This is a genomic window from Klebsiella sp. K-Nf6, assembly GCF_002806655.1.
GTDB lineage: Bacteria > Pseudomonadota > Gammaproteobacteria > Enterobacterales > Enterobacteriaceae > Klebsiella > Klebsiella variicola.
Genome location: NZ_PIBN01000013.1, coordinates 1 through 55,580, shown reverse-complemented (window position 1 = coordinate 55,580; position 55,580 = coordinate 1). Strand labels below are relative to the sequence as shown.

Genomic DNA, 55,580 nt, shown 5'->3' with positions numbered 1-55,580 from the left:
CTATTTAATCCACTGGCCTGTGCCGGCGATCGGCCATTACGTCGAGGCCTGGCAGGCGCTGATCGAACTGCAACAGCAGGGGCTGGCAAAAAGTATCGGCGTGTGTAATTTCCAGGTCCCGCATCTGCAGAAGCTGATTGATGAAACTGGCGTCGCCCCGGCGATCAACCAGATTGAGCTCCATCCGCTGCTGCAGCAGCGTCAGCTGCACGCCTGGAACGCCACCCACAAGATCCAGACCGAATCCTGGAGCCCGCTGGCCCAGGGCGGTAAAGGGGTTTTCGATCAGAAAGTCATCCACCAGCTCGCCGATAAATACGGCAAAACGCCGGCGCAGATCGTCATCCGCTGGCATCTTGATAGCGGTCTGGTGGTGATCCCGAAATCAGTGACGCCGTCGCGTATCGCCGAGAACTTTAACGTCTGGGATTTCCGTCTCGACAAAGACGAACTCAGCGAAATCGCCAAGCTGGACCAGGGCAAGCGTTTAGGGCCCGATCCGGATCAGTTTGGCGGCTAACATGTAAAAAAGCCGGATAGCGCTGACGCCTGTCCGGCTCTCCAACCGGCCCGGTCAGCAAAACGCTACCGGGCACAACGTCAGGCTTAACGCCCGGCGACTTTACCGCGTTTGACGGGCTTTTTCGCCGTCGCTTCACCGTTAGAACGCTGATGCACAATTGGCGTGTGCTTGGTCAGTGCCGGGCGGGTATGGCGGTTCTGGCGACGCGCTTCGCGCATCTCATCCAGCGTCGGGGCTGGCACCAGGCAGTCGCGGCGTGAGCCAATCAGGTGCTTCTTGCCCATCGACTCCAGCGCCTGACGGATCAGCGGCCAGTTTGCCGGATCGTGGTAGCGCAGCAGCGCTTTATGCAGACGGCGCTGTTTCTCGCCCTTCGGCACCACCACCTCTTCGCTCTTATAGCCAATCTTACCCAGCGGGTTCTTGCCGGTGTAATACATGGTGGTCGAGTTCGCCAGCGGCGACGGATAGAAGTTCTGCACCTGGTCAAGACGGAAGCGATGTTTCTTCAGCCACAGCGCCAGGTTCACCATATCTTCATCGCGCGTTCCCGGGTGGGCGGAGATAAAGTACGGGATCAGATACTGTTCTTTACCCGCCTGCTTCGAATAGGTATCAAACAGCTCTTTAAAGCGGTCGTAGCTGCCCATCCCCGGCTTCATCATCTTCGACAGCGGCCCCTCTTCGGTATGCTCCGGAGCGATCTTCAGATAGCCACCGACATGGTGGGTTGCCAGCTCTTTGATATAGCGCGGATCTTCTACCGCGATGTCATAGCGTACGCCAGAGGCGATAAGGATCTTCTTGATGCCCTTCAGCTCACGGGCGCGACGGTAAAGATTGATCGTCGGCTCGTGGTTGGTATCCATGTGCGGGCAGATATCCGGGTAGACGCAGGAGAGACGGCGGCAGGTCTGCTCAGCGCGTGGCGATTTACAGCGCAGCATATACATGTTGGCCGTTGGGCCGCCGAGATCGGAGATCACCCCGGTAAAGCCGGGCACCGTGTCGCGAATGGCTTCGATTTCATTAATGATCGAGTCTTCTGAACGGCTCTGGATAATGCGCCCTTCGTGCTCGGTGATTGAGCAGAACGAACAGCCGCCGAAGCAGCCGCGCATGATGTTGATCGAGAAACGGATCATCTCGTACGCCGGGATACGCGCGTCGCCGTAAGCAGGATGCGGCACACGCTTGTAAGGCAGCGCGAAGACGCTGTCCATCTCTTCAGTCGAGAGCGGGATTGCCGGCGGGTTGATCCAGATATAGCGTTCGCCATGCTTTTGCATCAGCGCCCGGGCGCAGCCGGGGTTAGTTTCGTGGTGCAGAATACGCGAAGCGTGAGCGTACAGGACTTTATCGCCTTTCACCTTCTCGAAGGAAGGCAGCAGCACGTAGGTCTTTTCCCACGGTTTGGGCCGCGGCGGCTGCACGGTGATGCTTTTGGCTTCCTGCTTTTTCGGCGCAACCGGCTTGTTATCGGCGCACGGCAGATCCTCACCATACGGATGCGGGATCGGGTCGATTTTCCCCGGAGTATCCAGGCGGGTGGAATCGACGCCGCTCCAGCCCGGCAGCGCCTCTTTCACCATGATGGCGGTATTGCGCACATCGCGGATCTGGTCGATGGATTCACCCATCGCCAGGCGATGCGCGACTTCCACCAGCGGGCGCTCGCCGTTACCGAACATCAGCATATCGGCCTTGGAGTCCACCAGCACCGAGCGGCGCACGGTATCGGACCAGTAATCATAATGCGCGGTACGGCGCAGGCTGGCCTCGATGCCGCCGAGGATCACCGGCACGTCTTTCCACGCCTCTTTACAGCGCTGGGTGTAGACCAGGGTGGCGCGATCCGGACGCTTGCCCGCCACGTTGCCAGCGGTGTAAGCATCATCATGGCGCAGCTTACGGTCGGCGGTGTAGCGGTTGATCATCGAGTCCATATTGCCCGCCGTCACGCCGAAGAACAGGTTCGGCTTACCCAGGCGCATAAAGTCTTCTTTGCTGTTCCAGTCCGGCTGGGAAATGATCCCTACCCGGAAACCCTGCGCTTCCAGCATACGGCCGCAGATGGCCATCCCGAAGCTCGGGTGGTCGACGTAGGCGTCGCCGGTCACCAGAATAATGTCGCAGCTATCCCAGCCAAGTTGGTCCATCTCTTCACGCGACATCGGTAAAAATGGCGCAGGGCCAAAACAGGCAGCCCAGTATTGCGGCCAGGAAAAAAGGTCACGATCCGGTTGGATCAGGGATATTGCGCTCATATTGCTTCCGGGGGAAATGATAAAAAAATAACCAAAAGGGCGTGGATTATAAGCCGGAATGATAGTGGAAATGAAGGAGGATTTTCTCAAACCCTGACCGTGTTCCGGCCAGGGTTGCGAAGATTACGGCGCCGGATTCACCAGCATCTGGCCAATCGAGCCGCGGTCGGCAAGCTCCAGCGTCTGGCTCAGATACTGGAACGGGAAGTGCGACCACGACGGCTGGGCGTAGTAGACCAGCAGTTCAACCTGCCCGTCGACCCACACGGTGTCCTTCCAGCCACGGTCTTCCGGGAAGGGCGTCGAGCCATTGACGTTACGGATCTGGAACATCACCCCTTCAATATGGAACGACTGCGGGCGGTCGGCACGCACCGTCCAGCGCTCCCAGGTCCCCTGTTGCGCCGTGATATCGATACGCTGCGGATCCCACAGCTGGCCGTTGATACCCGGATCGTCGCCGAGGGTGATATCCCGGCTGCGGATCGGCGTGCCGGAGAGCAGTTCGGTCGGCAGCAGGCGCACCGGCAGGCTGTCGGTGACCAGCGGCAGCAGCCCGGTCGGCCGCAAGGTCAGCACCAGCGTGGAGACCAGGATACTTGACGGTTCAAAAAAGCCGCGGATGCGGTCGACAATGCTGGCCGCTTCACCGCAGGTAATGGACACTTCATCGCCGTTGGTCATATCGATCAGAATTTCACGCCGTTCCCCTGGCCCCAGCGACAGCTGTTTGAGCGAGACTGGCGCCGGCAGGAACCCCTGGTCGCCGGAAATCACATGCAGCAGTCGGCCATCGCTCATCTGCAGCTGATAGCGCCGGGAGTTGGAGGCGTTCAGCAGGCGCAGGCGCACCCAGCCGCGCGACACTTCGACATACGGGCTCTGCACGCCGTTAACCAGCAGCGTATCGCCAACGAAGCCGCCGCTCCCCGGTTCGCTATATTCCGGCGTGCCGAAGTTATCCAGCCGCTTGTCCTGAATAATCACCGGGAAGTCATCAACGCCGTAGTGGTTAGGGATTGGCAGGTTCTTGCTGACCTCATCTTCCACCAGCCACATGCCGGCCAGGCCGTTGTACACCTGCTTCGCCATCCGGTTCGGCGTGTTGGCCTGATACCACAAGGTAGCAGCGCTCTGGCGGATAGGCAGCACCGGCGCCCAGTCGGCGTTCGGCGACATCATGCGCGCCGCACCGCCGATCAGCGGGCCAGGCACCTGCAGGCCGCGGATGGTCATCGCGACATTCTCTGTCAGACGGTTGCTGTAGATAAGCTTGACGTCGTCCCCGCTCCAGACGCGGATCGTCGGCCCCATGTAGCGGCCATTGATCCCCCAGACGGGGGCGCGAGTGCCTGGCGTAAACGACCAGTGCGAACGCTGCAGCGTCAGAAACAGCGGCTGACCGCGACGCGATTCCAGCAGCGGCGGAACCGGCAGCGCGAGCTGCTGGCCGGCGGCATGGGCTTTCAGCGGCGCGGCGCCAGCGCACAGCGCTACGCCGGAAGCCTTAATAAACTGACGCCGACTGAGTGACATATTAACTCCATGACATACTGACAAATGAAAAAGGGAATTCGTTTCCCGCCAGCAATACGCGCGCGTTGGCGGCGTTTCCTGTCTTATGACTTTTTAGCCGCTTCGCGCTCGGCCACTTCGTTGTCCAGCTCAGCAATTTTGGCGGCCATCAGCTCGCGGCAATGCGTCGCCAGCGCGCGCACGTTGTCTTTACCGAACTGACTGGTATCCACCGGCGGCAGCATCTCAACAATCACCAGACCGTTGTTCCAGCGATTGAGCTTAATTTTGTTCGATGTGTTGGACACACACACCGGAATAATCGGCACTCCGGCGGCAATCGCTGCGTGGAAGGCACCGGTTTTAAAAGGCAGCAGGCCGCGGCCGCGGCTACGGGTTCCTTCCGGGAACATCCAGAACGAAATTTTACGCTTTTTAAACGCATTCACCACTTCAGCAATGGTGCCATGCGCTTTGGTTCGGTTATTACGGTCAATCAGCAGGTTGCCCGTCAGCCAGTAGAGCAGGCCAAAGAACGGGATCCACAGCAGGCTTTTTTTACCCACGGTGACCGTCGGCGGCTGCACGATGTTCGACGCCGTCACCATATCATAGTTGTTCTGGTGGTTAGCGATGTAGATCGCGTTGCCATAGCTTTCCGCATCGGCAGGTTTACGCAGTTCTACCTTCAGGCCAAATACCGGAGATAGGCGGCCAAACAGATGGCCGAAAGTGGCGACATGTTTTGGATTACGCGGGCTGAACAAGCAGTACAAACAGCCAAGTATGCACACTACGATGCAATAAATGACCACAAAAATTACTCGAAAAATTAATAGCATAGCTACCTCTAAAACCCAAATCGCTTAGAATTATTCGCTGCTGACAGAAGGCAGGCTCATCAGTTCTGCGCAGGCCGGGACCGTTCTTCCTGGGTCCCTGGTGATGGACATTGTTAATCGCAACGTCTGAATAAACAACGATTTTGCGGCATTTTTTCGCCTCCTCCCGTCAACGACGGGAGGAGTGGCGTTTACTCTTCGCTATCGCCTGCCGCGGCGCGGCGCGGCGAGTCGATTTCAACACGGTCAATCTTCTGCAGTCCGCGCATCAGCGAACCGCGACGGCCACGCTCGCCAGTGACTTTTTGCAGCTCTTCCGGACGCAGTTTGATCTTCCGTTTGCCAACATGGATGGTGAGCGTGCTCTGCGGAGCCAGGATAAACAGATGCGCCAGGCCATCCTGCCCGGCTGCGGCTTCCGCCGCCGGAATACTGATAATTTTGTTGCCCTTGCCTTTCGACAGCTGCGGTAGATCGCTCACCGGGAACATCAGCATCCGCCCGGCGGCGGTGATGGCCAGCAGCATATCGGACTCGTCCTCAATCACCAGCGGCGGCATCACGTGCGCATTGTCAGGCAGGGTGATCAGCGCTTTACCGGCACGGTTGCGCGCCACCAGATCGTTGAAGGTGCAGACAAAACCGTAGCCAGCGTCGGAAGCCATCAGCAGCTTGCGATCGTCGCTTTCCATCAGCATATGTTCCACGGTCGCGCCCGGCGGCAGAGTCAACTTACCGGTAAGCGGCTCACCCTGGCCACGCGCGGAAGGCAGGGTAATCGGATCGATGGCATAGCTGCGTCCGGTGGTATCGATAAACACCACCGGCTGGTTGCTCTTGCCTTTCGCCGAGGCCTTCCAGCTGTCGCCCGCTTTATAGCTCAAGCCCTGGGCGTCAATGTCGTGCCCTTTGGCGCTCCGCACCCAGCCCATCTGCGACAGGACGATAGTCACTGGCTCAGACGGCTGCATATCATGCTCGCTCATCGCTTTCGCTTCTTCACGTTCGTGAAGCGGCGAGCGGCGATCGTCGCCGAAAGCATCGGCATCAGCCTGCAGCTCTTTTTTCAGCAGGTTGTTCATCTTACGTTCAGAAGCCAGAATCGCCTGCAGCTGGTCGCGCTCTTTTTCCAGCTCGTCCTGCTCGCCGCGGATCTTCATCTCTTCCAGTTTGGCGAGGTGGCGCAGTTTTAATTCCAGAATCGCTTCCGCCTGGGTTTCGCTGATGCCAAAGCGCGACATCAGGGCTGGCTTCGGTTCATCTTCGGTGCGGATGATCTCGATCACTTCATCGATATTGAGAAACGCCACCAGCAAACCTTCGAGGATATGCAGGCGCTTAAGCACTTTCTCTAACCGATGGTTCAGACGGCGACGCACGGTATCGCGACGGAACACCAGCCATTCGCTGAGGATCTCCAGCAGGTTTTTCACCGCCGGGCGTCCGTCGAGGCCGATCATATTGAGGTTGATGCGGTAGCTTTTTTCCAGATCGGTAGTGGCAAACAGGTGGTTCATCACCTGTTCCATATCCACCCGGTTGGAGCGCGGGACGATCACCAGACGAGTCGGATTTTCGTGGTCCGATTCGTCGCGCAGGTCGTCGACCATCGGCAGCTTTTTATTGCGCATCTGCGCCGCAATCTGCTCCAGCACTTTGGCGCCGGAGACCTGGTGCGGCAGCGCGCTAATCACCACCGCGCCGTCCTCTTTGCTCCACACTGCGCGCATGCGCACTGAGCCGCGTCCGTTCTGGTAGATTTTGCGAATTTCCGCCCGCGAGGTGATGATCTCCGCCTCGGTCGGGAAATCCGGCCCCTGCACGATATCCAGCAGTTCGTCGAGGGTCGTTTTCGGCTGCTCAATCAGCGTAATGGCCGCTTTGGCGACTTCACGCAGGTTGTGCGGCGGAATATCAGTGGCCATGCCCACCGCGATGCCGGTGGTGCCATTAAGCAGGATGTTCGGCAGACGCGCAGGCAGCATTTTCGGCTCCTGCATCGTACCGTCAAAGTTCGGTACCCAATCAACGGTGCCCTGCCCCAGTTCGCTGAGCAGCAATTCGGCGTATTTCGACAGGCGGGACTCGGTGTAACGCATCGCCGCGAAGGATTTCGGATCGTCCGGCGCCCCCCAGTTCCCCTGCCCGTCTACCAGCGGGTAGCGGTAAGAGAACGGCTGCGCCATCAGCACCATCGCTTCATAGCAGGCGCTGTCGCCGTGCGGGTGATATTTACCCAACACGTCGCCGACGGTGCGGGCGGACTTTTTGAATTTCGCGCTGGCGTTCAGCCCCAGCTCAGACATCGCATAGACGATGCGACGCTGGACCGGTTTTAAGCCATCGCCAATAAACGGTAATGCCCTGTCCATAATCACGTACATGGAGTAGTTCAGGTAAGCATTTTCCGTAAATTCATGCAGCGCAAGGCGCTCTGCCATATCGCTCATTAATCGTGGATCCTCAATCTGGGTACCGACCGTTCGGACGGCAAAACTACCCGCGATAATACCCGATCTCACGCCCTGAGTCACAGGGCGTGAGATCGGCTGAGGATTCCGTCACGCTTAATCAGGCCAGCGGCAGATAAATATCGGTTTGCAGTTCATGCTCAGCCACCTCATGGACAAAATTGAGGTAACGGAAGTACACCGGATAATCCCGTAACGTCTCGCCTGACGCGGGTAACCAGTCGCGATAGAGAAACCAAACGCTGTTCGCCAGCGTGTCCAGCGAGCCGTGATGGCACACGACGGCGCAGCGTCCGCCGGGGATTTCGCCGTTAATCACGCCAAAGGCGTTTTCACCGACCGGCCGTTCGACCGTGCCGCAGATATCAAACCGAAATGCCTCCTGCGGGGTGGTCTGCGGATCGTCCCAGGCGATCCCCCAGGTATCGCTGGTGGCGACGGGCGATAATCCGCTCGTCTTACGCCAGGCGATAAAACGCGCGGCGGTCGCGTTGACAAGGTCCGGGCTACCGCGATGTTGCAGTACGGCTACCCGGGTGGTGGGGAACGAAATAATATTGACGTCCATCGACGTTTGCTCCTGTAGCGTATGTTTCGGTACGCGTCGATGCCACTCGGCCCAGTCCGGTTGCTGACGGAATTGGGTCGGGCTTTGGTCAAACGCGGTACGGAAGGCACGACTGAACGACTCCGCATTCTGAAATCCGGCATCAAGGGCAATATCGATGACTTTATCGCGTGGGTTGAACGCCAGGCGCCAACAGGCGCGTCGCAGACGCAACCACTGAATATACCGGTACAATGGAATACCGGTATAAGCGCTAAATTGCCGGTGAAAATGGTAAGGCGAACTGTGCGCTATCGCGCTCAGCGCCTCCAGCGACAGCGGCTCATCAAGATGGCGCGCAATGTACCTACAGACACGCTGGAAGCGCCCGACATACGCCGGGCTGGCCTTAATATCGTTCATCGTCTCCTCCTCGCGACATACTCTGACAGAGCGAGGATAGCGATTCCTGACCGATCTTGCGCTTATCTGACGAAGACTTATGGCGCGATTTTACGGATCTGTTTAACGTCGATTTCTACCGAGTTCCAGTCCTTATCGACTTCCCCCTGAATTTCTACCGTGTCCTGCGGGCCGACGGTCACGCCGTTCCAGCGCTTGTGGTCGATATCGACATTGATCACCCCGGAAGCATCCTGAAACTTATACAGATCGTCAGAAATGCGCTCGGTTATCTTGCCGCGCAGGGTCACCCAGGTATCATCCCGCAGCGATTTGGCATTGGCGACAGTGGTCACCGCGCCGCTCGGGCCGGTGAATCCGCCTGCCTGCGCGGTCGAACTGACCTGCGTGGTCGAAGAAGGACCGGTAAATCCGCCCTGTTCGGCAGCCAGCACTGGCATGGAAACCAGGGCAACGATCGCGGTCATTGCAGCAATTTTCTTCATGATGTGTTCTCCCTTCGTGTTGATATGGCTCCTATTACGCCTGACAAAACTTAACGACTTCTTAAGCGGAAAAAAGAAATTTTAATGCTGTACATCGCCGGCTTCAACGCGGTTTACTGCGCTAAGAAACAGGATCGTCGGAGGGAAACATGCGCATATTATTGGTGGAAGATGACAAGCTGATCGGTGACGGCATCAAAGCCGGCCTAAGCAAAATGGGCTTCAGCATCGACTGGTTTACCGCCGGACTGGAGGGCAAGAATGCCTTATACAGCGCCCCCTACGACGCCGCAATCCTGGATCTCACCCTCCCCGGCATCGATGGCCTCGATATTCTGCGCGAATGGCGGGACAAGGGCCGCCATGAGCCGGTGCTGATCCTCACCGCCCGCGATGCGCTCAGCCAGCGAGTGGAGGGGCTACGGCTCGGCGCCGATGACTACCTGTGCAAACCTTTCGCCCTGATTGAAGTGGCGGCACGTCTTGAAGCGTTGATCCGTCGCGCGCACGGCCAGAGCAGCAGCGAGCTGCGCCACGGCAAGGTGAGCCTCGACCCGAACCGCTTAACCGCCAGCCTCGACGGCGAGAGCCTGGTACTAAAGCCGAAAGAGTTCGCCCTGCTGGAACTGCTGCTGCGTAACGCCGGTCGCGTGTTGCCGCGCAAGCTTATCGAAGAAAAGCTCTACACCTGGGACGACGAGGTCTCCAGCAACGCCGTGGAAGTTCACGTCCATCATCTACGCCGCAAACTCGGCAGCGGGTTTATCCGCACCGTCCACGGCATCGGCTATACCCTGGGTGACGCATGAAACGACTTGCCCGCCTGAGCCTGCGCGTCCGTCTGACGCTGCTGTTTGCTGTGCTGACCGCGGCCGCCTGGGGCGTCGCCAGCGTGATCGCCTGGCAGCAAACCAGCAAAAAGCTGGATAAGCTGTTCGATACCCAGCAGCTGCTGTTCGCCCGCCGCCTGAGCGCCATGCATTTCGATGAACTCCGCGCCCCGCCCGCATCGCTCGGTGAAAAGAAAAAGGTGCGGCATGGGCACATCGACGACGACGTGCTGGCGTTCGCCATCTTCACCCGCGACGGCACCATGGTGCTCAACGACGGTGAGAACGGGGAGGATATCCAGTGGAACTCGCAGCGCGAGGGGTTCAGTGATGGCTACCTGCGCGGCGATGATGACGAATGGCGCTTCCTGTGGCTAACCACCGCCGACGGTCGCCATCGCATCGCCGTCGGCCAGGAGTGGGATTATCGGCGTGAAATGGCGATGGATATCGTGACCTCGCAGCTCACTCCGTGGATGATCGCCCTGCCGCTGATGTTCGTGCTGCTTATCGTGCTGTTAAGCCGCGAACTGGCGCCGTTGAAAAAGCTGGCGCGCACGCTGCGCCTGCGCGCGCCGGATTCAGCGGAATCGCTCAGCGTGGAGAAGATCCCCTCTGAAGTCCGCCCGTTGGTCGAGGCCCTGAATCAGCTGTTCCAGCGCACCCACGACGCCATGCTGCGCGAACGTCGGTTTACCTCTGATGCCGCCCATGAGCTGCGCAGCCCGCTGGCGGCGCTGAAGGTGCAGACCGAAGTCGCCCAGCTCTCTATGGACGATGCAGAAGGACGTGAGAAAGCGCTGGCCCAGCTCCACCAGGGGATCGATCGCGCCACCCGGCTGGTCGATCAGCTGCTGACGCTGTCGCGGCTGGACTCACTCGCCCAACTGGACGACGTGCAACCGGTCGCCATCGACGACCTGCTACAGTCGGCGGTGATGGAGATGTATCACCACGCGCAGCAGTCCGGGATTGAGCTGCGCCTGCATCTTAATGCCGCCGACATCGCCCGCACCGGCCAGCCGCTGCTGCTCAGCCTGCTGGTACGCAACCTGCTGGATAACGCTGTGCGCTACAGCCCGCGCGGCAGCCAGGTTGATATCACGCTCAACGCCCGCGAGTTTCGGGTGCGTGATAACGGCCCAGGCATTAGCCCGCAGGCACTGGCGCGTATCGGCGAGCGTTTTTATCGCCCGCCGGGGCAGGACGCGCCGGGCAGCGGCCTGGGCCTGTCGATCGTCCGGCGCATCGCCTCGCTGCATGGCATGCAGGTTGATTTTGCTAACGCCCGCGATGGCGGCTTCGAAGCCCGTGTGTACTGGTAGCGAGATTATTGCTCTTTTGGCAAAAGACTTTGCACATTTTGCTCATTTTACTGCCCCGCTTCGCGGGGTAAGATCGTCGGCAAATTTTCAAGATTGAGGACAAATGATGAGCAACATCCTGATTATCAATGGCGCAAAAAAGTTCGCGCACTCGAATGGCCAGCTGAACGACACCCTGACCGAGGTCGCGGAGAGTTATCTGCGCGACGCCGGGCACGATGTTAAAAGCGTACGCGCCGAAAGCGAGTACGACGTAAAAGCAGAAGTGCAGAATTTCCTGTGGGCCGATGTGGTGATCTGGCAGATGCCTGGCTGGTGGATGGGCGCGCCGTGGACAGTGAAGAAATATATGGATGATGTCTTTACCGAAGGCCACGGCTCGCTGTACGCCAGCGATGGTCGTACCCGCTCCGACGCCAGCAAAAAATATGGCTCCGGCGGCCTGGTGCAGGGGAAAAAATATATGCTATCCCTGACCTGGAACGCGCCGATGGAAGCCTTCACCGACGAAGACCAGTTCTTCCACGGCGTTGGCGTTGACGGCGTTTACCTGCCGTTCCATAAAGCCAACCAGTTCCTGGGAATGGAAGCGCTGCCGACCTTTATCGCCAACGACGTGATTAAAATGCCTGATGTCCCACGGTATATCGCAGAATATCGCAAGCATCTGGCGGAAATTTTTGGTTAACTACAGGTCTACGCTCTACATATTTCGAGTTATTCGAACCTGGAGTATGACGAGATACACACAGAAGGAGTTGAGTTAACCATGTTAACAGTGATTGCAGAAATCCGTACCCGCCCGGGCCAGCACCACCGTCAGGCGGTTCTCGATCAGTTCGCGAAAATCATTCCGACCGTTTTGCAGGAGGCCGGCTGCCACGGCTACGCGCCGATGGTAGATCATGCCGCCGGCGTCAGCTTCCAGACCACGGCCCCCGACTCTATCGTCATGGTGGAGCAGTGGGAAAGCGTCGCGCATCTTGAAGCGCACCTGCAGACGCCACACATGAAAGCCTGGTCGGAAGCGGTCAAAGGCGATGTGCTGGAAACCACCATCCGTATCCTGCAGCCTGGCGTCTAAGCCCGCCGACGCAGCCGTGAAATGAAAAAGGGAGCCTGAGGCTCCCTTTTACGTCTGGTGAAACGTGCAGACTCAGGCTTCCAGGTCCGCCATATCGCCCTTCTCCTGCAGCCAGTTGCGACGGTCTTCGGAACGCTTCTTGGCCAACAGCATATCCATCATCGCCGTGGTCTGTTGTTCATCCTCATCGCTGATCACCAGTTGCACCAGGCGGCGGGTGTTCGGATCAAGCGTGGTTTCCCGCAACTGCATTGGGTTCATCTCACCCAGACCTTTAAAACGCTGGACGTTTGGTTTGCCCTTCTTGCGCTTCAGCTGCTCCAGCACGCCGGTTTTTTCTTCTTCCGTCAGCGCGTAGTAGACCTCTTTACCAAGGTCGATACGGTACAGCGGCGGCAGCGCGACGTAGACGTGCCCCTCTTTCACCAAAGTACGAAAATGTCTCACAAACAGCGCGCACAGCAGGGTAGCGATGTGCAGACCATCGGAGTCCGCATCCGCCAGAATACAAACTTTGCCGTAGCGCAGCTGGCTTAAATCATCGCTATCCGGATCGATACCAATTGCCACCGAAATGTCGTGAACTTCTTGCGAAGCTAACACTTCATCGGAAGAGACTTCCCAGGTATTCAGGATCTTGCCTTTCAGCGGCATGATCGCCTGATATTCGCGATCGCGCGCCTGCTTGGCTGAACCACCCGCCGAGTCCCCTTCGACGAGGAACAGCTCGGTGCGGTTCAGGTCCTGCGCGGTACAGTCCGCCAGCTTACCCGGCAATGCCGGACCGCTGGTCAGCTTTTTACGCACCACTTTCTTGGCAGCGCGCAGACGACGCTGGGCGCTGGAGATAGCCATCTCCGCCAGCAGTTCAGCAGCCTGCACGTTCTGGTTCAGCCACAGGCTGAAGGCATCTTTCACCACGCCAGAGACGAACGCCGCGCACTGGCGCGACGACAGACGCTCTTTGGTTTGCCCGGCGAACTGCGGATCCTGCATTTTCACCGACAGCACGTAGGCGCAGCGATCCCAGATATCTTCCGCTGACAGCTTCACGCCGCGCGGCAGGATATTACGGTATTCGCAGAACTCCCGCATCGCATCCAGCAGCCCCTGACGCAGACCGTTAACGTGCGTCCCACCTTGCATGGTCGGGATCAGGTTGACGTAGCTTTCGGTCAGCAGTTCGCCGCCTTCCGGCAGCCACAGCAGCGCCCAGTCCACGGCTTCCGTCTCGCCGGAGAAGGTGCCGACGAACGGTTTTTCCGGCAGCAGCGGCAAGCCGTTTACGGCTTCGCACAGGTAGTCGTTAAGGCCATCGGCATAGCACCAGCGCTGCTCGCTGTCGTTGACCTGATCGCGAAAGACGATTTCCACGCCGGGGCACAGCACCGCTTTCGCTTTTAGCAGGTGGGTCAAACGCGAAACGGAGAAACGCGGGCTGTCGAAGAAGCTTTCGTCCGGCCAGAAATGGACACTGGTCCCGGTATTGCGTTTGCCACAGGTACCGGTGACATGCAGATCTTCTACTTTTTCACCGTTTTCAAAGGCGATGCTGTAGACCTGACCGTCGCGACGAACATTCACCTCTACGCGTTTTGACAGGGCGTTGACCACCGAGATCCCGACCCCGTGCAGGCCGCCGGAAAACTGGTAGTTTTTGTTGGAAAACTTCCCACCCGCGTGCAGTCGGCAGAGGATCAGCTCGACCGCCGGCACCCCTTCTTCCGGGTGGATGTCGACCGGCATGCCGCGCCCGTCGTCAATGACTTCCAGGGACTGGTCGGCATGAAGGATAACTTCCACTCGTTTGGCGTGGCCTGCCAGCGCTTCATCCACACTGTTATCAATAACTTCCTGACCAAGATGGTTAGGACGGGTGGTGTCGGTATACATGCCCGGACGGCGGCGCACCGGCTCTAGCCCGGTGAGTACCTCAATGGCATCAGCGTTATATGAAGATTGCGTCATGGTGTGTATTCGTAGGTCGTTCAGGGCCGTTTAGCACAGGCCGAGAAATTCGATAATCTGAGTGAAATGATCGTCAAAGCCGACAAATGCGTGATTACCGCCCTCCTCCACCGTTTGCCGGCAGGAGGCGTAGTAATGAACGGCCTGGCGGTAATCAAGCACTTCATCCCCGGTCTGCTGCAGCAACCAGAGTAAATCCGGCGCTTCAAGCGGGTCGATTTGCATGACTTTGAGATCGTAAATATGGCGAGACTCTAGCACATATTGCTGCCCGGTGTATGGATTCTCATTGTGGCCGAGAAAATTGTTCAGCAGTTCAAACGGGCGCACCGCCGGGTTGACGACCACTGCCGGCACCATAAAGCACTGCGACAGCCAGGTCGCGTAGTAGCCGCCCAGCGACGACCCCACAACCCCGAGTGGCTCGCCGCCATGCTCCAGCACAATGGATTCCAGCAGCTCTGCCGTTTCAGCCGGATAAGGCGGCAGCTCCGGCACCACCATGGTGATGTCGGGGTGCTGCTGCGACAGCCAGGTGTTTAACGCCATCGCCTTCGCCGAGCGCGGGGAACTGTTAAAGCCGTGCAGATAAAGAAGCGTCGCCATCAGTAGCCTTCTGAAGCGATATCCGGGTGAAACTCGGCGCCTTCCAGGCGGCACACTTCGGTGGTCAACGTCCCATCAGGATGCAGCTCCAGCCAGCGCCAGCCGGGTGAGACGGTATCCAGAGTGAAATTGGCGCAGTGCGGTTTGAACTGAACGCAGGTCGACGGCGTCGCCATCATGCGCCGGCCATTCCAGTCCAGATCCAGCTCCTGATGAATATGGCCGCACAGCAGATGCCTCACCCGCGGCCAGGCGCTCAGCGCGCGGTCCAGCGCGCCAGCGTTGCGCAGGCTGTGCTGATCCAGCCAGCTGCAACCAGCAGGCAGCGGATGGTGGTGCAGCAGGAGTAAGGTATAACGCTCCGGCGCTTCCGCCAGCTTGTGTTCGAGCCACTCCAGCTGGAAGTCGCTCAGCTCGCCATGGGGAACGCCAAACACCTGGCTGTCCAGCAGCAGGATCTGCCAGTGGTCGCCGAGAAACACACGTTTGGCGGGTGAAATGCCTGACTCCTGCAGCGTACTGTACATCGCCGGCTGGAAATCATGGTTACCCGGTAGCCAGACGCAGGGTGCAGCAAAACTCGCGATACCCTCAGCAAAATGCTGATAGGCCGCGGAGGAGTGGTCCTGCGCCAGATCGCCTGTTGCGACAATCAGATCACATGGACGCTGTGAGGCATGAATAGCCGACAGTACGGCCTGATAACTTTCCCAGGTATTAATGCCTAACAACGTTTCATGTTTTTCAGCAAACAGGTGAGTATCAGTAATTTGTAAGATCCTGACTCTGGCCTCACCAGCCAGAGGTAGGTTTAACAGGCTTTCCAAATGGTGTCCTTAGGTTTAACGACGCTAACAAACCGGAATCGCCATCGCTCCATGTGCTAAACAGTAACGCAGCCAGTCGGCCAGAAACTGGTTAATTTGATGCTTTTCGTCGCGTTGATGCAACTTTTTATTAGGATAATCATACCGCGCTTTGAAGCGAAAGATCTGCTGACTCGAACACACTTCGGCCACCATGGCATCATGGTAGAGGCGAACGGTCATGGATGGCAGGCTCCAGTAGCTCACCGCAGGCAGAGTCTGTTCTATCGCCACCAGAGTAGTGTAGCGGGTCGATTCAACTATCGTTAACCGATACTGCGCGCTTCCCACCTGATAGCTTACCTTCTCACCCGCTGCATCCGTTCGCGGCAACAGGCGGCGCAACTGCGCGAAGTTGGTCTCGCACAGGCGCATCATCTCAGGGAAGTCAGGTGTATAACGCTTCATTTTGTCCACTCGTTTCGTAAATTGTGATAATGCAATTGCAGCCATTGCAAGGCGATGACAGAGGCTGCGTTATCGATTTTCCCCTCTTCTACCCACTGGTAAGCCTGTTCCCGGCTCACCACATGCACCCGAATATCCTCGTTTTCCTCGGCCAGGCCGTGAATGCCTTTTGCCGTGGATGCATCAACTTCTCCCACCAGGATCGATAACCGTTCGCTGGTGCCGCCAGGGCTGGCCAGATAGCTTAATATTGGTTTCGTCCGCCCGACTTCAAGTCCGGCCTCCTCCAGCGCTTCACGACGGGCAACGTCTTCCACCGTTTCCCCCTCTTCGATCATGCCGGCGACCATTTCGAGCAGCCACGGGCTCTCGCTGGTATCATAGGCGGCGATACGGATTTGTTCGACGAGCACCACTTCGTCCCGCACCGGGTCAAAGGGTAGCAAGACGGCGGCATGCCCGCGCTCAAAAATTTCACGGGTGACTTCGCCGCTCATGCCGCCGTTAAACAGGCGGTGGCGAAAACGGTATAAATCGAGCGAAAAAAAACCACGATACAGCGTTTCGCGTGCAATAATTTCTACATCATTTTTGAAGAAGGTAATTCCCTGCTGAATGGGTTTGCTCATTGTCATGTCCTGCGAATCCGAAATTAGGGATTTCCAGACCGTTTGGCTACCGTTTTACGGTCCGTATGTTAGATTGGTGCAAATTACCGCCGGATGGCACGTAACGCCAACTTTTTACGGCGGCAGAATCGATACAATCAGCGGAATTTTTCTTAGAATTAGACCAGCGCTAAATGCTTCACAACAAGGAATGCAAATGAAGAAATTGCTCCCCATTCTTATCGGCCTGAGCCTGACCGGGTTCAGCGCCATGAGCCAGGCGGAAAACCTGCTTCAGGTTTACCAGCAGGCGCGCATCAGCAACCCCGATCTGCGTAAATCGGCAGCCGATCGTGACGCCGCGTTCGAAAAGATCAATGAAGCGCGCAGTCCATTACTGCCTCAGCTTGGGCTGGGAGCGGATTATACCTATAACAATGGCTATCGCGACAACAACGGCGTCAACTCTAACGTCACCAGCGGCTCGCTGCAGTTAACGCAGGTTCTGTTTGATATGTCGAAATGGCGCGCCCTGACGCTGCAGGAAAAAACGGCAGGGATTCAGGATGTCACGTATCAGACCGATCAGCAAACGCTGATTCTGAATACCGCGACGGCCTATTTTAAAGTGCTGGCCGCCATCGACACGCTCTCCTATACCGAAGCGCAGAAACAGGCTATTTACCGCCAGTTGGATCAAACCACGCAGCGCTTTAACGTAGGCCTGGTGGCGATCACCGACGTGCAGAACGCCCGTTCACAATACGACGCCGTGCTGGCGAACGAAGTCACCGCGCGTAACGATCTCGACAACGCCGTCGAAGAACTGCGCCAGGTCACCGGCAACTACTACCCGGAGCTGGCCTCGCTGAACGTGAATGGCTTCAAAACCAACAAGCCGCAGGCGGTCAACGCCCTGCTGAAGGAAGCGGAGAACCGCAACCTGTCGCTGCTGCAGGCGCGTCTGAGCCAGGACCTGGCTCGCGAGCAGATTCGCCAGGCGCAGGACGGTCATTTGCCGACCCTGAACCTTTCCGCCTCTACCGGCGTCTCGAATACGCGTTACAACGGTTCAAAAACCAATACCCCACTCGCCTACAACGACAGTGACGTTGGGCAGAACCAAATCGGCCTGAACTTCTCTCTGCCACTGTATCAGGGCGGCGCGGTGACCTCGCAGGTCAAACAGGCGCAATACAACTTCGTTGGCGCCAGCGAGCAGCTGGAAAGCGCCCACCGCAGCGTCGTGCAGACTGTGCGTTCGTCGTTTAACAACGTGAACGCCTCCATCAGCAGCATCAACGCCTACAAACAGGCGGTGGTCTCTGCGCAAAGCTCCCTGGATGCGATGGAAGCAGGCTACTCGGTGGGTACGCGTACCATCGTTGACGTCCTCGACGCCACCACCACGCTGTATAACGCCAAGCAGCAGCTCTCTAATGCGCGCTATAACTACCTGATCAACGAGCTGAATATCAAGTCGGCGTTAGGTACCCTGAACGAGCAGGATCTGGTGGCGCTGAACAACACGCTGGGCAAACCGATCCCCACCTCCGCGGACAGCGTCGCGCCGGAAAATCCACAGCAGGATGCCACCGCCGATGGCTATGGCAACACCACCGCAGCGGTGAAACCGGCGTCCACGCGGACGACGCAGACCAGCAGCAGCAATCCGTTCCGTCAGTAATTCGCATTACTGTGACGCGCATCGCCTGTCCGTCGGACAGGCGATGCGTTAAACGTAAGGCAACGTAAAGATCCCCCGCTTATCGCCCCTCTTCGCTTCATTTTCCACCACTCATCCTCTATCCTGAGCGTTAACACACGCCATACCACTGGGTCCTGGAAGACAAATATGAAACGGACAAAAAAAATTAATCACTCGTCATTCCGCAAAAGCTGGAGCGCACGTCATCTGACGCCGGTCGCGCTGGCCGTCACCGCGGTTTTTATGCTTGCCGGTTGTGAAAAAAGCGACGAAACGGTATCGCTGTACCAGAACGCTGATGACTGCTCCGCCGCTAATCCGGGCAAAGCAGCTGAGTGCACCACGGCCTACACCAACGCGGTAAAAGAAGCCGAACGCACCGCACCGAAATATGCCACCCGTGAAGACTGCGTCGCCGAGTTTGGCGAAGGCCAGTGCCAGCAGACGCCAGCCCAGGCGGGCGTCGCCCCGGAAAATCAGGCGCAGGCGCAAAGCAGCGGCAGCTTCTGGATGCCGCTGATGGCCGGCTATATGATGGGCCGCCTGATGGGCGGCGGCATGGCGCAACAGCAACCGCTGTTCAGCTCGAAAAATCCGGCCAGCCCGGCTTATGGTCAGTACACCGACGCCAGCGGCAAGAACTATGGCGCCGCCCAGCCAGGGCGCACCATGAACGTGCCGAAAACCGCGATGGCGCCGAAGCCGGCCACCACCACCACCGTGACTCGCGGAGGTTTCGGCGAGTCGGTGGCGAAGCAGTCGACCATGCAGCGTAGCGCCGCAGGCTCAACGTCCTCTTCTCGCTCGATGGGCGGCTAACTCACATGGAAAGAGTCAGTATTACTGAGCGCCCGGACTGGCGCGAGAAAGCGACCGAGTACGGCTTCAACTTTCACACCATGTACGGCGAGCCCTACTGGAGCGAAGAGGCTTATTACAAGCTGACCCTCGCGCAGGTGGAAAAGCTGGAGGAAGTCACCGCCGAGCTGCATCAAATGTGCCTCCAGGTGGTGGAGAAAGTGATCGCCAGCGATGAGCTGATGGCCAAATTCCGCATCCCTAAACACACCTGGGGCTTTGTGCGCCAGTCGTGGAAAACCCACCAGCCGTCGCTCTACTCGCGTCTCGACCTGGCCTGGGATGGTGTTGGCGAACCGAAGTTGCTGGAGAACAATGCCGACACCCCGACCTCGCTGTATGAAGCGGCCTTCTTCCAGTGGATCTGGCTGGAAGACCAGCTCAACGCTGGCAAGCTACCAGCGGGCAGTGACCAGTTCAACAGCTTGCAGGAAAAGCTCATCGAGCGCTTCGGCGAGCTGCGCGAGCAGTTTGGCTTCCAGCTGCTGCATATGGCCTGCTGCCGCGATACCGTTGAAGATCGCGGCACCGTGCAGTACCTGCAGGACTGTGCCGCCGAAGCTGGCCTGGCGACGGAATTCCTCTACATCGAAGATATTGGGCTTGGCGAAAAAGGCCAGTTTACCGATCTGCAGGATCAGGTGATTGGTAACCTGTTCAAGCTCTATCCGTGGGAGTTTATGCTGCGGGAGATGTTCTCCACCAAGCTGGAAGACGCCGGCGTCCGCTGGCTGGAGCCGGCGTGGAAGAGCATTATCTCCAACAAAGCGTTGCTGCCGATGCTATGGGAAATGTTCCCCAATCACCCGAATCTGCTGGCGGCCTACTTCAGCGAAGATGCCCACCCGGAGATGGAGAAGTACGTCATTAAGCCGATCTTCTCCCGTGAAGGGGCCAACGTCTCCATAGTTGAGCAGGGCAAAGTCGTGGAGTCGGTGGAAGGTCCGTACGGGGAAGAAGGGACCATCGTGCAGGAGTTTTACCCCCTGCCGAAGTTTGGTGATAGCTACACGCTGATTGGCAGCTGGCTCATCAACGATCAGCCCGCCGGGATCGGCATTCGCGAAGATCGGGCGCTGATCACCCAGGATCTGTCGCGCTTCTATCCGCACATTTTCGTCGAATAATGTCGTGCTCCGGCGACGATACCGCCGCCGGAGCACAATCTCTTATCAGGCGCCCACCACCACCGACAGCATACTCAGCGAGCCCATCTCGATGCCATCGACCGGGATCGTCATCGCTTCAACACCATCCCACGCTCCCAGGACATACAGCAGCGGCAGAAAATGCTCCGCCGTTGGGTTGGAGAGCGAGCCCCCCTCATGCGCCAGGTAGTTAACCAGCGGGTGCTGCTCGTCCGGCCCCTGCCATTGCAGATTCGCCTTCACGTAGTTATTGAAGGACTCTGCCCATGGGTACGGCGTGTTCTCGCCATGCCAGCGGGCGGTGCGCAGGTTATGCACCACGTTGCCGCTGGCCACCAGCATAATCCCTTCATCACGCAGCGAGGCCAGCTTCCGCCCCATTTCGAGATGCCAGGCCGGCGGTTTGGTGCTGTCGATGCTCAACTGAACCATCGGGATATCCGCCTGCGGATACATTTTAATCAGCACGCCCCACGAGCCATGGTCAAATCCCCAGGCTTCTTTATCGAGGGTGACCGGCACTGGTGAGAGCAGCTCCACCAGTCGTTGCGCCAGCGCCGGAGAGCCCGGTGCCGGATAATGGGTGTCATACAACGCCTGCGGGAAACCGCCGAAGTCGTGAATGGTCTTCGGGGCCTCCATCGCCGTCACGCCCGTACCGCGCGTAAACCAGTGCGCAGAGACCACCACAATCGCCTTCGGACGCGGCAGGGTTTCGCCCAGATGAGCCCAGGCGCGAGTATAAATGTTGTCTTCCAGCACGTTCATTGGGCTGCCATGGCCGAGAAACAACGCGGGCATTCGGGTACGGGACATGATGATATCCTTAGGGTGTCAATGTGATGTGCTCACATTACGCGCTTTTGCGCCAGGATAAACTCAGATAACCATGATGATGATCGTCAGAAAATTTGAATGTAATTCGCGGTAAAGGGACGTGTCCCGTACGCGCATCCTCAGGCAATATACTCATATGCACTTATTTTCACAGGGAGAGTAGCGATGTCATCACCCTTAATATTGACGCTGTTAGCCGGTAGCGCAACCTTTATTGGCGCCATATTTGGCGTGATTAGTCAGAAACCCTCTAACCGTCTGCTTGGCTTCTCCCTCGGCTTTGCCGCCGGGATCATGCTATTGATTTCGTTGATGGAAATGCTGCCTGCCGCGCTGGCCGCCGAAGGTATGTCGCCGCTGCTCGGTTACGGGATGTTTGTCATCGGCCTGCTGGGCTATTTCGGCCTTGACCGCCTGCTGCCGCACGCCCACCCGCAGGATCTGATGACCCCCGCCGCGCCGCGCCCGCGTAATTTACGTCGCACCGCTATTCTGCTGACGCTGGGTATCAGCCTGCATAACTTCCCGGAAGGGATCGCCACCTATGTCACGGCCAGCAACAACCTGGAACTCGGCATGGGCGTGGCCCTCGCCGTTGCCCTGCACAATATTCCTGAAGGACTGGCCGTTGCCGGGCCAGTGTATGCCGCCACCGGATCGCGCAGCAAGGCGGTGCTCTGGGCCGGGCTTTCCGGCATGGCGGAAATTTTGGGCGGCGTGCTGGCGTGGTTGATTCTGGGCAGCCTGGTCTCACCGCTGGTGATGGGAGCGATCATGGCTGCCGTCGCCGGGATTATGGTGGCACTGTCCGTCGATGAACTGATGCCGCTGGCGAAAGAGATCGATCCGCAGAGCAACCCAAGCTATGGCGTCCTGTGCGGGATGTCGGTGATGGGGCTGAGCCTGGTGGTACTCCAGACGATGGGCATCGGTTAAGGCGCAGAAACAACACAGCCCACTAAAAAGTGGGCTGTGCTCAGGCGTAGCGAACCACTATTTAGCTGGCTTTACGCTCATGTTCGCGACGATAGGCCACCAGATCTTCAATCGTGACCACCGCCATATTATGCTGCTGAGCGAACTTGATGCACTCCGGCGCGCGCGCCATGGTGCCATCGTCATTGGTCAGCTCACACAGCACGCCTGCCGGTTTAAAGCCAGCCAGGGTCACGAGATCGATAGTGGCTTCGGTGTGGCCGCCGCGGGTCAGTACGCCACCCGGCTGCGCACGCAGCGGGAAGACGTGGCCAGGACGGTTGAGATCGGAAGGTTTCGCGCCGTCGGCGATGGCCGCGCGGACGGTGGTCACGCGGTCGGCAGCGGAGACGCCGGTGGTCACACCTTCGGCCGCTTCGATGGTCACGGTAAAGCCGGTGCCGTAGGCGCTGGTGTTGTTCTCCACCATCATCGGCAGATCCAGCTGTTTGCGGCGATCGTCGGTCAGGCACAGGCACACAATGCCGCTGCCGTGACGAATGGTCAGCGCCATCTGCTCAACGGTCATGGTTTCGGCGGCGAAGATCATATCGCCTTCGTTTTCACGGTCTTCATCATCAAGTACCATCACGCCGCGACCTTCGCGCAGGGCGTCCAAAGCGTGTTCCACACGTTCAAAAGCGGTACCAAAAGAAGAAAGGAGCGTCTGATTCATGGTAAAAAAACCTCATTAAAATTATGGTTACCAGAATCAGGGCAGTCTTAGGAGCGCCGGTTTAGCGGCAAAAGTCAACGCGAGCGGGCCTGGGCCCGACTGTGCCGTTACTCTCTCCCATCCGGACTTTAACCGTCGGCCCCGGAATTACACCGGATCTGCTGACCTTCCCGTAGTCACGGGAAGCGCTCGCGGGCTTTCAACGCAATGGTTGATTTACCGCCGGTGGGGAATTTCGCCCCGCCCTGAGAATAAGCGAGATAACTATAACGCTATTGACTATCCTCGGCAATGCATAAGCTTCAAACATTTCTGGTTTATAGGCGGCCTGGTTCGCACTACAATGATCAATCATCCGACCCGAGCAGGAAACCACCATGATTGACCCGAAAAAAATTGAACAAATCGCCCGCCAGGTCCATGAGTCGATGCCAAAAGGACTTCGCGATCTGGGTGAGGATGTTGAGAAGAAAATCCGCCAGGCGCTGCAGTCGCAGCTGACCCGCCTGGATCTGGTCAGCCGCGAAGAGTTTGACGTACAGACTCAGGTTTTGCTGCGGACCCGCGAAAAACTGGCGCTGCTGGAGCAGCGTCTGAATGACCTCGAAAACCGCCCGGCAGCGACGCCTGGCAGCGAAGAGCAGCCGTAAAAAACGGGCCCCTTGGGGCCCGTTTTGCGTTTGGCTTAGTGTGCGGCTTCCGCCGGGCTGTTCACCTGACGACAGTAAAGTTCATAACGCTGGCAAAACCATTCACGATGCTCTTCATCCATATTGCCGACAATGGCCTGAAGATCAACTGGCTGGCCTTGCGCGTGCATTCTGGCGAAACTCCGCGCCAAAAAATCAAAATTCTTCATTGAATACATATCGTTATGGTTCATGCGCATACTCCTTCAGCGGTGGATGTTCTGATCAGTCATATGCCTTTTACTTACTTCAGTATTTACGCTTACCTTAACGCGATTTGTACGAAAAATGCGCTTAACATGATTGTTTATTGCGCTAAATCATTTTCCACATGATTAAATAAAAACGGCCCGCGATATCTCCATCGCGGGCCGTGATGCTTCACCGTACAAGCCGGTGAATAGCGGAAAGCTTATTTGTCGCTATCTTTTTGTATTTTCTTAATAATATTGGTGGTCGAGCAGCCATCTTCAAAGTTGAGCACCAGCACTTCACCGCCGTTAGCCCAGACCTCTTCACTGCCGGCGATCTGTTCCGGCTTATAATCGCCACCTTTGACCAGCAGGTCCGGCAGGATGCCGGCAATCAGTCGCTGCGGTGTGTCTTCTTCGAAGGAGACCACCCAGTCGACGGCCTCCAGCGCCCCCAGCACGATCATCCGCTGCTCCAGGGGGTTCACCGGGCGGGTTTCGCCTTTCAGACGTTTGGTTGAGGCATCGCTGTTAACCGCCACGATCAGACGGTCGCCCAGCTTGCGCGCATTCGCCAGATAGGAGACATGGCCGGCATGCAGAATGTCGAAGACCCCGTTGGTCATCACCACTTTCTCGCCGCGCTTGCGCGCCGCCGCAACCGCCTGTTTGAGTTCCTCTTCGCTCATCACGCCAAAGCCGGTCTCAGCCCGGCCGCGGACCGCGTTTTCCAGCTCAACAGGGGAAACGGTGGAGGTCCCCAGCTTGCCGACCACCACGCCCGCCGCGGCGTTAGCGAAATAGCAGGCCTCTTCCAGGGTGTTGCCGGACGCCAGGGTCGCCGCCAGCACGCCAATCACCGTGTCGCCGGCGCCGGTCACGTCGTACACTTCCTGTGCCTGGGTCGGCATATGCAGCGGCGGACGCCCCGGCTGCAGCAGCGTCATCCCCTGCTCAGAACGCGTCACCAGCAGCGCCGACAGTTCAAATTCAGCGATGAGCTTCATGCCGCGTTCAACGATCTCCGCTTCATCCTGACACTTGCCCACCACCGCTTCAAACTCAGAGAGGTTCGGGGTGAGCAGCGTCGCGCCGCGGTAGCGTTCGAAATCGGTGCCTTTCGGATCGATCAGCACCGGCACGCCCGCTTCACGTGCGAGCGCGATCATGGTCTGGACGCTGGTCAGCGCCCCTTTGGCGTAGTCCGAGAGGACCAGCGCGCCAATGGATCCCAGCGCCTGCTGAATGCGCTCGTGCATCGGCTGCGGATCCACGCCGGAGAAACCCTCTTCAAAGTCGAGGCGGATCAGCTGCTGATTGCGCGACAGCACCCGCAGCTTGGTGATGGTCGGGTGAGTCGGAACGGAGACGAAGTCGCACTTCACATTCACATTGGCCAGCGCCTGGCTCAGCGCGCGGGCAGCGTCGTCAATCCCGGTCAATCCCACCAGGCGCGACGTTGCCCCCAGGGAGGCGATGTTCATCGCTACGTTTGCCGCGCCGCCAGGACGTTCTTCGATATTTTCCACCTTCACCACCGGCACCGGGGCTTCCGGGGAAATACGACTGGTGGGGCCGTACCAGTAGCGGTCCAGCATCACATCACCCACCACCAACACTCCTGCACGTTCAAACTCCGGCAGCGTTACTTTCATGACTCTCTCCTGCGAGACGCAAACTTTGCGCGCGATAATAGCACACCCGATTTTATAGTTAAGCCATCAGCCACTTCTGCCAGCTGGCGCTGACCTGCTCACGCTCCCGGCTGAAGGCCTCTGGCGCCACGTGTCCCGGCAGCTCCTGCAGGGCCAGATGATGGAGCGCATCACGCAAGGTGGTGTACGCATGCGTTAAGGCGCGCGCCTCCTCCTCGTCCATGATGTCGTTCTGCGCCAGCAGCTCGAGAATACGCACGTTATCAGACCAGCGGGTCAGCTTCGGCTTGTCGCTGGCATAGCGTAGGACCAGATACTGGGTAATAAATTCAATATCCGTGATCCCACCGGCATCGGCTTTGATATCAAAACGATCGGGATGCTTGTTGCCAAGGTGGGCACGCATCTTCTCGCGCATCTCGCGAACCTCGGTCTGCAGGGTGGCGCCCTCCCGCGGGGTGGTCAGAATATCGCGACGAATGGCGTCAAAGCGCGCCTGCAGCGCCGGGTCGCCATAGACCACGCGGGCGCGCACCAGCGCCTGATGTTCCCACGTCCAGGCTTCGTTCTGCTGATAGTCAGCAAACGCGTCGGCGGTGGTGACCAGCATCCCGGCCGCGCCAGAAGGGCGCAGCCTGGCATCCACTTCGTAGAGAATACCGGACGAGGTACGGGTGCTAAACAGATGCATGATCCGCTGGGCCAGCCGCAGGTAGAACTGACGGCCGTCAATCTCCCGCTCGCCGTCGGTCATCACCTCCGCCGGGCAGTCATGGAGGAACACCAGATCGAGATCGGAGCTGTAGCCCAGCTCCCAACCGCCGAGCTTACCGTAGCCGACGACGGCAAAGCCGCGCCCCTGGCGATCGTGCAGGTGGGTCGGCTGGCCATAGCGAGCCACCATCTGCCCCCATGCCTGCTGCACCACCGCATCGAGGATCGCTTCGGCAAGCCAGGTTAAGTGATCGCTGACCTTCATCACCGGCAGGGTGCCAGCGATATCCGCCGCCGCGATATGCAGCTGCTGCGCCTGCTTAAACTGGCGCAACGCCTCCAGCTGCTGCTCTTCATCCTCTTCCGGCACACGCAGCAGGTACTGGCGCAGCTCGTCGCGATAGGCATCGGTCGCCGTCGGCTGATAGAGGGTGTTGGGATCCAGCAGCTCATCCAGCAGCAGCGGGTGGCGCGCCAACTGGCTGGCGACCATCGGCGACGCCGCGCAGAGCGTGATCAGGTGTTTCAGCGCGCCGGGGTATTCGCTCAGCAGTTCAAGATAAGTGGTGCGGGTGACGATGCCGGTCAACAGCGGCGTGATCCGCGCCAGAGGCAGCGGCGCATCGGCACGCGAGCAGATTTCGCTCAGCAGATGCGGCATCAGTTGATCCAGCACCTGGCGGCCGCGCGGGCCGATGGTGCGCCGATCCAGCTCTTTGCGGAAATCGGCAATCAGCGCCAGCACGCTGCGGCGGTCGGTATCGTTTAAATGCGCCAGCGCCGGGCTGGCGTCATCTTCTTCCAGCGCATCCTGCCACAGCTCGCGCCAGTACTCGGCCAGCTGCTCATCCGGGGACTGATCCTCATCATCGCCGATCAGTTCATTAAACACTCGCCGCACGTTGGCCATCTGGCTCGCCAGCTGCGCGCTCAGCGTCTCCCAGTCTTCGGTATGCATCCCCCACGCCAGCCTGGCGCGGTTAAGGTCATCCTGCGGCAGAGTCTGGGTCTGCTCATCGTTGATGCTTTGCAACAGGTTTTCCAGCCGGCGCAGGAACAGATAGGCCTCACGCAGCAGCGCCGCGTCGCCTTCCGGCAGCAGATGTAGCTCATCAATCGCCGCCAGCGTCGGCAGCAGGGCGCGCTGTTGCAGCGCAGGTTCGCGACCACCGCGGATCAGCTGAAAGACCTGAACGATAAACTCAATTTCGCGGATCCCGCCGGCGCCGAGCTTGATGTTATCTTTCAGCCCGCGGCGCCGCACTTCGCGGGCGATCATGCCTTTCATGTTACGCAGCGACTGGATCACGCTGAAGTCGATATAGCGGCGGAAGACGAAGGGACGGAGCATCGCGCGCAGCTCGCTGGCGTACACGCCGTCGTTATCTCCCATGATCCGCGCTTTCACCATCGCATAGCGTTCCCAGTCCCGACCCTGCTCCTGGTAATAATCTTCCAGCGCCGCAAAGCTGAGCACCAGCGGCCCACTGTCGCCAAACGGCCGCAGGCGCATGTCAACCCGATAGACAAAGCCGTCCTGCGTTGACTGGTCAAGGGCCTTGATCAGCCGCTGCCCCAGACGGGTAAAGAACTGGGCGTTATCCAGCTCGCGGCGGCCGCCGCGGGTGGCGCCATGCTCAGGCCAGGCAAAGATCAGATCGATATCGGAAGAGAAGTTCAGCTCGCCGCCGCCCAGCTTTCCCATCCCGAGGATCAGCAGCGGCTGCGGCTGGCCCTCGGCATTGCATGGCGTTCCCCACTCCTTACAGCAGGCGGCGTACAGCCAGTCGCGGGCGGCGACAATCAGCGTCTCCGCCAGCGCGCTCAGCTGCTGCAGAGTCTCTTCTTCGCTCACCAGCGACAACGCCTGCGCCCAGGCGATGCGGACCATCATCTGACGGCGGAAGAGACGCAGCTCTCGCATCAACCCCGCTTCGTCAGTAACTGCCTGCAGGCGATCCTGCAGCCAGGCCTCGTAATGCCGCCACTCTTCCGCCTCCGGCGAGGAGTCCGCAAGCTCATTCAGCCAGCCCGGCTGGGCGATCACACTCTGTTCGACAAAATCGCTGAACGCCATTACCGACCTGGCCTGTGGGCTCAGTTCGGCAACGGGAAAATCCGCTGGCAGACGGTCAGCGACCGTCTGCCAGTGCTGCTGTAATTGCGGAGAAAGCGGCATCATAAGGGCTCCCTGGCCTGAAATTATCGTTTTCCACTATGCAGCCAGAACGGCTCGGCAGCCAGCGCCTGGCGACGGAAATATTCAAAGACGCTGCGATCGTCATGTTCTATTGCACGGTGAAGCTCCTGCCAGTTCTCCAGCCACGGCGCGACGGCGTCGCCATAGGCGCCCGCCAGCAGCTGGACGCTGTCGATGTCACGGGACAGCTTCGGCAACTGGTCGGCGGCATCTTCGACCGCCAGATGTTGTACGGCGCTGCGCAGCTCGGCCGCCACCCGCGAGAGGTTAATATCGGCAAACCGTTTGAAAGATCCGGCTATTTTTTTCTCTCCCGCCTCGTTGAGGAACGGACGCCAGCCGCGCTGGACCAGCCATTCGGTCAGAGCCAGTTTGGCGCCGACGACCTCGGTGCGGAATAACGCCTCATCGGCGGTGTCCGCGGCCAGCAGAACGGCTTCGGCATCGTTCAGCAAGGCGCGAAGCTGGGTGGTCGCCTTACGCGGCACGATGCCGCCGAACAGCACGAGGGCATGGCGCACGCGGGCTAACGCCAGCAGGATTTCCGCTTTGGCTTTCGCATTGCCGCGCAGCCATACTTCGTCGTGATACAGCCAGTGCGCCAGGGCGCTCTCCAGCGCCGCCTCCAGCCCCTGCTCCACGCTGGCCTTCGCTGGCACCGTTAGCAACGTCAGCGAGGTGACGGGACGCTCGCCATTGCCTTGCGCCAGATGATACCCGCGAGCAGCCTTGCTCAGGCTCCCCTGACGCAGGACGCCGCTCTCCAGCAGACGGTGCGCAAGGCGCAGCAGATCGGCGGTCTCCCCGGCAAGCAGCTCCAGCTCCAGCTCGCAGATCGGCTCCTGATGTTCGCCAGCCTTCACTTCGCCGCGATCGAGGGCGATCTCAATCTCACTATTCCCTTCCTGTATCACCCAACGTTCACGGACAAAATCAGTGCTGAACAGCGGCTGGACATGCTCCGCCAGCGCGGCCGGAAGCTCGCCTTGCGGCCAGACCTCCGCTGGCAGACGCTCAAGCGCCAGCTCCGGTTTATCCAGTGGAATGTTGTATTCCGGACGCTGGTGCAGTCCCCCCACCACCCGACCGGCGATTTTCAGCGTCATTTCATAACGCCCCTGGTCGCCGCGGATGCGCAGCCCCATATCGTGACGACGCAGCCAGTTATCGGCGGTTTCGTAATAAATGTTCAGTAACTGGCCCGCAGGCGTATGTTTCGCCTCGAGCGTATTGAGCTGCTCGCGCAGCGTCTCTACCCCATTCTGAGCGACGATAAACTTGAGTTCGATTTCTTGAGCCATGACTGAATTCTTCCGCTTCTGTGCTGCGCCGACAAATTGCGGCGAACTTACGACGATATTTTTTGTCAGTAGATAGTATTTTGCGGCGAATCGCCATGCAACGCGCTTTTTGCCGGGCCACCTCCTGGATGATTCCGATTGTGGTGGAAAACTTTGCGTCGCTCTGGCGATGCCTCTACTATCGTTCCACTTTTTATGACCAAACGATGACCTGATGCCAAAATTACGCCTGATTACTTTTACTTTGCTCGCGCTTAGCGCCGCTACGGCGGTTCACGCAGAAGAAAAGCGCTACGTTTCCGATGAGCTGAACACCTGGGTTCGCAGCGGCCCGGGCGATAATTATCGTCTGGTCGGCACCATCAACGCCGGGGAAGAAGTGTCTGTGCTGCAGACAAACGACAGCACCAGTTACGCGCAGGTCCGCGACAGCAATGGCCGTACCGCCTGGATCCCGTTGAAAGAACTGAGCAATGAGCCCAGCCTGCGCACCCGCGTCCCGGATCTGGAAAACCAGGTCAAAACGCTGACTGATAAACTGAACAACATCGACGCCACCTGGAACCAGCGCACGGCGGATATGCAGAAGAAAGTCGCCGGCAGCGACAGCGCGATTAACGCGCTGAAGGACGAGAACCAGAAGTTGAAAAACGAGCTGGTGGTCGCGCAGAAGAAGGTGAATGCGGCGAATCTGCAGCTTGATGACAAACAGCGCACCATTATCATGCAGTGGTTCATGTACGGCGGCGGCGTGCTCGGCGTCGGTCTGCTGCTGGGTCTGGTGCTGCCGCATCTGGTGCCAAGCCGCAAACGTAAAGACCGGTGGATGAACTAATTCGTCTTCTCTGCCAGACTTACGTATCATCTTGCGAAAAACAGATACGGGAGAATCGGGCGTGAAGAGCTATCTGGTCGGCGGTGCAGTGCGCGATGCGCTATTAGGACTGCCGGTCAAAGACCGAGACTGGGTGGTGGTGGGCGCCACCCCGCAACAGATGCTTGACGCGGGCTACCAACAGGTAGGCCGCGACTTTCCCGTGTTCCTCCATCCGCAAAGCCGGGAGGAGTATGCCCTGGCCCGCACCGAACGCAAATCCGGCGCGGGCTATACCGGTTTTACCTGCTATGCCGCCCCGGACGTCACCCTTGAAGCCGATCTGCTGCGCCGCGACCTGACGGTCAACGCCCTCGCCCAGGATGCCGATGGCACGATCATCGACCCCTACGGCGGGCAAAACGATCTCCGCCTGCGCCTGCTGCGCCATGTCTCTCCCGCCTTTAGCGAAGATCCGCTGCGCGTGCTGCGTGTGGCGCGCTTTGCTGCCCGCTATGCGCATCTGGGCTTTCGCATTGCCGAAGAAACCCAGGCCCTGATGCATGCAATGGTTGAGGCCGGTGAGCTGGCGCATTTAACGCCGGAGCGGGTGTGGAAAGAGACGGAAAGCGCGTTAACCACCCGCAATCCGCAGGTCTTTTTCCAGACGCTGCGCGACTGCCAGGCTCTTAAGGTGCTGTTTCCGGAAATTGACGCGCTGTACGGCGTGCCGGCCCCGGCGAAGTGGCACCCGGAAATCGACACCGGCCTGCACACCCTGATGACCGTCACGATGGCCGCGATGCTGTCGCCGGATGTCGACGTGCGTTTCGCCACCCTGTGTCATGACCTCGGTAAAGGGCTGACGCCGAAAGCGCTCTGGCCGCGTCACCACGGCCATGGCCCGGCGGGCGTCAAGCTGGTAGAACAGCTCTGCGCGCGTCTGCGGGTGCCAAACGATATCCGCGATCTCGCGAAACTGGTGGCGGAGTACCATGACTTGATCCACACCCTGCCGATCCTGCAGCCGAAAACCCTCGTCAAACTCTTCGACAGCATTGACGCCTGGCGCAAACCGCAGCGCGTACAGCAGATAGCCCTGACCAGCGAAGCCGACGTCCGCGGACGCACCGGTTTCGAGGCCAGCGATTACCCGCAGGGGCGTCTGCTGCTGGAGGCATGGGAAGTGGCACTGTCGGTCTCCACCAAAGAGGTGGTGGCGGCGGGATTTAAAGGGGTGGAAATTCGCGAAGAGCTGACGCGGCGGAGAATTGCGGCGGTGGCGCAGTGGAAGGAACAACGTTGCCCCCAGCCGCAAGGCTGAGGGCACCAGGCCTTAGAAGAAGACCACGTAAACGGCTGCCGCCACGATAAAGCGGTAGATAGCGAACGGGATAAACGAGATCCGTTTGATCAGCTGCAGGAAAGTTTTAATCGCAATCAGCGCCACGATAAACGCCATCACGAAGCCGACGGCAAACATCGGGATATCGCCCGCGTTCAGGAAGCCGATGCTCTTGTAAACGTCCAGCACGGTGGCGCCCATCATCATCGGTACCGCCAGCAGGAAAGAGAACTCCGACGCCGCATAACGACTGACGCCCATCAGCATGCCACCGGAAATAGTTGCCCCGGAGCGCGAGAAACCCGGCCACAGCGCCAGGCACTGAAAGCAGCCGATGACAAACGCCTGACGATAGGTCATATCGTCAATGCCGACCGCGCGCGGCTGTTTCGGCTTGAGTACTTCCGCCGCAATCAGCAATACGCCGCCGACAATCAGGGCGTACATCACGTTTACCGGGTTAAATAAGGATTTAATGGTGTCGTGAAAAATCAGCCCCAGCACCACCGCGGGGATCATACCGAGGAGGATATGGATAAGCGACAAGCGACCGCTGCCTTTGCCTTCATGCTCCGGCGGCCTGCCGAAATGGATGCCGATCAAACCGAACAGACGACGCCAGAACATCACCACCACGGCGAGTATCGAGCCTAGCTGAATAACCACTTCAAAGGTATTTGCCGTATCACCTTCAAACCCCAGCAGGTGACCAACAATAATCATATGACCGGTACTGGAAACAGGTAAAAACTCTGTCAACCCCTCAACCACACCCAATATTGCCGCCACCAGCAGCGAGTGTATATCGCTCATTCAATTAAACCCTTTAAAAAGTAAAATGAAAAAAACCAGGAACACGCTATCGTTCAACAGACACAACCCGGCAGCCAGACCGCACAAGCCCCCCTCAGCGTACACGGAGTACACGAGGATTCGCTCACCGTCCTGAAAGAACATCGCCAGTTAAATTGCCTGATGACCGGATGCTATGACCGGTATAAACGCAATTTGTTTAACAAGTATGACTTGAAAAGTTTTGTTTCAGATTAAGGCCACGTTCAATAATCACACCGACATTTGCCGCGCGGGCCACGGCGCCAGGTTTGCTGACTTTAATACGCACCCATGGCGACTGGAATGTTTCCAGCAGCAGGTCGGCCACTTCTTCCGCCACCCGCTCCACTAACGCGAATTTCCCCCCCTCCACATGCGCGATCACTCGCTCGCTAATATCAGCATAGCTGAGGCAGTCGCTGACATCATCGCTGGCAGCAGCCTTGCGGTTATCCCATGCAATTTCGATATCGAACACCAGCTTCTGCTCAATGGTTTGTTCCCAGTCATAAACACCAATGGTGGTGATTACCGAAAGTTGCTCTATAAATACAATATCCATCACGCCCTGCCTGCTTTTTAGCTAAACCGGATACCACTTCCGGCGAATTATGCGTATTATCCACAGATGCAGAGAATACAACGACATTTTCAAAACGGAACAGCGTTATGAGTGCAATCGCGCCTGGACTGGTACTCCTCGCCTACCTCTGCGGCTCCATTTCCAGCGCCATTCTGGTATGTCGCCTTGCTGGCCTGCCCGACCCACGCGACAGCGGCTCAGGCAACCCCGGGGCCACTAACGTACTACGAATTGGCGGAAAAGGGGCGGCCGTAGCGGTACTTATTTTTGATGTGCTGAAGGGCATGCTCCCGGTGTGGGGCGCCTGGGCGCTGGGCCTTACGCCGTTCTGGCTGGGGTTAGTGGCGATTGCCGCCTGCGTAGGCCATATCTGGCCCATCTTCTTTCATTTTCGCGGTGGCAAAGGCGTCGCCACGGCCTTCGGCGCTATCGCGCCCATCGGTCTCGATCTGACCGGGGTGATGGCCGGGACCTGGCTGCTGACCATCCTGCTCAGCGGCTACTCGTCCCTTGGCGCTATCGTCAGCGCGCTTATCGCCCCTTTCTACGTCTGGTGGTTTAAACCGCAGTACACCTTTCCGGTGTCGATGCTCTCCTGCCTGATCCTCCTGCGCCATCATGACAACATTCAGCGTCTGTGGCGTCGCCAGGAGAGCAAAATCTGGCCCCGGGTGAAGAAGAAAAAAACGCCAGAGCAGAAGTAATCTCCCCTCCCGGCCCCCCATGCCGGGGGGATCCTCGGTCCGGTTTACCCATCTCACCCGCACTTTTGCTCCACGTCGTCATGATACGCGGTAATCGCCGCATCCCCCTTTTGTAACAACGCGTTAGCCGTGACTAAAAGCAAAAGTTCCGCCGCCTGCTGGCATCGCGGACGGGTCCGTCCTCCCGCCTTATCCGCCGCGGCCAGTCGGCAGATAAGGATATTGACGGCAAAGATTATCCGGGTGAATAATTCAGAGCGGTTATGCCGCTTTCCCCTCGCGCCCGTCGCGACGCGCCGGGTAACGGATGACATAAGCGTTTCATATGACCGGGATAATCACCCACCGATCAATACTCATTGCTGCTGTTTTATCTTGATTTTGCAGGGGCGCAACATTGCACGGCACCGTGTTACCACCACTCAAAAAAGGCTGGCAGGCTACGCTGGATCTCCGCTTTCAGCAGGCCGGAGGCAAGACCGTTCTCGCCCGCGCCCAACACGTCGGCCCGCTGACCGTCCAGCGCCCGTTTTACCCGGAAGAAGAGACCTGTCACCTCTATCTGCTTCACCCGCCCGGCGGCATCGTCGGCGGTGATGAGCTGACAATTAGCGCCCACGTTGACCCCGGCTGCCATACGCTGATAACCATGCCTGGCGCCAGCAAGTTTTACCGCAGCAGCGGCGCGCAAGCGCTATTGCGCCAGCAGTTGACGCTCGCCCCGCAGGCGACCCTGGAGTGGCTCCCGCAGGATGCCATCTTCTTTCCCGGGGCGAATGCCCGGCTGTCCACCACCTTTCATCTTTGCGCCTCCAGCACGCTGCTGGCCTGGGATCTGCTCTGCCTTGGCCGCCCGGTGATTGGCGAAACCTTCAGCCACGGCACCCTCAGCAACCGGCTGGAAGTGTGGGTGGATGACATACCGCTGCTGGTTGAGCGCCTGCACCTGCAGGAGGGAGAGCTGTCCAGCGTCGCCGAACGTCCCTGGGTTGGCACTTTGCTGTGCTATCCGGCTACCGATGCCCTGCTCGACGGGGTGCGCGATGCGCTGGCACCGCTCGGTCTCTACGCTGGCGCCAGCCTGACCGACCGCCTGCTGACGGTGCGTTTCCTCAGTGACGATAATCTGATTTGCCAGCAGGTGATGCGCGACGTCTGGCAGTTTCTGCGCCCTCATCTCACCGGCAAGTCTCCCGTACTTCCCCGAATCTGGCTGACTTAAGAGAACGTTATGGAACTGACCCCCCGAGAAAAAGACAAGCTGTTGCTGTTTACCGCCGCGCTGGTGGCGGAACGCCGCCTGGCCCGCGGCCTGAAGCTCAACTATCCGGAGTCCGTGGCCCTGATCAGCGCTTTTATTATGGAAGGCGCCCGCGACGGCAAAAGCGTGGCCTCACTGATGGAGGAAGGCCGTCACGTCCTGACCCGCGAGCAGGTGATGGAGGGCGTCCCGGAAATGATCCCGGATATCCAGGTCGAAGCCACCTTTCCGGACGGCTCGAAGCTGGTCACCGTTCACAACCCGATTATCTGAGGTAGCGCCATGATCCCCGGTGAATATCACGTTAAGCCCGGTCAGATAGCCCTGAATACCGGCCGGGCGACCTGTCGCGTGGTCGTTGAGAACCACGGCGATCGACCGATTCAGGTCGGTTCGCACTACCATTTCGCCGAGGTCAACCCGGCGCTGAAGTTCGACCGTCAGCAGGCCACTGGCTATCGCCTGAATATCCCGGCCGGCACGGCGGTACGTTTTGAACCCGGCCAGAAACGCGAGGTCGAGCTGGTGGCCTTCGCCGGTCACCGCGCCGTCTTCGGCTTCCGCGGCGAGGTCATGGGCCCTCTGGAGGCAACTGATGAGTAATATTTCACGCCAGGCCTATGCCGATATGTTCGGCCCCACCGTCGGCGACAAGGTGCGCCTGGCGGATACCGAGTTGTGGATCGAGGTGGAAGATGATTTGACCACCTACGGAGAAGAGGTCAAATTCGGCGGCGGCAAAGTGATCCGCGACGGGATGGGCCAGGGACAAATGCTGGCCGCCGACTGTGTCGACCTGGTGCTCACCAATGCGCTGATCGTCGATCACTGGGGGATCGTCAAGGCCGATATCGGCGTGAAGGACGGGCGGATCTTCGCCATCGGCAAAGCCGGTAACCCCGACATCCAACCCAACGTCACCATCCCCATCGGCGCCGCGACGGAAGTGATTGCCGCCGAAGGCAAGATCGTCACCGCCGGCGGGATCGATACCCATATTCACTGGATCTGTCCGCAACAGGCGGAAGAGGCGCTGGTCTCCGGCGTGACCACCATGGTCGGCGGCGGCACCGGCCCGGCCGCAGGCACCCACGCCACCACCTGTACCCCGGGCCCGTGGTATATCTCACGCATGCTGCAGGCGGCCGACAGCCTGCCGGTCAATATCGGCCTGCTGGGCAAGGGCAACGTTTCTCAGCCGGATGCCCTGCGCGAGCAGGTGGCGGCGGGCGTCATTGGCCTGAAAATCCACGAGGACTGGGGCGCCACGCCGGCGGCGATCGACTGTGCGTTAACCGTCGCCGATGAAATGGATATTCAGGTCGCCCTGCACAGCGACACCCTCAATGAGTCCGGTTTTGTGGAAGACACCCTCGCCGCCATCGGCGGGCGCACCATACACACCTTCCATACCGAAGGGGCCGGCGGCGGCCATGCGCCGGACATCATCACCGCCTGCGCCCATCCGAACATTTTGCCGTCGTCCACCAACCCAACGCTGCCCTACACCCTCAACACCATCGATGAACATCTCGATATGCTGATGGTCTGCCACCATCTGGACCCGGACATTGCCGAGGACGTGGCCTTTGCCGAGTCGCGCATTCGCCGGGAAACCATCGCCGCGGAAGACGTGCTGCACGACCTCGGCGCCTTCTCGCTCACCTCCTCCGATTCGCAGGCCATGGGTCGCGTCGGGGAAGTGGTCCTCCGCACCTGGCAGGTGGCGCACCGCATGAAGGTACAGCGCGGAGCGCTGGCGGAAGAGACTGGGGATAACGACAACTTCCGCGTGAAGCGCTATATCGCCAAATACACGATCAACCCGGCACTGACCCACGGCATCGCGCAAGAAGTCGGATCCATTGAGGTGGGTAAGCTGGCGGACCTCGTGGTCTGGTCACCAGCCTTCTTTGGTGTGAAACCCGCTACCGTGATCAAAGGCGGCATGATCGCCATCGCGCCGATGGGCGATATCAATGCCTCGATTCCGACCCCGCAGCCGGTGCATTACCGTCCGATGTTTGGCGCCCTGGGCAGCGCTCGTCATCACTGCCGCCTTACCTTCCTGTCGCAGGCGGCGGCGGACAACGGCGTTGCCGAGCGGCTGAACCTGCACAGTGCGATCGCCGTAGTGAAAGGCTGCCGTACGGTGCAGAAAGCCGACATGGTGCACAACAGCCTGCAGCCTAACATTACCGTCGACGCGCAAACCTATGAGGTGCGGGTGGATGGGGAACTCATCACCAGCGAGCCGGCAGACGTTCTGCCGATGGCGCAACGGTATTTTCTGTTTTAAGGAGAGCGGATGCTTTATTTAACTCAACGTCTGGAGATCCCCAGCGCCGCGACCGCCAGCGTTACGCTGCCGATTGATGTTCGCGTCAAAAGCCGGGTTAAGGTCACCCTCAACGATGGCCGGGAAGCCGGCCTGCTGCTGCCCCGCGGCCTGCTGCTGCGCGGCGGCGATGTGCTCAGCAACGAAGAAGGAACCGAGTTTGTGCAGGTGATTGCCGCTGATGAAGGGGTGTCGGTGGTGCGCTGCGACGATCCGTTTATGCTGGCGAAGGCCTGCTACCACCTCGGCAACCGTCACGTGCCGTTGCAGATCATGCCGGGCGAGCTGCGCTACCATCATGATCACGTGCTGGACGATATGCTGCGCCAGTTCGGCCTGACGGTGACCTTTGCCCAGCTGCCGTTCGAGCCGGAAGCCGGCGCTTACGCCAGCGAAAGCCACGGTCATCATCATGCTCATCATGACCACCACGCTCACAGCCACTAGCATGTCGACAGCGGAACAACGCCTGCGGCTGATGCAGCTGGCCAGCAGCAACCTGCCGGTAGGTGGTTACAGCTGGTCCCAGGGGCTGGAGTGGGCTGTGGAAGCCGGCTGGGTACCGGATGTCGCGGCTTTCGAGCGCTGGCAGCGGCGGCAGATGACGGCGGGCTTTTTTACCGTTGACCTGCCGCTGTTCGCCCGCCTGTACCGCGCCTGCGAACAAAGCGATATCGCTGCGGCCCAGCGCTGGACCGCCTATCTGCTGGCCTGCCGGGAAACCCGTGAGCTGCGGGACGAAGAGCGCAACCGCGGCGCGGCGTTTGCCCGTCTGCTGAGCGACTGGCAGCCGGACTGTCCGCCGCCGTGGCGCACGCTGTGCCAGCAAAGCCAGCTCGCCGGAATGGCCTGGCTCGGCGTTCGCTGGCGCATCGCGCTGCCCGAGATGGCCCTCAGCCTGGGCTACAGCTGGATTGAGAGCGCCGTGATGGCTGGCGTCAAGCTGGTGCCCTTCGGCCAGCAGGCCGCCCAGCAGCTGATTTTACGTCTTTGCGACCACTACGCGGCCGAGATGCCCCGCGCGCTGGCCACGCCGGACGGCGATATCGGATCGGCCACCCCGCTCGCCGCCATCGCCTCTGCCCGGCATGAAACCCAATACTCCCGATTATTCCGTTCCTAGGAGAAGCCATGAATTCTTATAAACACCCACTGCGCGTCGGCGTCGGCGGCCCGGTCGGCTCCGGTAAAACCGCTCTGCTGGAAGCGCTGTGCAAAGCGATGCGCGATACCTGGCAGCTGGCGGTGGTCACTAACGACATCTATACCAAAGAAGATCAGCGTATCCTTACCGAAGCGGGCGCGCTGGCGCCTGAACGCATTGTCGGTGTGGAAACCGGCGGCTGCCCGCATACGGCGATCCGCGAAGATGCCTCGATGAACCTCGCTGCCGTGGAAGCACTGAGCGAAAAATTCGGTAACCTCGACCTTATCTTCGTGGAAAGCGGCGGCGACAACCTGAGCGCCACCTTCAGCCCGGAGCTGGCGGATCTGACCATCTACGTCATCGATGTGGCTGAAGGGGAGAAGATCCCGCGCAAAGGCGGGCCGGGGATCACCAAATCCGATTTCCTGGTGATCAATAAAACCGACCTTGCCCCCTATGTGGGCGCGTCGCTGGAAGTGATGGCGAGCGATACCCAGCGTATGCGCGGCGATCGCCCATGGACCTTCACCAACCTGAAGCAGGGCGACGGCCTGAGCACCATTATCGCCTTCCTTGAAGACAAAGGCATGCTCGGCAAATAGACCTTTTGCACCAGCCGGGCGCAGGCGCGTCCGGATGGTGCAGCCCCTGCTCTCTCTTCTATCACCCTGCACCACCCTCCCCGCCACGCCTGCCCTGCAATATGGCATAAGGTTTGCTAATTCAAGTCATGCCTAACCATTAAGGAATGACTATGTCATCACTGGATCTCAACCCTGAATTACCTGCGACAACGCGGACTTCCGGCTCCCGGGAAACCTTAGAAGATTACACCTTGCGTTATGCCCCGCTGAGCTTCCGCCGCTGGGGACCTGGCGTCGTCGCGGTCACGGCGCTGGGCGGCATCGCCTACCTGGCCGACTTTTCCATCGGCGCCAGCATCGGTATGGCCTGGGGTACCAGCAACGCCATCTATTCGATCCTGGTGGCGGCGCTGGTGATCTTCCTCACCGGCATTCCGCTGGCGATCACCGCCGCGCGCTACAACATTGACCTTGACCTGATCACCCGCAGCGCCGGCTTCGGCTATTTCGGCTCGGTGATCACCAGCATTATTTTTGCCGGCTTCACCTTTATCTTCTTCGCCCTTGAAGGCTCGATCATGGCCCAGGGGCTGCTGGTGGGCCTCGGGATCCCCCTGTGGATGGGGTATCTGATCGCCACCCTGATGGTGCTCCCGCTGGTGGTCTATGGCATGAAAGCCCTGACCCGCCTGCAGGTGTGGACCACTCCGCTATGGCTGGTGCTGATGGTGGTGCCGGTGGTGTGGCTGATTGTCAAAGATCCGCAGCTGGTGGACGGCTTCCTGCATTTCGCCGGTAAAAACAGCGCGTCGACGGTGGATATCACCGCCATCATGCTCGGCGCCGGGGTATGCCTGTCGCTGATCATGCAGATTGGCGAGCAAATTGATTACCTGCGCTTTATGCCGCCTAAGACCGCGGAGAACCGTAAAAGCTGGTGGCTGGCGGTCTTTTCCGCCGGCCCGGGCTGGGTGGTGTTAGGCGCGATCAAACAGATCATCGGCGCCTTCCTCGGCTTCTATCTATTGACCCGTTTCCCGGCGGTGCACAATACCGAACCAGTGCAGCAGTTCGTCAGCGTCTTCGATAACCTGGTGCCCGGCTGGCTGGCCCTGACGCTGGCGGTGGTGCTGGTGGTGATCTCGCAGATCAAAATTAACGTCACCAATGCCTACTCCGGCTCGCTGGCGTGGACCAGCGCCTGGACCCGCACCACCAAACGCTATCCGGGACGGATTATTTTTGTGGTGGTCAACCTGGCGATTGCCCTGGCGCTGATGGAAGGCGATATGTTCAGCGCCCTGTCGTGGATCCTCGGCTTTTACTCCAACTTCGCCATCGCCTGGGTCGTGGTGGTGGCAACCGACATCACCTTTAATAAAGGCCTGCTCAAGCTGGCGCCGGCGCAGCCGGAGTATCGTCGCGGCATGATCTACAACGTTAACCCGGTGGGCGTGGTCTCCTTTGGCCTGGCCGCCGGGCTATCGATCTGCGCCTTCTTCGGCCTGCTGGGCGCGACGCTGGCACCGTTCTCGCCGCTGATTGCGCTGGTCGTCGCCTTTGTCATGACCCCGCTGATGGGGATCCTTACCCGCGGGCGCTACTATATTAAGCAGGTGGATGACGGTATCGCCGAACCGCGCTATGACGTGGCGGGGAACGCCTCCACCACCGTGTATCAATGCGTTAGCTGTGAGGAAGAGTATGAGCGCCCGGACGTGATGCACTCGCACAAGCATCAGGGAGCGATCTGTTCGCTGTGTAAAAGTATGGAGTAGTCAGGAAGGCAGGCCGACGTGACGTCGGCCTGTTTCAGGAGGCGTTAGGCGGCAGGCAGCTCGGCCAGCGGCCAGCGCGGGCGAACCGTCACGCCGAGCTCGGCTTTGGCGCCGGTTTGCAGACGCACCATGCCGGCGTAGGCTATCATCGCGCCGTTGTCAGTACAGAACTCAGGGCGGGCGTAGAACACCTCGCCGCCGCGTTTTTGCATCATCTCCGCCAGCTTCGCCCGCAGGGTACGGTTGGCACTCACGCCTCCCGCCATCACCAGACGCTTAAAGCCGGTTTGCTCCAGCGCGCGGCGACATTTAATCATCAGCGTATCGACGACCGCATCCTCAAACGCGCGGGCGATGTCGGCGCGGGTTTGCTCATCGTCGCCATTATTACGAATGGTGTTGGCGGCGAAAGTTTTCAGGCCCGAGAAGCTGAAATCGAGCCCCGGACGGTCGGTCATCGGCCGCGGGAAGACGAAGCGGCCTTCGGTGCCCTGAGCGGCCATTTTCGACAGCATCGGTCCGCCGGGATAATCCAGCCCCAGCAGTTTCGCCGTCTTATCAAAGGCTTCGCCCGCCGCATCGTCAATCGACTCGCCCAGCAGTTCATACTGACCAATACCGGTGACGCTAATCAACTGGGTGTGGCCGCCGGAAACCAGCAGCGCGACGAACGGGAACGCCGGCGGGTTATCTTCCAGCATCGGCGCCAGCAGATGCCCTTCCATATGGTGTACCGGGATCGCCGGCACGTTCCAGGCGAAGGCTAGCGACCGGCCAACGGTCGCCCCGACCAGCAGCGCCCCAACCAGGCCAGGGCCCGCCGTATAAGCGACGGCGTCGATATCTTTCGCCGTCAGACCGGCTTCTTTCAGCGCCGCCTGGATCAGCGGCACCGTTTTGCGCACATGGTCGCGCGATGCCAGCTCCGGCACCACGCCGCCGTAATCCGCATGCAGTTTCACCTGACTATACAATTGGTTGGCTAACAGACCTTGCTGGTCGTCATAAATCGCGATGCCGGTTTCATCGCAGGATGTTTCAATGCCCAGTACACGCATGAGTTGTTTTACCTCGCTTCAATACCGCGCAGTGTAGGTCCAATGACCGGCGATGTAAAACTTTGCTCACCCCTGGTGCTCTGTTCGTGTATACTCCTCACCCTTATAAAAGTCCCTTTCAAAAAAGGCGCCGGTGCTTTACAAAGCAGCAGTAGTTGCAGTAAAATTCCGCACCATTTTGAAATAAGCTGGCATTGCGGCCAGCGGCAAACCGAATTAATCAAAGGTGAGAGGCACATGCCGGTAATTAAAGTACGTGAAAACGAGCCGTTCGACGTAGCTCTGCGTCGCTTCAAGCGTTCCTGCGAAAAAGCAGGTGTTCTGGCGGAAGTTCGTCGTCGTGAGTTCTATGAAAAACCGACTACCGAACGTAAGCGCGCTAAAGCTTCTGCAGTGAAACGTCACGCGAAGAAACTGGCTCGCGAAAACGCACGCCGTACTCGTCTGTACTAATCTGTTGAGAGCGACGCTCTCAATTCAGACCGAGTTGTAGTTGTAAGGCCGTGCTTCCGAAAGGAATGCGCGGCTTATTTTCGTTTATAGTCATCAGAAATAACGGGGCTTATGGCTGGACGAATTCCACGTGTATTTATTAGCGATCTGCTTGCCAGAACCGACATCGTCGATTTGATCGATGCGCGGGTAAAGCTGAAAAAGCAGGGCAAAAATTTTCACGCGTGCTGTCCGTTCCATAACGAAAAAACCCCCTCTTTCACCGTCAATGGTGAAAAACAGTTTTACCACTGCTTCGGCTGCGGGGCGCACGGCAATGCTATCGACTTCCTGATGAACTACGACAAGCTCGAGTTCGTGGAAACGGTCGAAGAGCTGGCCGCCATGCACAACCTCGAAGTGCCTTATGAAGCAGGCAACGGACCCAGCCAGATAGAGCGCCATCAACGGCAAAATCTCTACCAGTTACTGGATGGTCTGAATGCGTTTTACCAACAGTCTCTGATGCAGCCCGCCGCCGACCCTGCGCGCCAGTACCTGGCAAAACGGGGGTTAAGCAGCGAGGTGATTACGCGCTTTGCCATCGGCTATGCTCCCCCCGGGTGGGATAACGTTTTAAAACGTTTTGGCGGCAATCAAGAAAACCGCCAGTCGCTTATTGATGCCGGCATGCTGGTCACCAACGATCAGGGACGCAGTTATGACCGCTTCCGCGAACGGGTGATGTTCCCCATCCGCGATAAGCGAGGCCGTGTGATTGGGTTTGGCGGACGAGTGCTGGGCGATGCCCTGCCGAAGTATCTGAACTCCCCGGAAACCGACATATTCCATAAAGGCCGCCAGCTGTATGGCCTGTATGAAGCACAGCAGGACAACCCCGAACCACCGCGTTTGCTGGTTGTCGAAGGGTATATGGACGTCGTAGCGCTGGCGCAATACGACATCAACTATGCCGTGGCCTCGCTGGGTACCTCGACCACGGCCGACCATATCCAGCTGCTGTTTCGGGTGACCAATAACGTCATCTGCTGCTACGACGGCGATCGGGCTGGCCGCGATGCCGCCTGGCGCGCGCTGGAGACGGCGCTACCGTACATGACCGATGGTCGCCAGCTGCGTTTTATGTTTCTGCCTGACGGCGAAGACCCGGATACGCTGGTGCGTAAAGAGGGCAAAGCGGCGTTTGAGGCGCGGATGGAGCAGGCTCAGCCGCTCTCCACGTTCTTGTTTAACAGCCTGCTGCCGCAGGTCGATCTGAGTACCCCGGACGGGCGCGCGCAGCTGAGCACGCTGGCGCTGCCGCTGATCACTCAGGTACCCGGCGAAACGCTGCGCATCTATTTGCGTCAGGAACTGGGCAACAAGCTGGGCATTTTAGATGACGCACAGCTTGAACGTTTAATGCCAAAACAGTCTGAAAATGGCGCGCCGCGTCCCGTACCACAGCTAAAACGCACGACCATGCGTATACTGATAGGACTGCTGGTGCAAAACCCGGATCTGGCGCCGTTAGTCCCACCGCTGGAGGGACTGGACTCGCGCAAAATGCCAGGGCTTAGCCTGTTCAGCGAACTGGTGAAAAGCTGTCTGGCGCAGCCTGGTCTGACAACCGGGCAACTTTTAGAGCAATATCGCGGCACAAAAGAGGCCGCAACCCTTGAAAAACTGTCGATGTGGGACGATATAGCAGATAAAGATATCGCTGAACAGACCTTCACCGACTCGCTCAATCATATGTTTGATTCACTGCTGGAACTGCGACAAGAAGAGTTGATAGCTCGCGATCGCACACACGGTTTAAGCAGTGAAGAACGCCGGGAACTCTGGACTATCAGCCAGGAGCTGGCGAAAAAATAAATGACAGACAATATCATTCACGTTGTATCAAGGCAGCAAGAAAACGCAGAACAACGTGAAGGATCAGAATTTAACGGCTTAAGTGCCGAGTATCGATCGGGAAGCCCCCGACAGCCGCGCAGAGGCGCAGCGGCAATAATATAAGTACGCCCTCGCTTTAAATGTCGACAGCCCGCTGCCGACACCAATCAAACGAATTAAGTGTGGATACCGTCTTATGGAGCAAAACCCGCAGTCACAGCTGAAGCTTCTTGTCCAACGTGGTAAGGAGCAAGGCTATCTGACCTATGCCGAGGTCAATGACCATCTGCCGGAAGATATCGTCGATTCCGATCAGATCGAAGACATCATCCAAATGATCAACGACATGGGCATTCAGGTGATGGAAGAAGCACCGGATGCCGATGATCTGATGCTTGCCGAAAACACCGCGGATGAAGATGCTGCCGAAGCTGCCGCGCAGGTGCTCTCCAGCGTAGAATCCGAAATCGGGCGGACAACCGACCCGGTGCGCATGTACATGCGTGAAATGGGTACCGTAGAGCTGCTGACCCGTGAAGGCGAAATCGACATCGCCAAACGTATTGAAGATGGAATCAACCAGGTTCAGTGCTCCGTTGCCGAATACCCGGAAGCGATCACCTACCTGCTTGAGCAGTACGACCGCGTCGAAGCGGAAGAAGCCCGTCTGTCCGATCTGATCACCGGTTTCGTCGATCCGAACGCCGAAGAAGATATGGCGCCGACCGCCACCCACGTTGGTTCCGAACTGTCTCAGGAAGAGATGGATGACGACGAAGACGAAGACGAAGAAGACGCCGACGACGACAGCAGCGATGACGACAACAGCATCGATCCTGAGCTGGCCCGCGAGAAGTTCGCCGAGCTGCGTACCCAGTACGAGCTGACGCGCGACACCATCAAAGCCAAAGGTCGTAGCCATGCCGCCGCGCAGGAAGAGATCCTGAAGCTGTCTGAAGTCTTCAAGCAGTTCCGCCTGGTGCCGAAGCAGTTCGATTACCTGGTCAACAGCATGCGCAGCATGATGGATCGCGTTCGTACTCAGGAACGTATCATCATGAAGCTGTGCGTTGAGCAGTGCAAAATGCCGAAGAAAAACTTCATCACCCTGTTCACCGGCAACGAAACCAGCGAAACCTGGTTCAACGCTGCGGTAGCGATGAACAAGCCGTGGTCCGAGAAGCTGCTGGAAGTGAAAGAAGACGTGCAGCGCGGTCTGCAGAAGCTGCACCAGATCGAAGAAGAGACCGGCCTGACCATCGAGCAGGTGAAGGACATCAACCGTCGTATGTCCATCGGTGAAGCGAAAGCCCGCCGTGCGAAGAAAGAGATGGTGGAAGCGAACTTGCGTCTGGTTATCTCTATCGCCAAGAAATACACCAACCGTGGCCTGCAGTTCCTCGATCTGATTCAGGAAGGCAACATCGGTCTGATGAAAGCGGTCGATAAGTTCGAATACCGTCGTGGTTACAAGTTCTCTACCTACGCGACCTGGTGGATCCGTCAGGCAATCACCCGCTCCATCGCGGATCAGGCGCGCACCATCCGTATTCCGGTGCATATGATTGAGACTATCAACAAGCTCAACCGTATCTCCCGTCAGATGCTGCAGGAAATGGGACGTGAACCGACGCCGGAAGAGCTGGCTGAGCGCATGCTGATGCCAGAAGACAAAATCCGTAAGGTGCTGAAGATCGCCAAAGAGCCTATCTCCATGGAAACGCCGATCGGCGACGATGAAGATTCGCATCTGGGGGATTTCATCGAGGATACCACCCTCGAGCTGCCGCTGGATTCTGCGACCACCGAGAGCCTGCGTGCGGCAACGCACGACGTGCTGGCCGGCCTCACCGCGCGTGAAGCGAAAGTCCTGCGTATGCGTTTCGGTATCGATATGAACACCGACCACACGCTGGAAGAAGTGGGTAAACAGTTCGACGTTACCCGCGAACGTATCCGTCAGATCGAAGCGAAGGCGCTGCGTAAACTGCGTCACCCAAGCCGTTCTGAAGTGCTGCGTAGCTTCCTCGACGATTAATCGTCTCGGGGCATCGTCCACAGCCTGTTAAAAAGCTCCCTGCGGGGAGCTTTTTTTATGGCGTTCTGGTGGCCATCCGAGGAAAGTGGCATATCTCCGCTACTGGCCGCGCGTCGCCAGGGCATCATCCAGTTCGCGATAGGCCGCCACCAGCTTATCAAGCGTCGCCCGGTTTAAGCCGCTGGGATTGGGCAGCACCCACACCTGAGTCATGCCGATAGTCATGGCCTGTTTGCCCCACTTCGCGCCGCGCTGGTTAAAGGCCTGCTCGAAGGCCTGCTTGCCGAGAACCGCCAGCGCCCGCGGCTGATACTCCTCTATTTTCCGAACCAGCTCACGACTGCCGCTGCGCAGCTCCTGCAGGGCGACCTCGCTGGCCTGCACCGTCGGACGCTCAACCAGCATGGTGATGCCGCAGCGCGTATCCAGCAGCTGCAGCTCCTCTTCCGGCCTCAGCAGCCGATCGGTAAACCCGGCCTGATGGATGACCTTCCAGAAGCGATTGCCAGGATGGGCAAAATGAAAGCCGGTATGGGCGGAAGACTTCCCCGGGTTGATACCACAAAAGACCACGCGCAGGCCCGGCGCAAGGATATCGCTAATCATGTTTTCTCCGGCTGTATGGCTAAAACATGATTATAAAGGATTGAAAATGCATTGTTTATAAAAACAGCAGCTGCGCGCTTTACGCTGGATTGCAACCGTCAGTTACTTTATAATCCCTCGCCACGGCCCCTTAGCTCAGTGGTTAGAGCAGGCGACTCATAATCGCTTGGTCGTTGGTTCAAACCCAACAGGGGCCACCAAATTTTAGCTTTAAAATCATATAATTAAGCCACTCACGCGAGTGGCTTTTTTCTTATATCGTTATTGAGTGGCGATAAAATGGCGGTGCATTTTTTACCGCCACTTTTCAGATCACATAAAAAAACCCGCTCGCGGCGGGCATTTTATGAAATTTTTTCAGAGCCATAGCGGGCGCTGACCACCAACTGTCGGATGAGGCGGGGCCGGGATTATCGTTCCTGGCGTAACAATAAAACGTTCCACCGATTCCATCGTTACGAACGTACAACTGCAATTTATGTTAGTACATTGGTGGTAACGCTCTTTGGTGTTCTCACTTAGATAGCGACTGGTGCGCGCATGTGCCGCGTGCTGGCATTTTGGACAATGGAACATTACTACACTCCGCGATTCACATAATGTGAATAAATGATACACAATAATTCACCAAAAGCGAAAGATATTCATAGTCAGTTGATAAGGATGCCCATGAAACTCTTAAAAATAACGCTTCTATGTACTTTCGCAGCCCTTTCAAGTAGAGCCTTTTCACAAAGCATTGATGCACAAATTTTAATGAAAAGTCTTAAACCGTGGCAGCCCGTTGGAATTGAGGTTAAGACGGCCTCAGTGAAAATAAAGTTACCAACTGCCACTGTAACCTCAGATGCATATGAAGCACTGATATCGTCCGGTGTCTGCACTCCTGTTTGGGTTAAAAGTGCCCCTGAGGGATATCTCAAAAACACCAAAGAGATACATGTCGTTAATAAATTTTCAGCGCAAGGCTATACGTTTGAAAACCCTCTGAATACATGTAAAAAGATGGGTGCGCTGATGGACGATGAAGCAAAGACTTTGATGTATGGAAACACCCACGGCTACGTTTCAAAATGAAGATGACAACAACCCGTTTGGTTACGGGTTGTTTTCCTTTTTAAGCATCCACAGCATCATATTCCACATCAGACAACCTCACCTCAAGCTCTAGGCTCGTCGTAAAGCCGCTTTTATTCAGGTAGTGCATAACTTTAGTGATCGTCCAAGATTGCTCGTCTATAACGCGCTTAAAGCCTTTAACCTGTACCGGCGTCTCAGGGTAAAGATCAGCCCGCCCCGTCGCCAGCCTGATTGAAAACTCAGCAACTCCACGTTGCAGTTTGTCCCATTTTGCCTGGGCAGCTCGCATCGCCTGCGCTTTGGTTGAAAAAATTGTCGTCAGGGCGAACACGTTGTCATCCTCGCCGACCATGTATTCACCTTCCCTGGCTTCCGGCGTCTTCACCGCTTTTTTCTTCGTTACCGGTTTGGCTTTTGGGTGCTGTAGTGCACGTAAATGTTGCTCTTTCGGTTTCCGCTTTAACGTCACCTTTTGCTTTTGTGGTTTCGGGTCTTTGGTGTGTAACCATTTTGCTGTGACACCGGTATATGCCCCACGGTCGGCAATCGAAAACTGATGCCTGTCGCCATCGCTGCGGGTGATAGTGACTTGTGGAATAGCCTTTCCACTGGCTGTTAACCCACGCCCGGCTTTCAGAAAAAGTAATTTTCCGGCTTTTACCGAAACCTCACCGCCGTTTCGCTCGGCGAGGCGTGTCAAAAATTTGGCGTCCGATTCCTGTGACTGATCGATATGCGGAATTTTTATTCCAGCCAGCTCCGGTATAACACTTGACGTCAGTTTGTTACGTGCCGCTATCGCCGCCACAATTTCGCCGAGCGTCTTGTCATGCCATGACTCTTCCCGACGTGAGTTCAGCGTTCCGCGAAAATCGGCGCTACGGGCGCGGATTGTCACCGTATCCGGCGCGCCATGATGTTCAACCTCATCGACGGTAAAACTTCCCTTACCCGTCAACGCAAAGCCTTTCCACCCGAGGTAAAGCGTCAGTACAGCGCCGCGTAACGGCAGCTCGACCAGCCCGTCAGCATCATCGAGTTCGATATCGAGCTGGTCGGCTTCGAATCCGCGATTGTCTGTCATCGTCAGGCTCATCAATCGGTTACTGATGATGCCGGTAATATCTTTGCTGTCGAGCATCAGCATAAAATTGGGCGTCAGTACGCCACCCGCATTCAGATCCAGCATCAGCTAATCCCCGCCATTCCAGCCACTGACGAGGCCATATCTCCCGCCTTACCAATCAGTGATTTGGCATGTTCGCCGATATCGCCATACAGTGCCGCAAGGGATTCATCCACGCGGGTGAGCGTCAGCGTAAAATCAATTTTGCGCGCCGTGCCGTCAGCAAAAAACAGGCTTCCTGTCTCGCTGATATTATTGATGACGTACATACCGTAAATCGTGCCGGTGCCATCCAGTAACGGCCAGGCGCGCCCCTCGTCAGCCATTAAACGAATGGCCGTCATCGTCAACTTTCCGCCAGTGAGCTCCGGGTAAAGCGTTCCGGCCAGGGTGATTTTTTCCTCTCCCGGCCCCAAAAACTGAAATGAATCCCGCTTCCCGACGCGGGAATTTGACGGCCATCGATACTCGGCATCGCGTTGCATCGTCTGATGTGGCAACGTCTGACGCATAAAAACAAACATTCCAAGAGCTAGCATCATCATCCACCTCCTTAATCGTGCATCATGCTGGCTCGGGCTCTGGCCCGCTTATCGCGTTCATATTTTTCTAACGCGTCCTGCAACTGGTTTCCGAGTTGACCGCCCGGCGCACCACCCGGCATGTTGATTTGATAGGTTGGGCTGCTCTGGTCAATGTAGGTACGACCGGCGGGGGCCGTCACAGGCTGATAACCGCCATAAGTGCTGGTCGCGGGAATATAAGAGCCACCCTGCGTGGCGGCACTGGCTTTCGCGGCAGTCTGGTCAAGCGTGCTGGACTCTTTATTGATAATGCCGAGCTTCTCAAGCACCCAGTCAATACCGCTGCGCAGCTTATTAAATGCCGTCAGTGGCAGCGTTAAGGCATCCGCCAGTCGCTGGCCGAACAACACACCGGCATCACGAAAACGGTTTAACGTCTCCTGCGAGGATTTGACCGGCGCGATAAGGTTGTTAAACCAGTCCCATGCGGCTTTAAGTTTTCCGCCTAGCCAGTCAAACATCGGTTTAAGCGGTGCAAATAGTTCTGCTACTGGCGCGAAGGCCGTGCGCAATCCTTCCATCACACCGCCAAAAAACGCGCTGATGGGTTCCCAATATTTACGGATGAGCAATGCCCCGGCCACTATTGCGGCCACGACAGCAACAACCGGCCAGGAGATCGCGCCAATTGCAGTCACAACACCACCGGCCACCGTAGTAAATACGGTACCGAGTGCCGTCGCAGCGGCGATGATGGCATTTACACCGGTTATCACCGGCCAGGCAATCAGTCCAATAGCCCCAATCATCCCCACGCCCCCGATCGCCACAGCGGTAATCACCCCCAGCGTCTGCGCGAGCTCTTTATTTCGCTGGATCCACTTATCAAGTTTGAGCACGTAGCCGGTAGCGGTTTGCACCAGTTTACGTAAAGAGGACTCTTGCAGGTCAAAAAGGTCAGTACCTACAGCCTCATATGCCGACTGAAACTCTTTAAAGTCGCCGCCGAGGTTTTCCTGCATAACCTTAACTAGTTCCTCCGTCTTACCGTCAGAGGCTTTAAATGCAACCGTGAGCTTATCCAGCTTTCCTGATTTAGCCGCGTTCATCAAAACAGCGGCGGCAGAACTGGCCTCTTCGCCAAATATCGTTTTCATGTATTCAGCGCGCTGACCGGTACCCAGTTTATTTTTATCAAAACTGGCCTGCATTTCCTTCAGGATGGTAAATATCGGGCGGGTATTCCCTTTACTGTCTGCCGTTTTTACCCCAAGCTCTTTAATCGCCGCGTAGGCTTGCCCGGTCGGTGCCTGGAGTCGATTTAAAATAGCGCGACTACCCGTACCAGCCATTGACCCCGTAATTTTCGCATCATGTAGGGCGCCAACCATTGCAGCGGCTTCCTCAATGCTGACACCGGCATTTTTCGCCACCGGCGCAGCATATGTCAGCGCATCACTAAGCCCGTCAAAATCTGCGGCGGTTTTATTCATTGTCATCGACAGGACATCACCGATGTGAGAGACCTGCTCGTTAGTAAGCTGGAAAGCTGATTTCATCCCCATCAGCAAACCGGCGTTCTCTTCCATTGTTCGACGGTTAGCAAGCGCCATATTAAGTGTGACGGGCGTCGCCGCCTGAATCGCTGCCGCGTCTCCGCCTGCTTTCGCAATGATAATCTGAGCACCGGCCGCATCATCGGCAGAGGCGGCAGTATTGTCGCCCAGCAGTCGGGCCTGATTTCGCAACGCAGTCATTTCTGCGGAGTCTTTCGCCACGCCGAGTACAGCCTGTAACTCGGAGTTTTTCTGCGCAAAATCATAACCCGGTTTCATTAGTGCAATACCGGCCAGCGTGCCTGTCGTCGCCATACCGACACCGGCGGCACCCATTGCGGCCGCATTTCCGGCCAGCTCTTTACCAGCCTGATATCGCTGTTTAACCGCGTTGAGCTTTGCCTGTTGCGCGCTGACGCGCGCCAGTGCTTCACGCTGGCGATTAAGCTGCGCCGTCGTTTCGCTGATGCTGGTTTTTAACCGGCGCTCGTCTGCCGCCAGGGTGCGGGTATTAATTCCCGCCTGGCTGAGTTCCTGCCGCTGGCGCTGTACAGCCTGCCGCAAGCTGTTGTGTTTGAGCTGGAGCGCTGCGGCACTTTTTCGGGCGGCATCCATTGCCTGCGCCTGCGCGCGCGTCGGCTGTTCCGTATTTCTAAACTGGATCGCCAGTGCGGCGGCTTCCTGTTTAGCTTTCTTCAGCTCCTGACCGGTAACGGCAAGTTGCGCGCTGGCCTTGCGAAACCCGTCGATACGGGATGCCTGGCCGTTCAGTTCACGCAGTGATTTTTGAGTGTCCCGGATATCACCAGACAGCGTTTTGCTCGCTGTCTGGATGGATTTAAACGGGCGGGTCGCCTGGTCAACAGCCTTGAGTAATACCTGCAATTTAACGTCGTTACTCATTCGTGTTTCCGCTTCGCTGTAGCGCTTTTTCGCGCCAGGTGGTGAGCTCGGTCAGGCTCATGGGATATAACTCTGATGGCGGCCAGTGAAAAATCACCGCGATATCCGCCATCAGGTCATCGACCGACATATCTTTCGGAAAATTTAATCCGCCAAATTCGGCGACAAAAAACCGATCACCTTTGTTGCCAGCGCCATCAAATCGGGTAAATCCATCATGACGACATCCGACTCGGTGAGTGATGGGCTGGTCATACGCGGCAGCACTTTAATCAGGGCGTCGACTTCAGAGCGCGCAACGTCGGCCAGGCTGACACCGCGCAGGGTTCCGGCGTTGGGCTTCATCAGGGTGATTTTTTCGATGACCTGCTCGCCGCGTTTGATGGGGTTTTCCAGGGTGACGATGTTTTCTTTGCTCATGAGTTTCTCGCTGTTTACGGATTCGGGATTAACCGGCCAGGCATGCTGGCCGGGGAAAATTACAGGCCGATATTGCGGCGGTGCTGGTCGAGTCGGTCGACGCCGTTCACCTTCTCAATCATGTTGAGGACGTCGATTTCTACCAGCTCTTTACCGTTCATGGTCAGCTTGTAGTACGTGCAGACCAGCGATAATTTGCTGCTGGTATCCTCGCCCTGTTTGCTCTCGCCGTTATCGACTTCCTTCACCTTGAAACGGGTCTCTACTTCCACCGCCACGGTTTCGCCGGTATCGTCCCGCTGGTAAGAGCCTGCATAGCGCAGTAGCGTCCCGGTACCGACGGCACCGTAAAGCGACCAGATCGCATCATCAGGGAAGCCGCCGAGGGAAATCTCCATCGCCAGCGCGTCATCGTCGAGGCCAAAATCGACAGGGGCCGAGCCTGACATCCCGCCGCCCCGGTAATTTTCCAGCTTACGGGTCAGCTTTGGCAGGGTGACGGACTCGATAACGCCGAGATAGCTGACGCCATCCAGAAACGTGTTGAGGTATTTGAGCTTGCGCGGCATTGCCATTGGTCAGGGCTCCTTAATTGCTGTTAACCGATGACACCAGATTCGCCAGGTATTTATCGGTAATGCGCTGGCGTAGCGTCAGGTTTTCGAGAGGGGGAACCGGCGTATAGTCGTAATCGATATACAGTTTCCCGGCTTTGAGGGTCGCCGCGTCGTTGGCCGATTCATCAAACCAGCAGGTCGCATCGACGATATAGCCTGCCGTTTTCATCTCGCGGAATTTCGCATTGATACCCGCAACGATGTCTTTAATCAGCGTGGCAGTGATCGGCTTGTCGACCGCCCACATGTGACCAGCGGCCATTGTGTCGGCGATAACCTGCGCGGTGCGGGTGTAGTTCTCAAACAGGAACAGCGGGTCATCGGAGCAGCAGCGGTTACCCCAGAATCGAAAACCGTCTTTACGAATGAGCGTGGTGACGCCAGCCTCGTTAAGCAGGTCGGCATCGGTGCCGGATTCCTGCAAATCCCAGAAGACCGACGCGCTGATACCGGTGACACCGTTCACGCCAACGTTTGACAGGGTTTTATGCCAGCCGGTGTCCTGGTCGATTTTGGCGCGCAGGCCCAGCGCGCGGGCGGTCGCCCAGGCGGTCTCGGTCGTGTTCGCCGTGGTATCCCATGCCAGAAAATCCGGCCAGATAACCATCAGCTCGCGCTGGCTGAAATGCTTACGATAAAGCATGGCCTCGGAAAGGGTCTGACAGTTCCAGGCGCTGATATAGCCAAACGCGCGCAGCTTCTGACAAATCGGCGCGAGCGCGGTCGCCACTTCGAGGGAGTCGAGACCCGGCACGCCGAGGATGCGCGGTTTAACGCCGGTGACGGCCTCCGCCGTGAGCAGCGCTTTGAGCCCGGTGTAATTGCCGCTCTCGTCAGTGCCGCCGATGATATTAGAGACAGTCTGCGCTTCGGCATCATCGCCGGTCCCTTCCGCAACGCGTACAACAACAACGACCGGCTTCGACTGGTCGGCGATGGCCTGGAGGGAGGCGGCCAGGGTGCCTTTGGTTCCTGCTTTCGCAATAGCGCTTTGCACGCTGGTAATCAGTACGGGCTTGTTGAGCGGGAACGTGGCGGCATCGGCATCGCTGGCCGTGCAGACCATGCCGATAATCGCTGTGGATACGGTAGAAATGACGCGGGTGCCGTCGTTAATCTCGACAACCTGGACGCCGTGATGAAAATCGCTCATCCGTTTAACTCCGTGGTTAAGGGTGAGCATTATTTTCAGTCGTGGGGGAAAGAGTGACGAGTCATCCCCGCTGTACCGGGTACAGTACAACAGGAATGCCCGCCCGAGAGTCAGGCAACGCGGCTCCAGCACATCAGCAGGGTGTGAGCTTCCACCACGCTGAACGATTTACCCTCGCCGAGGTTGTCAGTTTTGCCGCTGGTCGTGTGTTTGTGCGGCGGTACTGTGACTTCGTGTTCGTGTTCTCCGGCATCATCCGTCACACCCGGCTCTTTCGGGTTAAAGAGCTGCCGCACATCCCCGCCAATTTCCCACGGGTCATCTTTACCGGCCACACCACCATGATGGTGAATACCGCCGCGCGTGGTCGTCAGCTTCTGCTCAGGCTGCTCGCTGGTTTCCCCGCTTACATCAATCTGCACGGCGGGAAGATTCGCCCGCTGAAGGGTGACCGTATCGCTGCCGCCAGTGGCGCCGACGTTCGAACCGCCCGCTTTTGCCACGCGGATGGTTCTGTTCTCACCGGTATACGTCCACGTTGACCACGGGTAGCGTTCATTCGGGTCCACATGCTGGCTGTAAAACCGGACCGTGCCGACAGGGTTTTCCGCTTCCCAGAAATCACGAATGGCGGTGCTGACCGCTGATGCAATGGCCTCCCTTGTCTCATTCTCCAGGGTGGAAACAATGTCATCGGCATAATCTTTGGCGTTGTTCCCCGCCCGGCGGACTTCTTCCACCGTCGCCAGGATGACTGACGGGTCCGCAATCATCTGCACATCGGCAGTCTGGCTCACCATCAGCCAGATATTAATTACCTGAAAACGTCCCGACCCTTCCGCCAGAAGCGGCTTGTAGGATTCGGGCAGGTTCGCCACCGCCAGGCAGATACCGGTCTCGTCAAAGAGGGCGGCCTCGCGTATCCAGAAGCCCCCGGCCTGCGGCGGTATTATCATTTCGGCGCGGATAACATTTGCCGCCTGGTCGGCGATAACCAGCCGGTTTAACGGTGCGCGGTACTGCTCGTTAATCAGGGCGGTCTGGTCCGGGGACGGCACCG

General features: G+C 58.1%; 57 protein-coding genes, 1 tRNA gene, 1 pseudogene and 1 riboswitch (1 of these 60 running past the window's edge). Of the genes and pseudogenes, 28 read left to right on the top strand and 31 right to left on the bottom strand.

The features are described from left to right. On the top strand, positions 1 to 520 hold the 3' portion of the coding sequence (dkgA, locus tag CWM61_RS19920; RefSeq protein ID WP_061153303.1) for a 2,5-didehydrogluconate reductase DkgA. Its footprint begins 308 nt before the window's first position; 520 of the gene's 828 nt are visible here — the last part of the coding sequence; its start codon lies beyond the left edge, outside the window; the stop codon is at positions 518 to 520. 86 nt (positions 521 to 606) lie between these two features. On the opposite strand, the gene CWM61_RS19915 is transcribed toward dkgA, so the two are convergent. From CWM61_RS19915 to CWM61_RS19890, 6 genes are all read right to left on the bottom strand, one after another. Beyond that, a complete protein-coding gene (locus tag CWM61_RS19915) occupies positions 607 to 2,880 on the bottom strand; it encodes a YgiQ family radical SAM protein (RefSeq protein ID WP_162676924.1) in 2,274 nt (757 codons plus the stop codon). 33 nt (positions 2,881 to 2,913) lie between these two features. Continuing rightward, the gene (gene ftsP / locus CWM61_RS19910) at positions 2,914 to 4,326 is read right to left on the bottom strand and encodes a cell division protein FtsP (RefSeq protein ID WP_061153301.1); all 1,413 of its coding nucleotides are present in this window, start codon (positions 4,324 to 4,326) and stop codon (positions 2,914 to 2,916) included. An 83-nt stretch (positions 4,327 to 4,409) separates the two neighbouring features. Beyond that, positions 4,410 to 5,147: a 1-acylglycerol-3-phosphate O-acyltransferase gene (plsC, locus tag CWM61_RS19905; protein WP_061153300.1), complete on the bottom strand. Its 738-nt coding sequence runs from the start codon at positions 5,145 to 5,147 to the stop codon at positions 4,410 to 4,412. Between the two features lie 191 nt (positions 5,148 to 5,338). Then, a complete protein-coding gene (gene parC / locus CWM61_RS19900; RefSeq protein WP_061153299.1) occupies positions 5,339 to 7,597 on the bottom strand; it encodes a DNA topoisomerase IV subunit A in 2,259 nt (752 codons plus the stop codon). A 121-nt stretch (positions 7,598 to 7,718) separates the two neighbouring features. Further along, entirely contained in the window at positions 7,719 to 8,588 is an 870-nt protein-coding gene (locus CWM61_RS19895) for an AraC family transcriptional regulator (RefSeq protein ID WP_074387577.1), read from the bottom strand. Positions 8,589 to 8,665: 77 nt separating this feature from the next. Next, entirely contained in the window at positions 8,666 to 9,073 is a 408-nt protein-coding gene (locus CWM61_RS19890; RefSeq protein WP_008806508.1) for a YgiW/YdeI family stress tolerance OB fold protein, read from the bottom strand. 149 nt (positions 9,074 to 9,222) lie between these two features. Between CWM61_RS19890 and qseB the strand changes: the two genes are divergently transcribed. The 4 genes from qseB to CWM61_RS19870 all read left to right on the top strand — a co-directional run bounded on the left by qseB (position 9,223) and on the right by CWM61_RS19870 (position 12,312). Then, positions 9,223 to 9,882 (top strand): quorum sensing response regulator transcription factor QseB, encoded by a 660-nt coding sequence (qseB, locus tag CWM61_RS19885; RefSeq protein ID WP_008806509.1) that lies wholly within the window; start codon positions 9,223 to 9,225, stop codon positions 9,880 to 9,882. After that, positions 9,879 to 11,228 carry a quorum sensing histidine kinase QseC gene (gene qseC, locus CWM61_RS19880; protein WP_100631769.1) on the top strand — a complete coding sequence of 450 codons (1,350 nt, stop codon included), beginning with the start codon at positions 9,879 to 9,881 and terminating at the stop codon, positions 11,226 to 11,228. The genes qseB and qseC overlap by 4 nt, the downstream gene beginning before the upstream one ends. Positions 11,229 to 11,334: 106 nt before the next feature. Further along, the gene (locus CWM61_RS19875) at positions 11,335 to 11,916 is read left to right on the top strand and encodes an NAD(P)H-dependent oxidoreductase (protein WP_008806511.1); all 582 of its coding nucleotides are present in this window, start codon (positions 11,335 to 11,337) and stop codon (positions 11,914 to 11,916) included. A gap of 81 nt (positions 11,917 to 11,997) precedes the next feature. Then, on the top strand, positions 11,998 to 12,312 hold the full coding sequence (locus tag CWM61_RS19870; protein WP_008806512.1) for a putative quinol monooxygenase: 315 nt from the start codon (positions 11,998 to 12,000) through the stop codon (positions 12,310 to 12,312). A gap of 72 nt (positions 12,313 to 12,384) precedes the next feature. Here CWM61_RS19870 and parE read toward each other — a convergent pair whose 3' ends face one another. From parE to nudF, 5 genes are read right to left on the bottom strand one after another with little or no spacing between them, the layout of a single operon-like run. Next, on the bottom strand, positions 12,385 to 14,280 hold the full coding sequence (parE, locus tag CWM61_RS19865) for a DNA topoisomerase IV subunit B (protein ID WP_061153293.1): 1,896 nt from the start codon (positions 14,278 to 14,280) through the stop codon (positions 12,385 to 12,387). 30 nt (positions 14,281 to 14,310) lie between these two features. Beyond that, positions 14,311 to 14,886 carry an esterase YqiA gene (gene yqiA / locus CWM61_RS19860; protein WP_061153292.1) on the bottom strand — a complete coding sequence of 192 codons (576 nt, stop codon included), beginning with the start codon at positions 14,884 to 14,886 and terminating at the stop codon, positions 14,311 to 14,313. Next, entirely contained in the window at positions 14,886 to 15,713 is an 828-nt protein-coding gene (gene cpdA / locus CWM61_RS19855) for a 3',5'-cyclic-AMP phosphodiesterase (RefSeq protein WP_061153291.1), read from the bottom strand. The genes yqiA and cpdA overlap by 1 nt, the downstream gene beginning before the upstream one ends. 24 nt (positions 15,714 to 15,737) lie before the next feature. After that, on the bottom strand, positions 15,738 to 16,160 hold the full coding sequence (locus tag CWM61_RS19850; protein WP_002916847.1) for a DUF1249 family protein: 423 nt from the start codon (positions 16,158 to 16,160) through the stop codon (positions 15,738 to 15,740). Then, positions 16,157 to 16,789 (bottom strand): ADP-ribose diphosphatase, encoded by a 633-nt coding sequence (gene nudF / locus CWM61_RS19845; RefSeq protein WP_074387575.1) that lies wholly within the window; start codon positions 16,787 to 16,789, stop codon positions 16,157 to 16,159. Before nudF ends, CWM61_RS19850 begins: the two co-directional genes overlap by 4 nt. 196 nt (positions 16,790 to 16,985) lie before the next feature. On the opposite strand from nudF, the gene tolC reads away from it, so the two are divergent. From tolC to CWM61_RS19830, 3 genes are all read left to right on the top strand, one after another. After that, positions 16,986 to 18,455 (top strand): outer membrane channel protein TolC, encoded by a 1,470-nt coding sequence (gene tolC, locus CWM61_RS19840; RefSeq protein WP_100631768.1) that lies wholly within the window; start codon positions 16,986 to 16,988, stop codon positions 18,453 to 18,455. Positions 18,456 to 18,623: 168 nt separating this feature from the next. Next, positions 18,624 to 19,295, top strand: coding sequence for a DUF1190 family protein (locus CWM61_RS19835; RefSeq protein ID WP_061153288.1), 672 nt, complete (start codon positions 18,624 to 18,626; stop codon positions 19,293 to 19,295). 5 nt (positions 19,296 to 19,300) lie between these two features. Beyond that, on the top strand, positions 19,301 to 20,461 hold the full coding sequence (locus CWM61_RS19830) for a glutathionylspermidine synthase family protein (RefSeq protein WP_100631767.1): 1,161 nt from the start codon (positions 19,301 to 19,303) through the stop codon (positions 20,459 to 20,461). A 45-nt stretch (positions 20,462 to 20,506) separates the two neighbouring features. On the opposite strand, the gene ygiD is transcribed toward CWM61_RS19830, so the two are convergent. Further along, positions 20,507 to 21,298, bottom strand: coding sequence for a 4,5-DOPA dioxygenase extradiol (gene ygiD, locus CWM61_RS19825; protein ID WP_074387574.1), 792 nt, complete (start codon positions 21,296 to 21,298; stop codon positions 20,507 to 20,509). 186 nt (positions 21,299 to 21,484) lie between these two features. Here ygiD and zupT point away from each other — a divergent pair, with 186 nt between their 5' ends. Continuing rightward, entirely contained in the window at positions 21,485 to 22,255 is a 771-nt protein-coding gene (gene zupT, locus CWM61_RS19820) for a zinc transporter ZupT (RefSeq protein ID WP_100631766.1), read from the top strand. 61 nt (positions 22,256 to 22,316) lie between these two features. Here the strand turns inward: zupT and ribB are convergent, their stop codons facing one another. Continuing rightward, positions 22,317 to 22,970, bottom strand: a complete 654-nt coding sequence (gene ribB / locus CWM61_RS19815; RefSeq protein WP_061153284.1) for a 3,4-dihydroxy-2-butanone-4-phosphate synthase — start codon at positions 22,968 to 22,970, stop codon at positions 22,317 to 22,319. Between the two features lie 105 nt (positions 22,971 to 23,075). Further along, a riboswitch (FMN riboswitch) is annotated at positions 23,076 to 23,227 on the bottom strand. Positions 23,228 to 23,347: 120 nt separating this feature from the next. Between ribB and ubiK the strand changes: the two genes are divergently transcribed. Beyond that, on the top strand, positions 23,348 to 23,620 hold the full coding sequence (gene ubiK, locus CWM61_RS19810; RefSeq protein WP_064166321.1) for a ubiquinone biosynthesis accessory factor UbiK: 273 nt from the start codon (positions 23,348 to 23,350) through the stop codon (positions 23,618 to 23,620). Between the two features lie 35 nt (positions 23,621 to 23,655). Here ubiK and glgS read toward each other — a convergent pair whose 3' ends face one another. Next, on the bottom strand, positions 23,656 to 23,853 hold the full coding sequence (glgS, locus tag CWM61_RS19805) for a cell surface composition regulator GlgS (RefSeq protein WP_004205248.1): 198 nt from the start codon (positions 23,851 to 23,853) through the stop codon (positions 23,656 to 23,658). On the opposite strand from glgS, the gene CWM61_RS29390 reads away from it, so the two are divergent. Then, positions 23,845 to 23,994 carry a hypothetical protein gene (locus tag CWM61_RS29390; RefSeq protein WP_165785290.1) on the top strand — a complete coding sequence of 50 codons (150 nt, stop codon included), beginning with the start codon at positions 23,845 to 23,847 and terminating at the stop codon, positions 23,992 to 23,994. The two genes, glgS and CWM61_RS29390, sit on opposite strands and share 9 nt — an antisense overlap. A gap of 77 nt (positions 23,995 to 24,071) precedes the next feature. On the opposite strand, the gene hldE is transcribed toward CWM61_RS29390, so the two are convergent. The 3 genes from hldE to CWM61_RS19790 are packed head-to-tail and all read right to left on the bottom strand — an operon-like array spanning position 24,072 to position 29,720. After that, positions 24,072 to 25,505, bottom strand: coding sequence for a bifunctional D-glycero-beta-D-manno-heptose-7-phosphate kinase/D-glycero-beta-D-manno-heptose 1-phosphate adenylyltransferase HldE (gene hldE / locus CWM61_RS19800; RefSeq protein WP_008806524.1), 1,434 nt, complete (start codon positions 25,503 to 25,505; stop codon positions 24,072 to 24,074). A 58-nt stretch (positions 25,506 to 25,563) separates the two neighbouring features. Next, on the bottom strand, positions 25,564 to 28,401 hold the full coding sequence (gene glnE / locus CWM61_RS19795) for a bifunctional [glutamate--ammonia ligase]-adenylyl-L-tyrosine phosphorylase/[glutamate--ammonia-ligase] adenylyltransferase (protein ID WP_165784220.1): 2,838 nt from the start codon (positions 28,399 to 28,401) through the stop codon (positions 25,564 to 25,566). A 20-nt stretch (positions 28,402 to 28,421) separates the two neighbouring features. Continuing rightward, positions 28,422 to 29,720: an inorganic triphosphatase gene (locus CWM61_RS19790; RefSeq protein ID WP_100631765.1), complete on the bottom strand. Its 1,299-nt coding sequence runs from the start codon at positions 29,718 to 29,720 to the stop codon at positions 28,422 to 28,424. A gap of 214 nt (positions 29,721 to 29,934) precedes the next feature. Here CWM61_RS19790 and CWM61_RS19785 point away from each other — a divergent pair, with 214 nt between their 5' ends. Then, entirely contained in the window at positions 29,935 to 30,555 is a 621-nt protein-coding gene (locus CWM61_RS19785; protein ID WP_008806527.1) for a TIGR04211 family SH3 domain-containing protein, read from the top strand. 61 nt (positions 30,556 to 30,616) lie between these two features. After that, positions 30,617 to 31,858 carry a multifunctional CCA addition/repair protein gene (locus CWM61_RS19780; RefSeq protein ID WP_100631764.1) on the top strand — a complete coding sequence of 414 codons (1,242 nt, stop codon included), beginning with the start codon at positions 30,617 to 30,619 and terminating at the stop codon, positions 31,856 to 31,858. Positions 31,859 to 31,870: 12 nt separating this feature from the next. Here CWM61_RS19780 and bacA read toward each other — a convergent pair whose 3' ends face one another. After that, the gene (gene bacA, locus CWM61_RS19775; protein WP_061153280.1) at positions 31,871 to 32,692 is read right to left on the bottom strand and encodes an undecaprenyl-diphosphate phosphatase; all 822 of its coding nucleotides are present in this window, start codon (positions 32,690 to 32,692) and stop codon (positions 31,871 to 31,873) included. A 199-nt stretch (positions 32,693 to 32,891) separates the two neighbouring features. Next, positions 32,892 to 33,275 carry a bifunctional dihydroneopterin aldolase/7,8-dihydroneopterin epimerase gene (gene folB / locus CWM61_RS19770; RefSeq protein ID WP_032733826.1) on the bottom strand — a complete coding sequence of 128 codons (384 nt, stop codon included), beginning with the start codon at positions 33,273 to 33,275 and terminating at the stop codon, positions 32,892 to 32,894. 107 nt (positions 33,276 to 33,382) lie between these two features. On the opposite strand from folB, the gene plsY reads away from it, so the two are divergent. Continuing rightward, positions 33,383 to 34,000: a glycerol-3-phosphate 1-O-acyltransferase PlsY gene (gene plsY / locus CWM61_RS19765; RefSeq protein WP_061153279.1), complete on the top strand. Its 618-nt coding sequence runs from the start codon at positions 33,383 to 33,385 to the stop codon at positions 33,998 to 34,000. A 155-nt stretch (positions 34,001 to 34,155) separates the two neighbouring features. After that, a complete protein-coding gene (locus CWM61_RS30065; protein WP_319823390.1) occupies positions 34,156 to 34,251 on the top strand; it encodes a hypothetical protein in 96 nt (31 codons plus the stop codon). Positions 34,252 to 34,324: 73 nt separating this feature from the next. Here CWM61_RS30065 and CWM61_RS29945 read toward each other — a convergent pair. Further along, positions 34,325 to 34,408, bottom strand: a pseudogene (locus CWM61_RS29945) (short-chain dehydrogenase); the annotation flags it as partial. Here CWM61_RS29945 and CWM61_RS19755 point away from each other — a divergent pair. From CWM61_RS19755 to CWM61_RS19720, 8 genes are all read left to right on the top strand, one after another. Continuing rightward, positions 34,398 to 35,222, top strand: a complete 825-nt coding sequence (locus tag CWM61_RS19755) for an urease accessory protein UreD (RefSeq protein ID WP_074387567.1) — start codon at positions 34,398 to 34,400, stop codon at positions 35,220 to 35,222. The pseudogene CWM61_RS29945 and the gene CWM61_RS19755 overlap by 11 nt on opposite strands. Positions 35,223 to 35,231: 9 nt before the next feature. Further along, on the top strand, positions 35,232 to 35,534 hold the full coding sequence (locus CWM61_RS19750; protein ID WP_002916871.1) for an urease subunit gamma: 303 nt from the start codon (positions 35,232 to 35,234) through the stop codon (positions 35,532 to 35,534). Positions 35,535 to 35,543: 9 nt separating this feature from the next. Beyond that, positions 35,544 to 35,864, top strand: coding sequence for an urease subunit beta (locus CWM61_RS19745; RefSeq protein ID WP_061153276.1), 321 nt, complete (start codon positions 35,544 to 35,546; stop codon positions 35,862 to 35,864). Beyond that, positions 35,857 to 37,560, top strand: coding sequence for an urease subunit alpha (ureC, locus tag CWM61_RS19740; protein ID WP_100631763.1), 1,704 nt, complete (start codon positions 35,857 to 35,859; stop codon positions 37,558 to 37,560). The genes CWM61_RS19745 and ureC overlap by 8 nt, the downstream gene beginning before the upstream one ends. 9 nt (positions 37,561 to 37,569) lie before the next feature. Next, the gene (ureE, locus tag CWM61_RS19735; RefSeq protein WP_100631762.1) at positions 37,570 to 38,046 is read left to right on the top strand and encodes an urease accessory protein UreE; all 477 of its coding nucleotides are present in this window, start codon (positions 37,570 to 37,572) and stop codon (positions 38,044 to 38,046) included. 1 nt (position 38,047) lies between these two features. Further along, entirely contained in the window at positions 38,048 to 38,722 is a 675-nt protein-coding gene (locus CWM61_RS19730; RefSeq protein WP_100631761.1) for an urease accessory protein UreF, read from the top strand. 8 nt (positions 38,723 to 38,730) lie between these two features. Then, positions 38,731 to 39,348, top strand: a complete 618-nt coding sequence (gene ureG / locus CWM61_RS19725; protein ID WP_002916877.1) for an urease accessory protein UreG — start codon at positions 38,731 to 38,733, stop codon at positions 39,346 to 39,348. Positions 39,349 to 39,500: 152 nt separating this feature from the next. After that, the gene (locus CWM61_RS19720; RefSeq protein WP_100631760.1) at positions 39,501 to 41,108 is read left to right on the top strand and encodes a purine-cytosine permease family protein; all 1,608 of its coding nucleotides are present in this window, start codon (positions 39,501 to 39,503) and stop codon (positions 41,106 to 41,108) included. A gap of 44 nt (positions 41,109 to 41,152) precedes the next feature. Here the strand turns inward: CWM61_RS19720 and tsaD are convergent, their stop codons facing one another. Continuing rightward, the gene (gene tsaD, locus CWM61_RS19715) at positions 41,153 to 42,166 is read right to left on the bottom strand and encodes a tRNA (adenosine(37)-N6)-threonylcarbamoyltransferase complex transferase subunit TsaD (protein WP_008806537.1); all 1,014 of its coding nucleotides are present in this window, start codon (positions 42,164 to 42,166) and stop codon (positions 41,153 to 41,155) included. A 237-nt stretch (positions 42,167 to 42,403) separates the two neighbouring features. Between tsaD and rpsU the strand changes: the two genes are divergently transcribed. From rpsU to rpoD, 3 genes are all read left to right on the top strand, one after another. Next, complete coding sequence (gene rpsU / locus CWM61_RS19705) at positions 42,404 to 42,619, top strand: 30S ribosomal protein S21 (protein ID WP_001144069.1); 216 nt, start codon at positions 42,404 to 42,406, stop codon at positions 42,617 to 42,619. Between the two features lie 111 nt (positions 42,620 to 42,730). Then, positions 42,731 to 44,476 carry a DNA primase gene (gene dnaG, locus CWM61_RS19700; protein ID WP_061153271.1) on the top strand — a complete coding sequence of 582 codons (1,746 nt, stop codon included), beginning with the start codon at positions 42,731 to 42,733 and terminating at the stop codon, positions 44,474 to 44,476. 217 nt (positions 44,477 to 44,693) lie between these two features. Then, positions 44,694 to 46,535, top strand: coding sequence for an RNA polymerase sigma factor RpoD (rpoD, locus tag CWM61_RS19695; protein WP_074387563.1), 1,842 nt, complete (start codon positions 44,694 to 44,696; stop codon positions 46,533 to 46,535). Between the two features lie 99 nt (positions 46,536 to 46,634). Here the strand turns inward: rpoD and mug are convergent, their stop codons facing one another. Further along, positions 46,635 to 47,141: a G/U mismatch-specific DNA glycosylase gene (gene mug, locus CWM61_RS19690; RefSeq protein WP_061153269.1), complete on the bottom strand. Its 507-nt coding sequence runs from the start codon at positions 47,139 to 47,141 to the stop codon at positions 46,635 to 46,637. A 124-nt stretch (positions 47,142 to 47,265) separates the two neighbouring features. On the opposite strand from mug, the gene CWM61_RS19685 reads away from it, so the two are divergent. Then, positions 47,266 to 47,341, top strand: a tRNA-Ile gene (locus CWM61_RS19685). Positions 47,342 to 47,498: 157 nt separating this feature from the next. Here the strand turns inward: CWM61_RS19685 and CWM61_RS19680 are convergent. Then, positions 47,499 to 47,717, bottom strand: a complete 219-nt coding sequence (locus CWM61_RS19680; RefSeq protein ID WP_023343301.1) for a DNA-binding transcriptional regulator — start codon at positions 47,715 to 47,717, stop codon at positions 47,499 to 47,501. A 93-nt stretch (positions 47,718 to 47,810) separates the two neighbouring features. On the opposite strand from CWM61_RS19680, the gene CWM61_RS19675 reads away from it, so the two are divergent. Further along, positions 47,811 to 48,218, top strand: a complete 408-nt coding sequence (locus tag CWM61_RS19675; RefSeq protein ID WP_061891797.1) for a hypothetical protein — start codon at positions 47,811 to 47,813, stop codon at positions 48,216 to 48,218. 40 nt (positions 48,219 to 48,258) lie between these two features. Here CWM61_RS19675 and CWM61_RS19670 read toward each other — a convergent pair whose 3' ends face one another. The 8 genes from CWM61_RS19670 to CWM61_RS19635 form a co-directional block, all read right to left on the bottom strand. Beyond that, complete coding sequence (locus tag CWM61_RS19670) at positions 48,259 to 49,410, bottom strand: phage late control D family protein (protein ID WP_100631759.1); 1,152 nt, start codon at positions 49,408 to 49,410, stop codon at positions 48,259 to 48,261. Continuing rightward, a complete protein-coding gene (locus CWM61_RS19665) occupies positions 49,410 to 49,889 on the bottom strand; it encodes a phage tail protein (RefSeq protein WP_100631758.1) in 480 nt (159 codons plus the stop codon). The genes CWM61_RS19670 and CWM61_RS19665 overlap by 1 nt, the downstream gene beginning before the upstream one ends. A gap of 11 nt (positions 49,890 to 49,900) precedes the next feature. Further along, entirely contained in the window at positions 49,901 to 52,330 is a 2,430-nt protein-coding gene (locus CWM61_RS19660) for a phage tail tape measure protein (RefSeq protein WP_100631757.1), read from the bottom strand. Further along, the gene (locus CWM61_RS19655; protein ID WP_014343413.1) at positions 52,323 to 52,442 is read right to left on the bottom strand and encodes a GpE family phage tail protein; all 120 of its coding nucleotides are present in this window, start codon (positions 52,440 to 52,442) and stop codon (positions 52,323 to 52,325) included. The genes CWM61_RS19660 and CWM61_RS19655 overlap by 8 nt, the downstream gene beginning before the upstream one ends. A gap of 32 nt (positions 52,443 to 52,474) precedes the next feature. Further along, positions 52,475 to 52,750, bottom strand: a complete 276-nt coding sequence (locus CWM61_RS19650) for a phage tail assembly protein (protein ID WP_004195711.1) — start codon at positions 52,748 to 52,750, stop codon at positions 52,475 to 52,477. 59 nt (positions 52,751 to 52,809) lie between these two features. Beyond that, positions 52,810 to 53,325 (bottom strand): phage major tail tube protein, encoded by a 516-nt coding sequence (locus CWM61_RS19645; RefSeq protein ID WP_014343412.1) that lies wholly within the window; start codon positions 53,323 to 53,325, stop codon positions 52,810 to 52,812. Between the two features lie 13 nt (positions 53,326 to 53,338). Next, the gene (locus CWM61_RS19640) at positions 53,339 to 54,520 is read right to left on the bottom strand and encodes a phage tail sheath protein (RefSeq protein ID WP_061891794.1); all 1,182 of its coding nucleotides are present in this window, start codon (positions 54,518 to 54,520) and stop codon (positions 53,339 to 53,341) included. A gap of 110 nt (positions 54,521 to 54,630) precedes the next feature. Next, positions 54,631 to 55,580, bottom strand: a 950-nt coding sequence (locus tag CWM61_RS19635; RefSeq protein ID WP_100631756.1) for a phage tail protein, incomplete at its 5' end; no start/stop codon positions are given.

Coding starts and splice junctions, on each gene's coding strand:
- ftsP (WP_061153301.1), bottom strand. CDS start 4,326: ATGTCACTCAGTCGGCGTCAGTTTATTAAGGCTTCCGGCGTAGCGCTG.
- plsC (WP_061153300.1), bottom strand. CDS start 5,147: ATGCTATTAATTTTTCGAGTAATTTTTGTGGTCATTTATTGCATCGTA.
- parC (WP_061153299.1), bottom strand. CDS start 7,597: ATGAGCGATATGGCAGAGCGCCTTGCGCTGCATGAATTTACGGAAAAT.
- CWM61_RS19895 (WP_074387577.1), bottom strand. CDS start 8,588: ATGAACGATATTAAGGCCAGCCCGGCGTATGTCGGGCGCTTCCAGCGT.
- CWM61_RS19890 (WP_008806508.1), bottom strand. CDS start 9,073: ATGAAGAAAATTGCTGCAATGACCGCGATCGTTGCCCTGGTTTCCATG.
- qseB (WP_008806509.1), top strand. CDS start 9,223: ATGCGCATATTATTGGTGGAAGATGACAAGCTGATCGGTGACGGCATC.
- qseC (WP_100631769.1), top strand. CDS start 9,879: ATGAAACGACTTGCCCGCCTGAGCCTGCGCGTCCGTCTGACGCTGCTG.
- CWM61_RS19875 (WP_008806511.1), top strand. CDS start 11,335: ATGAGCAACATCCTGATTATCAATGGCGCAAAAAAGTTCGCGCACTCG.
- CWM61_RS19870 (WP_008806512.1), top strand. CDS start 11,998: ATGTTAACAGTGATTGCAGAAATCCGTACCCGCCCGGGCCAGCACCAC.
- parE (WP_061153293.1), bottom strand. CDS start 14,280: ATGACGCAATCTTCATATAACGCTGATGCCATTGAGGTACTCACCGGG.
- yqiA (WP_061153292.1), bottom strand. CDS start 14,886: ATGGCGACGCTTCTTTATCTGCACGGCTTTAACAGTTCCCCGCGCTCG.
- CWM61_RS19850 (WP_002916847.1), bottom strand. CDS start 16,160: ATGAAGCGTTATACACCTGACTTCCCTGAGATGATGCGCCTGTGCGAG.
- nudF (WP_074387575.1), bottom strand. CDS start 16,789: ATGAGCAAACCCATTCAGCAGGGAATTACCTTCTTCAAAAATGATGTA.
- tolC (WP_100631768.1), top strand. CDS start 16,986: ATGAAGAAATTGCTCCCCATTCTTATCGGCCTGAGCCTGACCGGGTTC.
- CWM61_RS19835 (WP_061153288.1), top strand. CDS start 18,624: ATGAAACGGACAAAAAAAATTAATCACTCGTCATTCCGCAAAAGCTGG.
- CWM61_RS19830 (WP_100631767.1), top strand. CDS start 19,301: ATGGAAAGAGTCAGTATTACTGAGCGCCCGGACTGGCGCGAGAAAGCG.
- ygiD (WP_074387574.1), bottom strand. CDS start 21,298: ATGTCCCGTACCCGAATGCCCGCGTTGTTTCTCGGCCATGGCAGCCCA.
- zupT (WP_100631766.1), top strand. CDS start 21,485: ATGTCATCACCCTTAATATTGACGCTGTTAGCCGGTAGCGCAACCTTT.
- ribB (WP_061153284.1), bottom strand. CDS start 22,970: ATGAATCAGACGCTCCTTTCTTCTTTTGGTACCGCTTTTGAACGTGTG.
- ubiK (WP_064166321.1), top strand. CDS start 23,348: ATGATTGACCCGAAAAAAATTGAACAAATCGCCCGCCAGGTCCATGAG.
- CWM61_RS29390 (WP_165785290.1), top strand. CDS start 23,845: ATGGTTCATGCGCATACTCCTTCAGCGGTGGATGTTCTGATCAGTCAT.
- glgS (WP_004205248.1), bottom strand. CDS start 23,853: ATGAACCATAACGATATGTATTCAATGAAGAATTTTGATTTTTTGGCG.
- hldE (WP_008806524.1), bottom strand. CDS start 25,505: ATGAAAGTAACGCTGCCGGAGTTTGAACGTGCAGGAGTGTTGGTGGTG.
- glnE (WP_165784220.1), bottom strand. CDS start 28,401: ATGATGCCGCTTTCTCCGCAATTACAGCAGCACTGGCAGACGGTCGCT.
- CWM61_RS19790 (WP_100631765.1), bottom strand. CDS start 29,720: ATGGCTCAAGAAATCGAACTCAAGTTTATCGTCGCTCAGAATGGGGTA.
- CWM61_RS19785 (WP_008806527.1), top strand. CDS start 29,935: ATGCCAAAATTACGCCTGATTACTTTTACTTTGCTCGCGCTTAGCGCC.
- bacA (WP_061153280.1), bottom strand. CDS start 32,692: ATGAGCGATATACACTCGCTGCTGGTGGCGGCAATATTGGGTGTGGTT.
- folB (WP_032733826.1), bottom strand. CDS start 33,275: ATGGATATTGTATTTATAGAGCAACTTTCGGTAATCACCACCATTGGT.
- plsY (WP_061153279.1), top strand. CDS start 33,383: ATGAGTGCAATCGCGCCTGGACTGGTACTCCTCGCCTACCTCTGCGGC.
- CWM61_RS19750 (WP_002916871.1), top strand. CDS start 35,232: ATGGAACTGACCCCCCGAGAAAAAGACAAGCTGTTGCTGTTTACCGCC.
- CWM61_RS19745 (WP_061153276.1), top strand. CDS start 35,544: ATGATCCCCGGTGAATATCACGTTAAGCCCGGTCAGATAGCCCTGAAT.
- ureC (WP_100631763.1), top strand. CDS start 35,857: ATGAGTAATATTTCACGCCAGGCCTATGCCGATATGTTCGGCCCCACC.
- ureE (WP_100631762.1), top strand. CDS start 37,570: ATGCTTTATTTAACTCAACGTCTGGAGATCCCCAGCGCCGCGACCGCC.
- CWM61_RS19730 (WP_100631761.1), top strand. CDS start 38,048: ATGTCGACAGCGGAACAACGCCTGCGGCTGATGCAGCTGGCCAGCAGC.
- ureG (WP_002916877.1), top strand. CDS start 38,731: ATGAATTCTTATAAACACCCACTGCGCGTCGGCGTCGGCGGCCCGGTC.
- CWM61_RS19720 (WP_100631760.1), top strand. CDS start 39,501: ATGTCATCACTGGATCTCAACCCTGAATTACCTGCGACAACGCGGACT.
- tsaD (WP_008806537.1), bottom strand. CDS start 42,166: ATGCGTGTACTGGGCATTGAAACATCCTGCGATGAAACCGGCATCGCG.
- rpsU (WP_001144069.1), top strand. CDS start 42,404: ATGCCGGTAATTAAAGTACGTGAAAACGAGCCGTTCGACGTAGCTCTG.
- dnaG (WP_061153271.1), top strand. CDS start 42,731: ATGGCTGGACGAATTCCACGTGTATTTATTAGCGATCTGCTTGCCAGA.
- rpoD (WP_074387563.1), top strand. CDS start 44,694: ATGGAGCAAAACCCGCAGTCACAGCTGAAGCTTCTTGTCCAACGTGGT.
- mug (WP_061153269.1), bottom strand. CDS start 47,141: ATGATTAGCGATATCCTTGCGCCGGGCCTGCGCGTGGTCTTTTGTGGT.
- CWM61_RS19680 (WP_023343301.1), bottom strand. CDS start 47,717: ATGTTCCATTGTCCAAAATGCCAGCACGCGGCACATGCGCGCACCAGT.
- CWM61_RS19675 (WP_061891797.1), top strand. CDS start 47,811: ATGAAACTCTTAAAAATAACGCTTCTATGTACTTTCGCAGCCCTTTCA.
- CWM61_RS19670 (WP_100631759.1), bottom strand. CDS start 49,410: ATGCTGGATCTGAATGCGGGTGGCGTACTGACGCCCAATTTTATGCTG.
- CWM61_RS19665 (WP_100631758.1), bottom strand. CDS start 49,889: ATGATGCTAGCTCTTGGAATGTTTGTTTTTATGCGTCAGACGTTGCCA.
- CWM61_RS19660 (WP_100631757.1), bottom strand. CDS start 52,330: ATGAGTAACGACGTTAAATTGCAGGTATTACTCAAGGCTGTTGACCAG.
- CWM61_RS19655 (WP_014343413.1), bottom strand. CDS start 52,442: ATGGCGGATATCGCGGTGATTTTTCACTGGCCGCCATCAGAGTTATAT.
- CWM61_RS19650 (WP_004195711.1), bottom strand. CDS start 52,750: ATGAGCAAAGAAAACATCGTCACCCTGGAAAACCCCATCAAACGCGGC.
- CWM61_RS19645 (WP_014343412.1), bottom strand. CDS start 53,325: ATGGCAATGCCGCGCAAGCTCAAATACCTCAACACGTTTCTGGATGGC.
- CWM61_RS19640 (WP_061891794.1), bottom strand. CDS start 54,520: ATGAGCGATTTTCATCACGGCGTCCAGGTTGTCGAGATTAACGACGGC.